The organism is Stenotrophomonas sp. STK16_22 (assembly GCF_051984505.1).
In the GTDB taxonomy this organism is placed as follows: domain Bacteria; phylum Pseudomonadota; class Gammaproteobacteria; order Xanthomonadales; family Xanthomonadaceae; genus Stenotrophomonas; species Stenotrophomonas maltophilia_A.
On sequence record NZ_CP196972.1, the window covers coordinates 2787886 to 2841755 of the forward strand.

At 65.0% G+C, this 53870-nt stretch carries 63 protein-coding genes (2 of these 63 only partly in view); 27 read left to right on the plus strand and 36 right to left on the minus strand.

Features of this window, described 5'->3' with window-relative positions; all coding sequences use genetic code 11:
• On the minus strand, positions 1-322 hold the 5' portion of the coding sequence (locus tag ACSYAO_RS12920) for a transcriptional regulator (RefSeq protein ID WP_440565688.1). The gene continues 170 nt to the left of window position 1, outside the view; only the first 322 of its 492 coding nucleotides appear in the window; the start codon lies at positions 320-322; the stop codon falls past the left edge of the window.
• An 82-nt stretch (positions 323-404) separates the two neighbouring features.
• Between ACSYAO_RS12920 and ACSYAO_RS12925 the strand changes: the two genes are divergently transcribed.
• Positions 405-1067 (plus strand): LexA family transcriptional regulator, encoded by a 663-nt coding sequence (locus ACSYAO_RS12925; protein WP_440565690.1) that lies wholly within the window; start codon positions 405-407, stop codon positions 1065-1067.
• 319 nt (positions 1068-1386) lie between these two features.
• Complete coding sequence (locus ACSYAO_RS12930; protein WP_440565692.1) at positions 1387-1965, plus strand: hypothetical protein; 579 nt, start codon at positions 1387-1389, stop codon at positions 1963-1965.
• A 286-nt stretch (positions 1966-2251) separates the two neighbouring features.
• Here ACSYAO_RS12930 and ACSYAO_RS12935 read toward each other — a convergent pair whose 3' ends face one another.
• Positions 2252-2677: a hypothetical protein gene (locus tag ACSYAO_RS12935; RefSeq protein ID WP_440565694.1), complete on the minus strand. Its 426-nt coding sequence runs from the start codon at positions 2675-2677 to the stop codon at positions 2252-2254.
• Between the two features lie 173 nt (positions 2678-2850).
• Between ACSYAO_RS12935 and ACSYAO_RS12940 the strand changes: the two genes are divergently transcribed.
• The 12 genes from ACSYAO_RS12940 (at position 2851) to ACSYAO_RS12995 (ending at position 8561) form a co-directional block, all read left to right on the plus strand.
• Positions 2851-3087, plus strand: a complete 237-nt coding sequence (locus ACSYAO_RS12940; protein WP_329810751.1) for a hypothetical protein — start codon at positions 2851-2853, stop codon at positions 3085-3087.
• Entirely contained in the window at positions 3084-3299 is a 216-nt protein-coding gene (locus tag ACSYAO_RS12945) for a hypothetical protein (protein WP_440565696.1), read from the plus strand. Before ACSYAO_RS12940 ends, ACSYAO_RS12945 begins: the two co-directional genes overlap by 4 nt.
• Positions 3296-3631 carry a hypothetical protein gene (locus tag ACSYAO_RS12950; protein ID WP_440565698.1) on the plus strand — a complete coding sequence of 112 codons (336 nt, stop codon included), beginning with the start codon at positions 3296-3298 and terminating at the stop codon, positions 3629-3631. The genes ACSYAO_RS12945 and ACSYAO_RS12950 overlap by 4 nt, the downstream gene beginning before the upstream one ends.
• Positions 3632-3740: 109 nt before the next feature.
• Positions 3741-4034, plus strand: a complete 294-nt coding sequence (locus ACSYAO_RS12955) for a hypothetical protein (protein ID WP_440565700.1) — start codon at positions 3741-3743, stop codon at positions 4032-4034.
• Positions 4031-4579, plus strand: a complete 549-nt coding sequence (locus ACSYAO_RS12960) for a DUF1566 domain-containing protein (RefSeq protein WP_440565702.1) — start codon at positions 4031-4033, stop codon at positions 4577-4579. The genes ACSYAO_RS12955 and ACSYAO_RS12960 overlap by 4 nt, the downstream gene beginning before the upstream one ends.
• A gap of 32 nt (positions 4580-4611) precedes the next feature.
• The gene (locus ACSYAO_RS12965; protein ID WP_440565704.1) at positions 4612-5037 is read left to right on the plus strand and encodes a DUF1566 domain-containing protein; all 426 of its coding nucleotides are present in this window, start codon (positions 4612-4614) and stop codon (positions 5035-5037) included.
• Between the two features lie 74 nt (positions 5038-5111).
• Positions 5112-5507: a hypothetical protein gene (locus ACSYAO_RS12970; RefSeq protein WP_440565706.1), complete on the plus strand. Its 396-nt coding sequence runs from the start codon at positions 5112-5114 to the stop codon at positions 5505-5507.
• Positions 5504-6871 (plus strand): reverse transcriptase domain-containing protein, encoded by a 1368-nt coding sequence (locus ACSYAO_RS12975; protein ID WP_440565708.1) that lies wholly within the window; start codon positions 5504-5506, stop codon positions 6869-6871. Before ACSYAO_RS12970 ends, ACSYAO_RS12975 begins: the two co-directional genes overlap by 4 nt.
• Positions 6864-7367: a hypothetical protein gene (locus ACSYAO_RS12980; protein ID WP_440565710.1), complete on the plus strand. Its 504-nt coding sequence runs from the start codon at positions 6864-6866 to the stop codon at positions 7365-7367. Before ACSYAO_RS12975 ends, ACSYAO_RS12980 begins: the two co-directional genes overlap by 8 nt.
• Positions 7364-7672 (plus strand): hypothetical protein, encoded by a 309-nt coding sequence (locus ACSYAO_RS12985; protein WP_440565712.1) that lies wholly within the window; start codon positions 7364-7366, stop codon positions 7670-7672. Before ACSYAO_RS12980 ends, ACSYAO_RS12985 begins: the two co-directional genes overlap by 4 nt.
• Positions 7669-8256 carry a hypothetical protein gene (locus ACSYAO_RS12990; RefSeq protein WP_440565714.1) on the plus strand — a complete coding sequence of 196 codons (588 nt, stop codon included), beginning with the start codon at positions 7669-7671 and terminating at the stop codon, positions 8254-8256. The genes ACSYAO_RS12985 and ACSYAO_RS12990 overlap by 4 nt, the downstream gene beginning before the upstream one ends.
• Complete coding sequence (locus tag ACSYAO_RS12995; RefSeq protein WP_440565715.1) at positions 8253-8561, plus strand: hypothetical protein; 309 nt, start codon at positions 8253-8255, stop codon at positions 8559-8561. The genes ACSYAO_RS12990 and ACSYAO_RS12995 overlap by 4 nt, the downstream gene beginning before the upstream one ends.
• A gap of 195 nt (positions 8562-8756) precedes the next feature.
• Here ACSYAO_RS12995 and ACSYAO_RS13000 read toward each other — a convergent pair whose 3' ends face one another.
• Positions 8757-9719, minus strand: a complete 963-nt coding sequence (locus tag ACSYAO_RS13000; protein WP_440565717.1) for a tyrosine-type recombinase/integrase — start codon at positions 9717-9719, stop codon at positions 8757-8759.
• 146 nt (positions 9720-9865) lie between these two features.
• Here ACSYAO_RS13000 and ACSYAO_RS13005 point away from each other — a divergent pair, with 146 nt between their 5' ends.
• Together ACSYAO_RS13005 and ACSYAO_RS13010 are read left to right on the plus strand one after the other, a co-directional pair.
• Positions 9866-10507, plus strand: a complete 642-nt coding sequence (locus tag ACSYAO_RS13005) for a GNAT family N-acetyltransferase (RefSeq protein ID WP_440565719.1) — start codon at positions 9866-9868, stop codon at positions 10505-10507.
• 115 nt (positions 10508-10622) lie between these two features.
• The gene (locus ACSYAO_RS13010; protein ID WP_049461922.1) at positions 10623-12059 is read left to right on the plus strand and encodes a GGDEF domain-containing protein; all 1437 of its coding nucleotides are present in this window, start codon (positions 10623-10625) and stop codon (positions 12057-12059) included.
• Here the strand turns inward: ACSYAO_RS13010 and ACSYAO_RS13015 are convergent.
• Positions 12056-13882, minus strand: coding sequence for a methyl-accepting chemotaxis protein (locus ACSYAO_RS13015; protein WP_049461921.1), 1827 nt, complete (start codon positions 13880-13882; stop codon positions 12056-12058). The genes ACSYAO_RS13010 and ACSYAO_RS13015 overlap by 4 nt on opposite strands.
• Positions 13883-14136: 254 nt before the next feature.
• On the minus strand, positions 14137-14739 hold the full coding sequence (locus ACSYAO_RS13020; protein WP_223224638.1) for a GNAT family N-acetyltransferase: 603 nt from the start codon (positions 14737-14739) through the stop codon (positions 14137-14139).
• A 95-nt stretch (positions 14740-14834) separates the two neighbouring features.
• Here ACSYAO_RS13020 and ACSYAO_RS13025 point away from each other — a divergent pair, with 95 nt between their 5' ends.
• Positions 14835-15923 (plus strand): DUF5694 domain-containing protein, encoded by a 1089-nt coding sequence (locus tag ACSYAO_RS13025; RefSeq protein WP_049461920.1) that lies wholly within the window; start codon positions 14835-14837, stop codon positions 15921-15923.
• Between the two features lie 39 nt (positions 15924-15962).
• Here the strand turns inward: ACSYAO_RS13025 and ACSYAO_RS13030 are convergent, their stop codons facing one another.
• From ACSYAO_RS13030 to ACSYAO_RS13075, 10 genes are all read right to left on the minus strand, one after another.
• The gene (locus ACSYAO_RS13030; RefSeq protein ID WP_049400551.1) at positions 15963-16193 is read right to left on the minus strand and encodes a hypothetical protein; all 231 of its coding nucleotides are present in this window, start codon (positions 16191-16193) and stop codon (positions 15963-15965) included.
• 62 nt (positions 16194-16255) lie between these two features.
• Positions 16256-18445 carry a PAS domain S-box protein gene (locus ACSYAO_RS13035; RefSeq protein WP_149908565.1) on the minus strand — a complete coding sequence of 730 codons (2190 nt, stop codon included), beginning with the start codon at positions 18443-18445 and terminating at the stop codon, positions 16256-16258.
• Positions 18446-18652: 207 nt separating this feature from the next.
• A complete protein-coding gene (locus ACSYAO_RS13040; RefSeq protein WP_049461918.1) occupies positions 18653-21040 on the minus strand; it encodes a Tex family protein in 2388 nt (795 codons plus the stop codon).
• A gap of 207 nt (positions 21041-21247) precedes the next feature.
• Positions 21248-21463 carry a hypothetical protein gene (locus ACSYAO_RS13045; protein ID WP_005410085.1) on the minus strand — a complete coding sequence of 72 codons (216 nt, stop codon included), beginning with the start codon at positions 21461-21463 and terminating at the stop codon, positions 21248-21250.
• 721 nt (positions 21464-22184) lie between these two features.
• Complete coding sequence (locus ACSYAO_RS13050) at positions 22185-22637, minus strand: hypothetical protein (protein WP_049462153.1); 453 nt, start codon at positions 22635-22637, stop codon at positions 22185-22187.
• Positions 22634-22837, minus strand: a complete 204-nt coding sequence (locus ACSYAO_RS13055) for a PspC domain-containing protein (RefSeq protein ID WP_014037612.1) — start codon at positions 22835-22837, stop codon at positions 22634-22636. The genes ACSYAO_RS13050 and ACSYAO_RS13055 overlap by 4 nt, the downstream gene beginning before the upstream one ends.
• Positions 22838-22904: 67 nt before the next feature.
• On the minus strand, positions 22905-23279 hold the full coding sequence (locus tag ACSYAO_RS13060) for a YfeK family protein (protein ID WP_414574497.1): 375 nt from the start codon (positions 23277-23279) through the stop codon (positions 22905-22907).
• Between the two features lie 55 nt (positions 23280-23334).
• Positions 23335-24402 (minus strand): class III poly(R)-hydroxyalkanoic acid synthase subunit PhaC, encoded by a 1068-nt coding sequence (phaC, locus tag ACSYAO_RS13065; RefSeq protein WP_049462151.1) that lies wholly within the window; start codon positions 24400-24402, stop codon positions 23335-23337.
• The gene (gene phaE / locus ACSYAO_RS13070) at positions 24399-25475 is read right to left on the minus strand and encodes a class III poly(R)-hydroxyalkanoic acid synthase subunit PhaE (RefSeq protein ID WP_049462150.1); all 1077 of its coding nucleotides are present in this window, start codon (positions 25473-25475) and stop codon (positions 24399-24401) included. The genes phaC and phaE overlap by 4 nt, the downstream gene beginning before the upstream one ends.
• A gap of 22 nt (positions 25476-25497) precedes the next feature.
• On the minus strand, positions 25498-26112 hold the full coding sequence (locus ACSYAO_RS13075; protein WP_032130352.1) for a CDP-alcohol phosphatidyltransferase family protein: 615 nt from the start codon (positions 26110-26112) through the stop codon (positions 25498-25500).
• 344 nt (positions 26113-26456) lie between these two features.
• On the opposite strand from ACSYAO_RS13075, the gene ACSYAO_RS13080 reads away from it, so the two are divergent.
• Positions 26457-27107 (plus strand): class I SAM-dependent methyltransferase, encoded by a 651-nt coding sequence (locus tag ACSYAO_RS13080; protein ID WP_049462149.1) that lies wholly within the window; start codon positions 26457-26459, stop codon positions 27105-27107.
• Between the two features lie 166 nt (positions 27108-27273).
• On the opposite strand, the gene ACSYAO_RS13085 is transcribed toward ACSYAO_RS13080, so the two are convergent.
• From ACSYAO_RS13085 to ppsR, 5 genes are all read right to left on the minus strand, one after another.
• On the minus strand, positions 27274-28638 hold the full coding sequence (locus ACSYAO_RS13085; protein ID WP_149908566.1) for an MATE family efflux transporter: 1365 nt from the start codon (positions 28636-28638) through the stop codon (positions 27274-27276).
• Between the two features lie 118 nt (positions 28639-28756).
• A complete protein-coding gene (locus tag ACSYAO_RS13090) occupies positions 28757-29386 on the minus strand; it encodes a DUF2239 family protein (RefSeq protein ID WP_049462147.1) in 630 nt (209 codons plus the stop codon).
• A gap of 125 nt (positions 29387-29511) precedes the next feature.
• Positions 29512-30000, minus strand: coding sequence for an NUDIX hydrolase (locus ACSYAO_RS13095; RefSeq protein WP_049462146.1), 489 nt, complete (start codon positions 29998-30000; stop codon positions 29512-29514).
• 42 nt (positions 30001-30042) lie between these two features.
• The gene (locus ACSYAO_RS13100) at positions 30043-30552 is read right to left on the minus strand and encodes a DUF1249 domain-containing protein (protein WP_032130357.1); all 510 of its coding nucleotides are present in this window, start codon (positions 30550-30552) and stop codon (positions 30043-30045) included.
• Positions 30553-30700: 148 nt separating this feature from the next.
• A complete protein-coding gene (gene ppsR / locus ACSYAO_RS13105) occupies positions 30701-31522 on the minus strand; it encodes a posphoenolpyruvate synthetase regulatory kinase/phosphorylase PpsR (RefSeq protein WP_006452040.1) in 822 nt (273 codons plus the stop codon).
• Between the two features lie 145 nt (positions 31523-31667).
• Between ppsR and ppsA the strand changes: the two genes are divergently transcribed.
• From ppsA to ACSYAO_RS13120, 3 genes are all read left to right on the plus strand, one after another.
• A complete protein-coding gene (gene ppsA / locus ACSYAO_RS13110) occupies positions 31668-34046 on the plus strand; it encodes a phosphoenolpyruvate synthase (RefSeq protein ID WP_049462145.1) in 2379 nt (792 codons plus the stop codon).
• 160 nt (positions 34047-34206) lie between these two features.
• The gene (locus ACSYAO_RS13115) at positions 34207-34980 is read left to right on the plus strand and encodes a hypothetical protein (RefSeq protein ID WP_049462144.1); all 774 of its coding nucleotides are present in this window, start codon (positions 34207-34209) and stop codon (positions 34978-34980) included.
• A gap of 111 nt (positions 34981-35091) precedes the next feature.
• Complete coding sequence (locus tag ACSYAO_RS13120; protein ID WP_049462143.1) at positions 35092-35985, plus strand: mechanosensitive ion channel family protein; 894 nt, start codon at positions 35092-35094, stop codon at positions 35983-35985.
• Between the two features lie 132 nt (positions 35986-36117).
• Here ACSYAO_RS13120 and ACSYAO_RS13125 read toward each other — a convergent pair whose 3' ends face one another.
• The 5 genes from ACSYAO_RS13125 to ACSYAO_RS13145 form a co-directional block, all read right to left on the minus strand.
• Positions 36118-37233 carry an alkene reductase gene (locus ACSYAO_RS13125; protein WP_049462155.1) on the minus strand — a complete coding sequence of 372 codons (1116 nt, stop codon included), beginning with the start codon at positions 37231-37233 and terminating at the stop codon, positions 36118-36120.
• 139 nt (positions 37234-37372) lie between these two features.
• The gene (locus ACSYAO_RS13130; RefSeq protein WP_049462142.1) at positions 37373-38248 is read right to left on the minus strand and encodes an EcsC family protein; all 876 of its coding nucleotides are present in this window, start codon (positions 38246-38248) and stop codon (positions 37373-37375) included.
• A 159-nt stretch (positions 38249-38407) separates the two neighbouring features.
• Positions 38408-38980, minus strand: coding sequence for an oligoribonuclease (gene orn, locus ACSYAO_RS13135; RefSeq protein ID WP_049462141.1), 573 nt, complete (start codon positions 38978-38980; stop codon positions 38408-38410).
• A gap of 74 nt (positions 38981-39054) precedes the next feature.
• Positions 39055-39579: a tRNA adenosine(34) deaminase TadA gene (gene tadA, locus ACSYAO_RS13140; protein WP_032129512.1), complete on the minus strand. Its 525-nt coding sequence runs from the start codon at positions 39577-39579 to the stop codon at positions 39055-39057.
• A gap of 75 nt (positions 39580-39654) precedes the next feature.
• The gene (locus ACSYAO_RS13145) at positions 39655-40014 is read right to left on the minus strand and encodes a winged helix-turn-helix transcriptional regulator (protein ID WP_032129513.1); all 360 of its coding nucleotides are present in this window, start codon (positions 40012-40014) and stop codon (positions 39655-39657) included.
• A 78-nt stretch (positions 40015-40092) separates the two neighbouring features.
• Here ACSYAO_RS13145 and ACSYAO_RS13150 point away from each other — a divergent pair, with 78 nt between their 5' ends.
• From ACSYAO_RS13150 to ACSYAO_RS13160, 3 genes are all read left to right on the plus strand, one after another.
• Positions 40093-40860, plus strand: coding sequence for an NAD(P)H-dependent oxidoreductase (locus ACSYAO_RS13150; RefSeq protein WP_134950669.1), 768 nt, complete (start codon positions 40093-40095; stop codon positions 40858-40860).
• A 68-nt stretch (positions 40861-40928) separates the two neighbouring features.
• A complete protein-coding gene (locus ACSYAO_RS13155; RefSeq protein ID WP_049398283.1) occupies positions 40929-41366 on the plus strand; it encodes an acetyltransferase in 438 nt (145 codons plus the stop codon).
• 58 nt (positions 41367-41424) lie between these two features.
• Entirely contained in the window at positions 41425-41631 is a 207-nt protein-coding gene (locus tag ACSYAO_RS13160) for a hypothetical protein (protein WP_005410107.1), read from the plus strand.
• A 21-nt stretch (positions 41632-41652) separates the two neighbouring features.
• On the opposite strand, the gene ACSYAO_RS13165 is transcribed toward ACSYAO_RS13160, so the two are convergent.
• Complete coding sequence (locus tag ACSYAO_RS13165) at positions 41653-42159, minus strand: GNAT family N-acetyltransferase (RefSeq protein ID WP_049462139.1); 507 nt, start codon at positions 42157-42159, stop codon at positions 41653-41655.
• Between the two features lie 258 nt (positions 42160-42417).
• Here ACSYAO_RS13165 and ACSYAO_RS13170 point away from each other — a divergent pair, with 258 nt between their 5' ends.
• The 3 genes from ACSYAO_RS13170 to ACSYAO_RS13180 are packed head-to-tail and all read left to right on the plus strand — an operon-like array spanning position 42418 to position 45093.
• Positions 42418-43074, plus strand: a complete 657-nt coding sequence (locus ACSYAO_RS13170; RefSeq protein ID WP_049462154.1) for a hypothetical protein — start codon at positions 42418-42420, stop codon at positions 43072-43074.
• A gap of 40 nt (positions 43075-43114) precedes the next feature.
• Positions 43115-43768 carry a hypothetical protein gene (locus ACSYAO_RS13175; protein ID WP_049462138.1) on the plus strand — a complete coding sequence of 218 codons (654 nt, stop codon included), beginning with the start codon at positions 43115-43117 and terminating at the stop codon, positions 43766-43768.
• On the plus strand, positions 43765-45093 hold the full coding sequence (locus tag ACSYAO_RS13180; RefSeq protein WP_049462137.1) for an XVIPCD domain-containing protein: 1329 nt from the start codon (positions 43765-43767) through the stop codon (positions 45091-45093). Before ACSYAO_RS13175 ends, ACSYAO_RS13180 begins: the two co-directional genes overlap by 4 nt.
• 54 nt (positions 45094-45147) lie before the next feature.
• Here the strand turns inward: ACSYAO_RS13180 and ACSYAO_RS13185 are convergent, their stop codons facing one another.
• From ACSYAO_RS13185 to ACSYAO_RS13230, 10 genes are all read right to left on the minus strand, one after another.
• On the minus strand, positions 45148-46416 hold the full coding sequence (locus ACSYAO_RS13185) for a hypothetical protein (RefSeq protein ID WP_329916225.1): 1269 nt from the start codon (positions 46414-46416) through the stop codon (positions 45148-45150).
• A 97-nt stretch (positions 46417-46513) separates the two neighbouring features.
• Positions 46514-47518, minus strand: a complete 1005-nt coding sequence (locus ACSYAO_RS13190; protein ID WP_049462136.1) for an XVIPCD domain-containing protein — start codon at positions 47516-47518, stop codon at positions 46514-46516.
• Between the two features lie 57 nt (positions 47519-47575).
• The gene (locus ACSYAO_RS13195; protein ID WP_010484878.1) at positions 47576-48112 is read right to left on the minus strand and encodes a hypothetical protein; all 537 of its coding nucleotides are present in this window, start codon (positions 48110-48112) and stop codon (positions 47576-47578) included.
• 732 nt (positions 48113-48844) lie between these two features.
• Positions 48845-49393, minus strand: a complete 549-nt coding sequence (locus ACSYAO_RS13200; RefSeq protein ID WP_080356529.1) for a DUF4189 domain-containing protein — start codon at positions 49391-49393, stop codon at positions 48845-48847.
• Between the two features lie 318 nt (positions 49394-49711).
• Complete coding sequence (locus ACSYAO_RS13205; protein WP_010484874.1) at positions 49712-49873, minus strand: hypothetical protein; 162 nt, start codon at positions 49871-49873, stop codon at positions 49712-49714.
• 42 nt (positions 49874-49915) lie between these two features.
• A complete protein-coding gene (locus tag ACSYAO_RS13210) occupies positions 49916-50464 on the minus strand; it encodes a DUF4189 domain-containing protein (protein WP_080356582.1) in 549 nt (182 codons plus the stop codon).
• Between the two features lie 322 nt (positions 50465-50786).
• Entirely contained in the window at positions 50787-51326 is a 540-nt protein-coding gene (locus ACSYAO_RS13215) for a DUF4189 domain-containing protein (RefSeq protein ID WP_080356581.1), read from the minus strand.
• A gap of 39 nt (positions 51327-51365) precedes the next feature.
• A complete protein-coding gene (locus ACSYAO_RS13220; protein ID WP_010484868.1) occupies positions 51366-52511 on the minus strand; it encodes a type IV secretion system protein in 1146 nt (381 codons plus the stop codon).
• 61 nt (positions 52512-52572) lie between these two features.
• On the minus strand, positions 52573-53424 hold the full coding sequence (locus ACSYAO_RS13225; protein WP_010484866.1) for a hypothetical protein: 852 nt from the start codon (positions 53422-53424) through the stop codon (positions 52573-52575).
• Positions 53421-53870 carry the 3' end of a VirB4 family type IV secretion/conjugal transfer ATPase gene (locus ACSYAO_RS13230; RefSeq protein WP_049463038.1) on the minus strand. It continues 1998 nt past the right edge of the window, so 450 of the gene's 2448 nt are visible here — the last part of the coding sequence; its start codon lies off the right edge, out of view — the gene reads right to left on this strand; it ends in the stop codon at positions 53421-53423. Before ACSYAO_RS13230 ends, ACSYAO_RS13225 begins: the two co-directional genes overlap by 4 nt.

Consider the following 53870-nt stretch of genomic DNA (forward strand, 5'->3'; position numbering starts at 1 on the left):
CCAGCTGCTTGTCCGTCGACAGACCCAGCCGGGCGCGCAGCGCGCGCTTGCTCATCCGGCTGTCCACCTCCGCACGGATCTGATCAGCTACCGTCGGCCGCTGCTCCTGGGAATCAGAAGCTGCGCTTGGGCCAAATACGTCAGGCCGGAGTTCGTGCCGCGATACGCCGGTCGCCTTCTCAATGGCGAGTACGTGCCGCGAAGGCACAGGTCTATTGCCGTTGACCCACTGATTGACTGCTTGGGGCGATACGCCGAGCAGGCGTGCCAACCCGGCTTGGCCGGCCCCCGTCTTCTCTACGGCAGCAGCGATATGATTCATACGTCCAGCTTAAGCGTCGCTTTAGTCTTCAGTCAAGCGATGCTTTCTTACATTGGCTCGGCACCCCATGGACAATCAAGCAATGCTTGACAATTCCGCCATGGCGGCCGCCATCCGTTCGGCCATCGAAGAGTCCAAATTGACCCAGAAAGGGATCGCAGATTCCTTTGGCGTCACTGAGCAGGCAGTGTCTGGCTGGTTGCGCACGGGCAAGGTCGACAAGCGGAAGCTTCCAAAGCTGGCTCAGCTGACTGGCAAGCCGCTATCCCACTTCGGGATGGGAGAGGCCGCAGCAGTCGTCTCCACTCCTGCGACCACGCAGAGCTATGTTCGCGTCCAGCAGCTGGATGGAGATGCCGACATGGGGGATGGAGCAATCAACGAGGATTTTCCGGACGTCGTGCGTGCGATGGACTTTGCACCAACTTACATACGGTCGGTCGTTGGGTTCGTCCCACCTCCTGGGCGACTTGTGCTGGTTACCGGTCGCGGGGACTCGATGATCCCCGTAATCAATCCTGGGGAATCCCTGATGGTCGACACGGGCGTCACTGCATTCGATGGTGATGGGATTTACTTACTCAACACCGGCAATGGCCAGCAGGTAAAGGCCCTCCAGGATCGAGGCGATGCCGTGTATGTAGTCAGCGCAAACGCAGGGCTGTATCCAGCATTCCCCATGCCTGCCCACACCGTAATCGGAGGCAAGGTTTACCTGCGCAATCGAATTGATAGATTCAACTGACGGATCAGAACAGGGGGATGCGGTGGCGCTTATCGCATGTGAAGAGTGTGGACGGCAGATCAGTGACCAAGCCGAAGCTTGCCCAAATTGCGGTCACCCTAATAGGCCTAGGCAAGGGACCCTTCCGGCTCCACCGAGTGCCGGGGCCAATGGTGTAATGAAAACCGGATGCGCTGTAGTTGTCTTGATGGCGGCGATAGTGCTTCTGGTAGCCATGTGTTCGCCGCGGCCCGATCACACCGCTAGTAGTCCCGGAGTGACATCTGGTGCTGCTCCTAGTGAGGCTCCTGAGGAAAAGAAATCTCGGCTATTCGCGGAGATGAACGACGCTAGCCGTTATGCGGAAGCTCGCCTTCTTACAGCAAAAGACCTGGCAGGCTCCTTCCCCGGCACAACTGAGGGGACTGCAGCATCCAAGCTTATCCCCGAGCTAGAAGAAGACGTGAGGAAGGCCAACCTGGGAAAGCAATGGGTCTATCGCTCCTACGACGACCCAATGACCAGCGAAGCTTCGGTAACAGCTGAAGTGTCGAGCAGCAATACTCATGAGTTCGATCGTCCGTATTCAAGGCCGCAGCACGCTACGCTCACCATCCGCAAGCACCCACAGCATGGAAGCGATGTCATCATGAGCATCGAGCGCGGACAGCTGCTCTGCAGGAGCTACTCCGGCTGCAAGGTGCTCGTGCGGTTCGGAGATGAAAAGCCGAGAACGTACGAAGCCGCTGGTCCAAGCGACAATTCCACGACGCTCCTGTTCATCCGAGGCTACTCAGACTTCGTGCGGCGAATGGCGTCCGCTGATGTCGTCAGGATTCAAGCTGAGGTCTATCAGGAAGGGGCGCCGGCCTGGGAATTCGACACATCTGGCTTCGACCCCTCGAAGCTCAAGCAGTAGCTCTACACAGCCCTTCACTCAAGAAGGGCTTTTCTTTGGAAAGAACCTAAAGCACCGCTTGACTTTAAACTAAAGCAGCGCTTTACTAGCTCCGAGCCGCCCATGAAGCCCCACCCCGGGGCCGGCGGCAGGAGATCCCAGCATGGCCCCGATCACCCTGGAACACGCAGCGCTCGCCATCGCCGGCATCGGCGTGGCCCTCAACGCGTACGTGATGTTCCGGATGCGCCAACTGCGCACCCATATCCGGGTATTCCCACTCAAGCCCGGTGAGGCCCTGCAGGCCTCAGCTCTTCTTCCGCTTGATCTTCGCGAAAACCTGAGTCTCGCAGGCGGTCGAAGTGCTGCACCAGGTGAATCGGCCGCTGTCGATATTCCCAAGGATGTCGGGATGAGCAGCCACGCTGATGACGCTTCTCGGCTCAAGCCGGTGCGGGAGCTGGGTGCGCTGCAGGAGGTCTGTAATTACTGCGGCGCGCGTCTTCGAACGCCGGCCGGAATGGAAGGCCACTTCATTGATGGTCACCGGCAAATAGCCGGTGTTGATCACTTCGAGCGCGCCAGTCCACATGTCGGTTCCGGGCACGTAGAGCGTCACGAATCGCACCTTCAGTCGGACCGTGTCCTTTCGGATCAGCCAGACGGCGTTGAACACGCCGAGCGTAGCGCCCAGCACCGCAATCCCTAGCGTCAGCCAGTTCGTCCATTCCATGGCCGAAGCATAGCTGCGGCCGCACGAAACGCGAATACCTTCCGGAGAATCTCATGCAGCGCCGCAAACGGCCCCTGTGGCCACTCATCGCCGCCGTCTACGCCATCTTCGTCTTCGCCATCGGTGCAGGCATCGGCTTCGGCCAGCGCCTGTTCGGGCAGGAGTGCTGAGCCATGGCCGCGATCACCACCACCAGCCGCGGCACAGCCCGCGCCGAAGCACGGCCCGGTGCAGGGACCATTGTCGTCAAGGTCGGCGATGCCTCCCTGCTCAGCTTGACCTCGGCCGAGGCCCGCGAACTTGCCGAACACCTGGCCGAATGCGCCGACGCGATCGACGAGGGCGCGACCGAGGTCGCCACCATCGCCCGCTCCAAGCCGCTGGCTCTCCAGCAGGCAGCAGCCGCATGAGCGCCGCCCTCGCCCACCACTCCAACGCCCAGCGTGCCGCTGCCGCCGCCGGCATCGTCGCCCGCGCCGGGCGCCGCTGGGGCCTCCTCCCCCACCAGGTCGTCGCTGCAGCCAACTCCGCCGCCGATATCGTGCGGTTGCAGGGAAAGAGCGTTGCGGGTGCTGTCGCCGCCGCTCGTCGCGCAGCGCGCGCACAGGCAGGTGCTGCATGAGCCGCAGATACAGGAACGAGCTGCCGCAGCTCGACGCAGCCCTGTCGACTTTGGAGCGGGCCGCTCGCGAGGCATTCGGTGTCGCGCAGGATGACTATCCCCCCGGCGCCAGCTGCATCGTCCGTTCACAGCGCTACGGCCATCCCGTTGTCGAACGCAGGGCACTAATCGTCAGCACGACCGTGGATCTGCACATCGGCATCGATGGAAAGCCCTGGGCGTCGGTGAGCATCCGGACAAGGAACCTAAAAACCGGAAAGCACCGCGTCTTCTATCCATCCGTAGAGGTCGCCGGACAGCCCAGCCTACGCGCCATGGCCGGTGCCGAATGACCGACCACGACTTCTTCGCCGGCATGGCCGTCGGCATCCCGCCCATCACCCCGCCCGTCGGCCCGGCGCCCGCGCCGGCCGAGCCCACCGCCGAACGGGAGACTGAGTAATGCGCCACCTGGCCCTGCCTTTCTTCTGCGCCGTCGTCGTCGGACTGCTCCTCGCCCTCCTCGCTTGGGCGCTGCGCAACCAGGTCGACGCTGTCGCCCTCGCCTGCGCCATCGGCGCCGTGTTCTTCGCATGGCGCTGCTGGGAAGACCTCCAGACCACCTGGCCAGCCTTCAAGGCCGAAATGCAGCGCCGCACCGCCGAGGCGGAGCGGCTGGAAGCACTGGCAGCTCTCTGCAGTCCAACCAGCGCCGCCGACGGCGGCACCCACAGCAACGCGAGGAACGCACGTTGAACGCCATCACCATCCGCACCAAAGGCGAAGCTGAGATTTCCATCTCCGCTGCGACCATCCTGCCCGGCCAGCTGATCGAACTTGAGCGTTGCCAGGTCATCGACCACCACGCCACCGGCCATACCAAGCTGTTCGCCGATGGCACCAGCGCTGCCGGCAGCGACTCGCGCACCGACCACGTCGCGGTGATCGACCACGCCACTGGCCTCATGTGGGCGGTCAAGTCCATCGGAGACAGCGACGGCGACCCCATGAGCCAAGCCGACTGCGAAAAGGCTTGCGGCGAGCTGCGACTGCTCGGCCACGACGACTGGCGCCTGCCCACCCGTGCCGAGCTGTCCGCCCTGGTCGATGAAACCCGCCATGAGCTGGCCATCGATACCTCTCTGTTCCCCGGCGTGCTGCCCCGCTGGCACTGGACCAGCACGCCTTGCGCCTGGTCCTCGGCGTCCGCGTGGGGCGTCTATTTCGACGACGGCTACGTCAGCGACGGCCACCGCTACCTCAACGGGTTCGCGTTGGCCGTGCGTCGTGCCGGTCAGTAATTGGCCCTTTTGATTCTTTCCCTGGAGCAATCATGAACCCCATCACCCTCAAGAAGATCGGTGCCGACCGCAACCAGCTGCCGGACGATTCCAACGACCAGGTGGCCGTGTTCCTGCCCGACTACGGCCTCACCTTCACCGCCACCAACATCGTGGACAGCGACGTTCCGCACTCCGAGTGCGCCGCCGCCGCCAAGGCCCTGGACCTGCTCGGCCACACCGACTGGGATCTGCCGACCATCGAGGAGTATCAGCTGCTGATCGACCGCAGCCGCCACTCGCCGGCCATCAACACGGATTTCTTCAAGGACATCCAGAACGACTGGTACTGGTCGAAGACCCCGGCCGCCTGGTCCTCGGCGTCCGCGTGGGACGTCAATTTCTACTACGGCTTCGTCTACAGCTTCCACCGCAGCTACAACGGGTTCGCGTTGGCCGTGCGTCGTGCCGGTCAGTGATTTGATTTTCTGCTGAGGCTTTCCCGATGAGCTCTCGTTTCCAGCCCCCACCCATCATCAAGACCGCCGAACACATGGCGGTCGAGATCGAGAACGCCGTGCGCCGGTTCGCTCGCTACCATCGCTACCAGATCGGCAGAGACCTGCGCGCGCGTTCCCAGTTGGTGTTCATCAACGCCAACAATGCCTGGCGTGAGCGCGCCGAGCAGGCGCGGTGGGTGGCGGTGCTGGTGCGGGATATCGATGCTCTCAAGCAGCTCCTGCAGATCGGCAAAAGGATTGGCGCCTTCGCCAGCTTCCGCCAGTTTGAAATGCTTATCCGCCTGGCCGAAGAGCTGGGCATGCAGGCCGGCGGCTGGCGCCGCCGCCTGCGCGAAATCTCCCATGCCCAGAATGCGCAAGCCGATGGCGTCGCGCAGCGCGGCAAGAAACTGAGTACCCGTACCGCCCTTGCTGGGGCCAACTCATGACGAAGCCGCGCTATCCGCATCCGGGCTGCGCGGCCTGGTCGCAAGTGTATGGGGAGGCGGCCGCCTGGTCCTCGGCGTCCGCGTGGAACGTCAATTTCAACAACGGCAACGTCAACAACAACCACCGCAACAACAACGGGTTCGCGTTGGCCGTGCGTCGTGCCGGTGAGTTTCAGGGAGAGGTAGGCCTGCAGGAGTTGTACCAGGCATGGCGGCGTGCGCGCCGCCAGAAGGTTCCGAGCTTCAACCAGCTGCGCTTCGACCACCGCTGGGCAGACGGCCTGCTGCAGCTGCAGCGCGAGCTGCTGGCCGGTCGCTGGGAGCCACGGCCCTCGACGTGCTTCGTGGCAACCCGCCCGAAAGCTCGCGAAATCCATGCGCCGGACTTCGCCGACCGCGTAGTGCACCACTGGCTGGTGCCGCAGCTGGAAGCGCTATGGGAGCCGACGTTCATCCACGACAGCTACGCCAACCGCAAGGGCCGCGGCAGCCATGCGGCTGTGCGCAGGGCCCAGCAGTTCGTGCGCCAGGTGCGCAGCGGTCAGGGCGGCGGCTGGTATCTGCAGCTGGACGTAGCCAACTTCTTCAACAGCATCCACCGGCCGACCCTGTGGAGGATGCTGCGTACCCGGCTGCGGCGCCGTGGCGCACCGCTTGTGGTCCAGCAGATCACGCATGCACTGCTGCGCCGTTCGCCGCTGCATGCGGGCGTCCATTACCGGGCCACGGCTACCGAGCAGGCGCAGGTGCCGCCGCACAAGAAACTCGCCAACGCCCCAGCCGGGCGCGGCGTGCCGATCGGGAACCTATCCAGCCAGTTCTTCGCCAATGTCTACCTGGACGCGCTGGACCAGTTCGCCAAGCACGTCCTCAAGGCCAAGCGCTACCTGCGCTATGTCGATGACTTCGTCCTGTTCCACCACGACCGCGAGCAGCTGGCCGCCTGGCGTGACCAGATCGAGGCTTTCTTGCAGGACCAGCTCGGCCTTCGCCTGAAGGCCGAGCAGAAGCTCTGTCGCCTCACGGACGGCCTGGACTTCCTCGGTTACGTGATCTACCCGACACACACGCTGGCCCGGCGGCGCGTGGTTGGGCACCTGCACACGGCGCTGGCCGAATGGGAAGGAGAGCACGTGCATGGCGACAACCTCCGCGCCACGCCAGCGGACTTCCGTGAGCTATCCAACCGCATCGCAAGCTTTGCCGGCCATCTGCAGCACGCCAGCAGGCACCGGCTGATGCATCGCGTCCACACCCGATTCCCCTGGCTGCGATCCGCAGCCCGACCGCGCCGGTTCAGCCACAAGGCAGAGCGGCGAATCCATTCAATCCGCTGGATCAAAGAGGTGCCCGCCCATGGCTGACCAGCTGCTCACCGCTGCAATGGAGGACGGCGAGATAGGCCGCCAGCTGGCCAGCATGTCCGGGGTCGAGCTCGACGCGATCGCTCCCCAGGATGCCCGCCTTTGGGAGGCCCGCGGCCAAGCGCTTCAGGCGCTAGCTGCCGGGGACATGGACGCCGCGCTACGCACCATGGGCATGGTGTCCTCGCGGATCATGGACCGAGACGAGGCATGGGAGATCGCATCGAACGCAGTAGCCGTCCGCATTGCCGCCGGCTGGACACGCGACATGCTGGACAGCAGCACCGAGGGCGGCCGCGCGCCGTGTGGGCGCGGCTACTACCTGTTCTGCTCCGGGGCCATCGCGGCCTGCTACTTCCCGATGGTCTGCATCACCGACATGAACGGCCGGGGCTACCACTTCCATATCGCCCAGGATCTTCTGAACGAGCGAGAGCCCAGCCCCTACGCAACCTGTCGCCCGATCGTGCCGCAGCAGCTGGAGATGTTCCGATGATCACCCTGGACGCGACACACCTGCCTGACGCCGATGAGGACGAGTATGACCGCCGGCGCCTGCCCGGTGCCTACTCCCAAACGATCCATCACATCCGGGAGCTGCGCAAAGAGCGGGATGCACTGCTACTGCGTGGCCACGCCGGGGACAGATTCAGGGCCGCCCAGCTCTCGTGGTTCATCAGGAGCAACGAGAGCTACGCCGGCCGCCTCCTGCAGCGAATGGAGCAACTCGGGGCCACCGCCGCACATGCGCTCCCCACCCCGCCGCCGGCACTGCCGGCCCAACTGGACCTGTTCGTATGACTGCACCACTGCCCATTTCCCCGGCCACCGTTGTCGAGGCCACCAAGGCATCGTCGCCTGTCGCTGCGGTCGTCGCTGCCATGCGGCGTGTCGATCCCGCCGGCGGCGCCGTTGCCGCCAACCAGGTCCGCGCGTGGGCCGACACCTTGATGACCGCGCTCTACTCCGCGCAGCCTGTCCGCTGGGAATATCGCAACAAGAAAGACGTGGGCCCGGGTTGCTGGGTCCAAGCCGACGCTGGGCACGTCTACGCCGCCCACCAGCGTGGGCTCGTTGTCCGCGCCCTGTTCGAGACACCGCGCGTAATCCAGCCCGAGAAGGTCCACGACTTCCAGCGGCGCGTGTGCACGCGCTGCGGAATGAGCGAGGACTGGGCGGGGCCGGATTGTTTCCCGCCTGACAACAAGCCCAACCCTCGCAAGCTGCTGCCTGTCGACCCGAGCTGGCTCCTTGAGCCGCTGAAGTGGATCCGCGATGCCGGTCCTGCGCCGGTCAGCACACACGAACGCCGCCGCAGGGCCACCGAAGCAACCTTCCTTATCGAAAAGCTCGAAGCCCACATCGAGGAGTGCAACAAGCCATGACCCAGGAACATATCAGCCACCCGGAAGGGTTGCCGAACTGCGCCGCCGGCCACCGCGCGCGCCACATCCACGACAAGCGCTGTGCTTCCGCCGGCGGCGGCCACCTGGTCGAGTGCGCCTGCAGGTCGACCAGCAAGCATGCCGATCCTGAAAAGGCCATTGAGGCGTGGCGCCGCCTGAACCGCCCGGCGCGCAGCGCGCGGCCGGCAGCGGTGCCTGCGGCGGTCGACAACGTCCTGCAGTTCCAGCTCGGCTTGGCCGAGCGCAAACCCAAGACCCAGCGCGCGGCGCTGGCGTCGATCTGACGGAGGGAATCATGGGAGCTGCCGAGAACATCCCATTCGAGCTGCGAGCCATCGGTGCCGAAGAAGTCGGCACCCTGCTCGGCCTGGCTGCGCGAACGGTGCTGGAGACCGTCGCTTGCAGGCCAGACTTCCCCATCCGGATCAGCATGCGCCCGGCCACATGGATTGCCGGCGAGGTGCTGGCGTGGCGCCAAGCTAACCGAGCCGGTCAGCCAGCTCGTCGGCGTCGGTCTGGTAGTAAATCAAGAGGCTCTTCAGGTCCCGGTGGCCAATGACCCGGGCCAGCTCCATCACATCCAGCTTTTTCGACAGCCGCCAGATCGCCTCTGCGCGGCTATCGTGGAAGTGCAGGTTCTCGATCTGAGCGGCATCCCGCGCACGGCGGAACAGGGTGTCTCGCGTGCCGGGGTCCAGGTCGAAAACGCTTTCTGCGTCCTGCGGCAGAAGGCTGATGATCTCCCGCGCGCGGGCTGACATTGGCACACGGCGAACGTCGCCGTTCTTGGTCTTCGGCAATGTCACGGATTTGGCCGACACATCGGTCCACTTCATGCCCAAGATCTCGCCAGCCCGCATGGCCGTCTCCAGGGCGAACATGAAGCACAACGCGACCCGGTGCTGAGCCTTCTTCGGCGCGCCACCGTCATATCCCAGCGCCAGCGTCAGCCGGTCGATCTCCTCCTGAGCCACCCTGCGTTTCCGGCTGGCCGGCGCCTGCGGCCGGTCCACGTCCTTGATCGGGTCACCATTCAGCCACCCCCAATCCTTCCGGCAGGATTTGAACACCGACTGCAGCAGGTTCATCTCGCGCCGCACGGAGGCGGGTGCGACCTGGCCTAAGCGGCGCTCGCGCCATTCGGCCAGGTGGATCGGCCGCAGAGCGGGCAGGCGCACGAGCGCCAGGGGATCCCGCTCCAGCAGTCCCAGCCGGGCCAGCTCCCACCGCGCACCCTTGTGCTTCGGCGCCACCTCATCGGCATAGCGGCGCAGGGCGTCCTTCACGGTATTCTCTGGGAGGCGCGCACCCGTCAGCTCGGCCTCGCGCATTAGCGCCCACTGGACCGCCTGCGCCTTCGTGGGGAGGGTGTTCGACTCGCGTCGACCGTCCTTGTAGATCTCAGCACGCCAGGAGGTGCCGCGTCGTTGGATAGATGCCATGCCGCCAATGTTCGGCGTAATTCTGGCGTAACGCTATCGGGCAGGCACGGGCCAACACGTGATTAGAGCAATCCGCGCAGCGCGCGCAAGCCACTGAATCCGTTGGATATAGTCTCTGTTCGGGTCTTACCGGGATTGAGCGGGAAATGTGGCGTAGTGCCTTTCACCGGCACCACTGCATCAAAGGCCAGGTCCCCGACCTGGCCTTTTGCATTTTCAGGACCGGAGCGCCAACACTGGCGACGATGCCAACGCCCGCCCTGCCCACGCTCCCCGCCACCCTGCCCGCACGGCTGCGTCCACTGCACGTGGATGATGCTGCCGCCTGGGCCCGTTATCTCTCGCTGCCGGGCGTGACCGAGCACACCAGCTGGGGCGACGTTTCCGAAAGGGCACTGCGTTGCCAGATCGCCGGTTACCTGCCCACGGCAACGGACCAGCGCTGGGCGCTGGTGGGCGCCGACAGCCAGCTGATCGGCACCGTTGGCCTGAACGGAATCGACCTGTCGCATGGCCGCGGCGAACTTGCCTATGATCTCGATCCGCGCTGGCAGGGTCAGGGACTGGCCACGCACGCAGCACGCGCGGTGCTCGAATGGGGCCATGCCGCACTCGCTCTGGTCCGAATCCAGGCGACTGTCCTGGACAGCAACGCCCGCTCGATCGCCGTGCTGGAACGCATCGGCATGCAGCGCGAAGGCCTGCTGCGCGCTTACCGGCGGGTTCGAGGACAGCCCCGTGACTTCTGGATGTACGCCCGCGTCGAAGGCTCCGCGTCACCATGCTGAAACACAACTGCGACTTCCGGCAAGCTTTGGAATAGACGCAGCGCACACTTTTCTTGCAAGCCACACGTGCTTCTGCCTATCGTGATCCCAGCCGGAGCTGGGGGCGGGGGAATGCATGACGTTGCGTGCGGCACTGTTTTTTCTGGTCACGCACGCGCTCGTCATTGCCTTTGTTGGCCCGCAGGACCCGGTCGGCTCCTACCTGATGCTGATCACTGCGCCGTTGCTGGCTGCACTGGCCTGCGTGCGGCGTGCGCGTGACAGCCGCCAGGCGGCCTGCAAATGGCGGACGCTGGGCGCTGCCGTGGGCCTGTTCTCGCTGGCCCTGCTCGCCCTGCTGTACCGCAATGTGGCCGGCCTCGATCCTGCGCAGATGACCGTGTCTTCGCTGATCCTGTACGTGTTCTACCGCATCCCCCTGACCTACGTGGCCGCCAGCCCGGGCGGCGGCAACCGCTGCATCCGCGCGGTGGACCTGCTGATCATCGCACTGCTGTGGCTGCTGTACTTCGGGCACACGCGGGCGATGGCGCATTTCAACGCCGCATTGTGGACGCAATGCCTGAACGCCATGAGCAACCTACAGAACAGCCTGGTGTTCTGCTTCGCGCTGATCCGCTTCCTGGCCGAGGACAATCCCGACCGCCGCGATTTTTTCCGGACACTTGCGATCTACGCGCTGGGCTATTTCCTGCTGGCGTTCTACATCAACACCTGCCAGCCGCAGCTGCCTGACGGCAACTGGGGGGACCTGCTGATCAGCGGACTGTTCGTGGTGCTGGCCGTCATGGCCGCCAGCAAGCGCCGCTATCCGGCGGTGGAGGTATCGCGCAGCCTGCGCCACATCGTCGACGCCGGCGTGCCGTTGATGCTGCCCTTGCTGCTGATGATGGTGGCGCTGCTGGTCGCGCGCCTGCAGCCCACCCTGGCCACGGTGGGCTTCATTGGTGCCATGCTCGGTTATGCCCTGCGCAGCGTGCTGAGCCAGGTGGAGATCCAGCGCCAGCGCGATGAGCTGGAAACGCTGGCGCGGCGCGATCCGCTGACTGGGCTGGGCAACCGCCGCAGCTTCGACGAATCTCTTGGCAATGCCCGTGGCCGCGCACGCCGCCAGGGACTCGGGCTGGCGGTACTGATGATCGACATCGACCACTTCAAACGGCTCAATGACACCTATGGCCATCCGGAGGGCGATCGTCGCCTGCAGTCGGTCGCCGCCATTCTTGATGGCTGCCTGCAACGGGGTGACGATCTGCTGGCGCGCTATGGCGGCGAAGAATTCATCGCCGCCCTGCCCTCGCCCGATGCCGCCCACGCACTGGGCCTGGGCGAACGGCTGCGCGCTTCGGTTGAAGCCGCAGCCCTGCCCGCCCCCGAGGCCACCGTTACCATCAGCATCGGCGTGGCCTGGCAGGCACCCGGCGAAGACCGCGATCCGCGCGACCTGGTCGAACGCGCCGACCAGGCCCTGTATCGCGCCAAACATGCCGGACGCAACTGCGTACGCGGCGACACCGATAGCAAGGAAGACCCGTCCGGTCGCCGCGCCTAGACCGCGTGCAGCCCCGCTGTTCCGTGCCGGTGCCCGGCCCCGCCCTGCACGCGGAAGCTGGCCACGGTCTGCAGCAGCTGCGCCGACTGCTCTTCCATGCTGCGCGCCGCCGCCGACGCCTCCTCGACCAGGGCCGCGTTCTGCTGGGTGCCCTGATCGATCAGGTCGACCGCATGATTCATCTGCTGGATATCGTCGCTCTGCTGCTGCGAGGCCGTGCTGATTTCAGTCATCAGGTCACTGACCCGGCGCACGTTGGTCACGATTTCATCCATGGTACGGCCCGCGCTCTCAACCTGCGCCGTGCCGGCGCCCACATTGGCAACCGACTCATCGATCAGGTGCTTGATCTCCTTGGCTGCGCTGGCCGAACGCTGCGACAGCTCGCGGATCTCAGTGGCAACCACGGCAAAGCCGCGGCCATGTTCACCGGCACGCGCAGCCTCCACCGCTGCGTTCAGCGCGAGAATGTTGGTCTGGAAGGCGATGCCGTCGATCACTCCGATGATGTCGACGATGCGCCGCGACGAGGCATTGATCACCGCCATCGTCTCGACCACTTCATGCACCACAGTGCCGCCTCGAGCGGCGACGTCGGCCGCTCCACCGGCCAGCTGGCTGGCCTGGCGCGCGTTGGTGGCCGTGCGCTGCACGGTCTCGGCCAGGCCTTTCATCGACACAGCGGTTTCCTCCAGCGAGGCCGCCTGCTGCTCGGTACGCTGCGAGAGGTCGCTGTTGCCCTGTGCGATTTCGGTCGCGCCGACTGCGATGGTGTCCGCGGCGAACTTGATCTGGCCGATGATCGCGGCCATCGCCTCGACCAGCGAATTCACGCCTTCGCACAGTTCGGCGATCGACCCGTTCTTGTCGGCGGTGGCCACGCGCTGGGTCAGATCGCCCTGCTTGGCGGCAGCCACCACCTCGCGGGTCTGCGCCACGGCGCGCTGCATGGCCTGGTTCTCGTGCACCTGCGCGGTGATGTCGGTGGCGTACTTGACGACCTTGAACGGCTTGCCATTGAGGTCCAGGATCGGGTTGTAGGATGCCTGGATCCAGACCTCGCGCCCGCCCTTGCCCAGGCGCCGATACTGGCCGGCGTCATATTCGCCGCGCCCGAGCTTCTCCCAGAACTGGCGATACTCGACGCTGCTGCGATGCTCAGGCTCGACAAACAACGAATGGTGCTGCCCGCGCACTTCGTCCAGGCTGTAGCCGGTAGCGGCCAGGAAATTGTCATTGGCCGACAGGATGCGGCCATCCATGCTGAACTCGATCACCGCCTGCGATTTGGCGATCGCGGCCAGTTGCCCCGCCGAGTCGGCCGCCTGCAGCTTCTGCGCGGTGATGTCGGTCGCGAACTTGACCACCTTGTACGGCCGCCCCTGGCGGTCCAGCACCGGGTTGTACGAAGCCTGGATCCAGATCTCACGCTGGCCCTTGCCGAAGCGGCGGTACTGTCCGGCGTCATATTCGCCACGCCCCAGGCGTACCCAGAAGTCGCGGTATTCCGCGCTGCGCGCCTGCTCGGGGTCGACGAACAGGGAGTGATGCTTGCCCTGGATCTCCTCCAGCCGGTAACCCATCGCCTGCAGGAAATTGTCATTGGCCCGCAGGATGGTGCCGTCGAGCGCGAATTCGATGACGGCCTGCACGCGATGCAGCGCGGCCACCTGCGCTTCCAGCTCGGTGCGGTCGGTCATCGCCGCCTCCGTGCTGGTGCGTTGCTGCGGCGCCAGCACGCCAAGCAGCGCACGCCACGGCGACCAACGGGTATGCAGCTCGGCCGGCGCCTGCGCGCCTGCCGTGAAGCCTGGAATGAGCATTGTCTGATCCTCGGTGTCCGGTAAGCGGTTGTGACCCGACGGGCGGGATGCCCGGCGGCAACATCAGTTGCCAGGGACTACAGGTGCCAACGGGCACCTCTCGAGCGACTGCGAAGAACGTCTGCTGCGGGTGCGATCGCATCTGGAAACGGCGGAACACACTGCGCGGACCACCCGTCGGGGGCAGCCTGGGGTCCTGCGGCGGGTGACTGGAGCGGGATCCAGAGGGAGTATCGGCGACGCCGTCGGCCGCTTTAGCGGGATTCCGCGACGTCCGTCGCAACTCCGTGCATTGCAGCCGGAATGCGGTAGACGATTGCCGTGTACTTCACGCCCTGCTCACGTGCCACAGCCTGCCCACCAAGGGACTCAGCCAGTGCACGGCTGGACCGGTTCCGTTCCGCCACCGGGTAGCGGAACGCAGCACAGCGCAGGCGCCCGGAGGCCGCCGACCACACCGCCGCCACTGCCTCGCGGCCATAGCCGTGCCCATGCATCACTTCTGCGATCCAGATGCCCAGTTCGGGTTCTGCTTCACGGGCTCGATGCAGGCCTGCCAGGCCAAGGAATACCCCATCCCCGCGCCTGCGGATCACCAACGTGATGTCGGTCCCGTCGGCGATGGTAAGCAGCCACGTCCGCCAGACGGCAGAAAACGCCTCCTTCGAGGGTGGCGGCTCGAACGCCATGTAGCGGGTCAGCCCGGGTGTGATTGCCACAAATGCCTCGTCGGCATCACCGGGCGTGAAAGGCCGGAGGTGCAGCCGCGGACTGTCGATGGTCCAGTCGTCCAATGTCATCTTCTGCATCGCCTGGGCATTGCGTGCAGCATCGCTCAGCAGAAGGATGCAGCTCAAGGCAGAAAGGTTTACATGACCAATGCGGGATTCCCCAGCAGGAGAAAATGACCAGCATGAAGGTCCCGCAGGATGCTTATCGACATGGAGATCGCATGTTCCCTCGCTTTGCCAGCCTTCTCTTCCTGGCCCTGTGCAGCAGCAGCGCGCTGGCCAACGACGCCGCCTATCGACCCGCCTTCCACCCCGACCAGCTGAAGGGACCACCCGCAGGACGCCCGAACGAAGTGCTGGTGCTGGGCAGCCCGCACCTGTCCAGCCTGCCGGAGACCTTCACGCCGGCGATGCTGGAACCTCTGCTGCAGCGCCTGGAAGCCTGGCGGCCCACCGCGATCGCGGTGGAGAACCTGTCCGGCCTGCAGTGTGACTTCATGCGCCGCAATCCGGCCCGATACGCGGAGAGCGTAGCGGACTACTGCGTCGATCCGGCACCGGCGCAGGCCGCCACCGGCCTGGACGTGCCCAGCGCCAACGTGGAGATGGAACGCCTGCTTGCGGATTGGCCGAAGGCGCCAACCGCTGCCCAGCGGCGCCGATTGGCCGCCGTGTTCCTGGCCGCGGGCGAAAGCAGCTCGGCAGTCGTCCAATGGCTGCGGCTGTCCAGGGAAGAGCGACGTGCTTCGGACAGCCTGACACCGGAGCTGGTGCAGTTCCTCGACACGCGCATGGCCCGCCGCAACGAGGCCGGACTGGTGGCCGGCGTACTTGCGGCACGCCTGGGGCTGGAGCGCCTGTGGTCGGTCGACGACCACACTGCAGATTCGCCAACACCGGAATCGCAGCAGAAGGCCTACGCTGCCGCCATACGCGGTGCCTGGGACAATTCCTTCGTCAAAGCGCGCAGGGCGGCCGATGAACGACTGGAGGCCAATCTTGCTCAACCGGATGGATTGCTCGCAATGTATCGCGCCTACAACACGCCCGAGGCCGCGATGGTGGCTTTCAACAGCGATTTCGGCGCGACCCTCGTCGAGCCCTCGCCGGAAGGCTTCGGCCGCAACTACGTGGGCTACTGGGAAACCCGCAACCTGCGCATGGTCGCCAACATGCGCGACATCCTGGGCCAGCATCCAGGCACCCGCATGCTGACCATCGTCGGTGCCTCGCACAAGGGCTACTACGAGGCTTACCTCAACCTGATGCACGACGTGCAGCTGGTCAGTTCGGATGAAGTACTGCGCTGACGCAACATGACGTGGAGGATGCGGTGACCATCCACCGCATCACTCCACCGCGTTCCTGCCCGTCCGCCACAGCACGATGCTGGCGGCACCGATACAGGACAGCGTGAACACCAGCAGGGCGACCGCGCCGCCCTGCAGTACCGGCAGCAGGGCCTGCGCGTGAAGGTCGCCGCGCAGCTGTTCCGCACGCAGGCAGGCGGCCAGCGCGAGGCACCAGCCAACCATCGCCGGCGCGTAGGCCCGCATCGCAACCGGGTTCCAGACCTTCATGGGATCACCTGCATGAGTGGATGTGCGCGCAGTATTCGCGCACGCCCTCTCACAGGCTGAGATCAGCCCTCGGCGGCTTCGGAATCATCGCCGGGCAGCTCACTGGCCTCGCCCTGCACCTGTACGTTGTTGCGACCCATTGCCTTGGCCCGGTAACACTGGGCATCAGCCGCTGCCACGGCCTGGTCCACGCTCATCCCACCCGCCAATGGCGCGATACCGATGCTGGCACCCACATGCAGGCGGTCCCGGTCCCACGGAATCGACAGCGATGCCAGGGTGTGCAGCAGTTCACCGCCGATGCGCGCGGCACGACGCGGCGTACAGCCGGACAGGATCACTGCGAATTCGTCGCCGCCCAGACGCGCCACTACGTCCGAATCGCGCACACCGTGGCGCAGCACGCTGGCCACCGCCCACAGCACGGCATCGCCGGCCAGATGGCCCCAGGTGTCGTTGACCGGCTTGAAGCGGTCCAGGTCGATGTACATCAACGACGCGGCCTGGCCAGTTCGCTCGACGCGGGTGATCGCCTGCTGCAGATGCACCTCGAAGCCGCGACGGTTGCTCAGCTCGGTGAGCGGATCGATCTCGGCCAGATGGCGCGCTTCGCGCTGGCGCGCGCGCTGCTGGGTGTCATCACGCAGTACCCACACCGCACCGCGTACATGACCTTCATCATCGCGCAGCCAGGCACGGGTCAGGTCGACCGGGATCGTGGCCGTGCCCAGGCGCAGCAGAAGATCGGCGTGCAGGTCCACCGCATTGCTTTCCGGGTCCAGCAGGACCGACACATCCAGTACCGAGCCGGGCGCATATTCGGTGGTCAGTGCCAGCACGTCCTGCACCTTGTGCCCGGCCAGCGACAGCGCGCCATCACCCGCCAGGGTGCGTACTGCGGCGGCATTGGCGTAGTCGATACGGCCATCCAGGCTGACACTGAGCACCAGGTCGGCAACCGCATCAAGCGTGATACGGCTGCGCTGCTCGCTCTCGAACAGGCGCTGCTCGCTGCTGCGCTGGGCGCTGATGTCCTGGATCTGCGACACGAAATGCAGCGGTTCACCGTGCTCGGTGCGCACCAGCGACACCGACAGCCGCGCCCAGATCACCTTGCCGTCGCGATCGAGATAGCGCTTTTCCAGGTGGTAGTGGCTGCGCCGCCCGGCCAGCAGATCCTGCACCAGGGCCAGGTCGGTCTGCAGGTCATCGGGGTGGGTCAGGCGCTGGAAATCAACCTGCAGCAGTTCTTCGCGGGGGTAGCCCAGGATCCGGCACAGTGCGTCATTGACGTCCAGCCAGCGTCCTTCCAGCGACACCAGCGCCATGCCCAGCGCCGCCGACGTGAACGCACCGGCGAATTTCTCTGCCGACAGGCGTGCTTCGGCGCGCGCCTGCAGGATCTCGGTGATGTCGATGGACATGCCGACATAGCCGATCCGCGCGCCGCCGGCACCATCCATGCGGCTGATCGACAAGCGCACCTGGCGTGGCTGGCCATCCTTGCGCCGCAGTGTCCACTGCCGTGAATAGGTCTGCTCATCGGCGCGGGCGCTGAGTGATTCAAACGCGCCCGGCAGGCTTCCGTCCGCAGCCGCCAGCGGACGCAGCCAGGCCGCCAGCTCGTCCGGATCGTGGAAATCACCCAGTCGCCGCTGGCCGACCACTTCTTCCGCGCTGTAACCCAGCAGGCGTTCCGCGCCGGTATTGAACAGGGTGATGGTGCCTTCGGTATCGGTCGCGATCACCGCCACCTCATCGGACGCGTCGACCACGGCCTGCAATCGCTGCCGGCTCTCGGCCGCATCCTGCCGCGCCTGCTGCAGCTCGGTCACGTCGGCGTGCGCACCGGCCATCCACAGCGGTCGTCCCTGCCCGTCCCATTCGAACACGCGGCCACGGTCGTGGATCCATATCCACTGGCCATTCTTGTGGCGCATGCGCAGCAGGCAGACATAGTTGTCGCTGCGGCCTTCGAAGTGATCCTCGAGTGCCGCGTCGGACAGGACGATGTCGTCGGGGTGGACCAGCTTCAGGAACGTCTTCTGGCACACCGGCTCCAGCTCTTCCAGGCGATAGCCGACAATCTCCGCCCAGCGCGCATTGACCCGCATTTCGCCGGTCTGCACGTTCCATTCCCAGGTACCGGCAGCGGTGCCGTCGATGATCATGGCCAGGCGCCGGCGCTCCTCTGCCAGTTCCTGCAGGCGCCGCTCGAGCAGCCCGTTGCCGTTGTTTCCCTGGCCCGCCATCAATCCGGTCCCCGGCCCGCACAGGCGGGCAGCAGCCGCAGCACAGCGCTGCAGCCCTCAACGAAGACAACGGGTCCTGCTGGCGTCATGGCCCTCCCCAGCGACAGCGGGGAGGCCAAACGCCCCCCTCAGGCGCAAGTGTGCGCAATCACGGGGAAAATCGACAAGTCCCCCGCCACGAATCAAGCGTGACGGGGGACACGGTCCTCAACTGCGCTTGGCGCGGGCGAAGGCCTCCGCCAGGGCGTTGTTGGCCGGGGGCGCGGACTGAGCGGGACGGCCGCCATTGCCCTGGCCCCGGTTTGGCCCGCGGTTCTGGCCGCCTGCGTCGCGGCGCAGCCCCTGCCCCTGGCCGCGGTCATCACGCTGGCCCGGACGGCTGGTGGCCTGCCCGGGGGTGTCGTCCAGGCGCCGGGTCAGGGCGATGCGCTTGCGCGCCACGTCCACCTCCAGCACCTTGACCTTGACGATATCGCCGGCCTTGACGACGTCGCGCGGGTCCTTCACGAAGATATCGGAGAGCGCCGAGATGTGGATCAGGCCATCCTGGTGCACGCCGATATCGACGAAGGCGCCGAAGGCCGCGACGTTGCTGACCACGCCTTCCAGCACCATGCCCTCGCGCAGGTCCTTGATGTCCTCGACGCCCTCGGCGAAGCGCGCCGCCTTGAACTCCGGACGCGGGTCACGGCCCGGCTTTTCCAGTTCCTTCAGGATGTCGCGCACGGTCGGCACGCCGAAGGTGTCGTCGGTGAACTGTTCTGCCTTCAGGCCCCGCAGGAAGCTGCCATCACCGATCAGCGCCTTGATCGGGCGCGCGGTGCTGGCCACGATGCGCTCGACCACCGGGTAGGCTTCGGGGTGCACCGCCGAGGCGTCCAGCGGCTGGTCACCATCGGCGATACGCAGGAAGCCGGCGCACTGCTCGAAGGTCTTCTCGCCCAGGCGCGCGACCTTCAGCAGGTCCTTGCGACGCTTGAACGGGCCATTGTCGTCACGATGGCGCACGATGTTCTCGGCCACCGTGGACGACAGGCCGGACACGCGCGACAGCAGCGCGGCCGAAGCGGTGTTCACGTACACGCCCACGGCATTCACGCAGTCCTCGACCCGCGCATCCAGCGCCCGTGCCAGGCGGTACTGGTCCACGTCGTGCTGGTACTGGCCGACACCGATCGCCTTGGGTTCGATCTTGACCAGTTCGGCCAGCGGATCCTGCAGGCGGCGCGCGATGGACACCGCGCCACGCAGCGACACGTCCAGCCCCGGGAATTCCTTGGCCGCGAACTCCGAGGCCGAGTACACCGAGGCACCGGCCTCGCTGACCACCACCTTCTGCAGCTTCGGGTTGGCCGCGGCCTTGATCACCTCACCGGCCAGCTTGTCGGTCTCGCGGCTGGCGGTGCCGTTGCCGATCGCGATCAGTTCCACGTTGTACTTGGCGCACAGCTGCTTGATGGTCTGCAGCGACTGCTCCCACTGGCGGCGCGGCTCATGCGGATAGATGGTCTCGGTGGCGACCAGCTTGCCGGTAGCGTCGACCACGGCGATCTTGCAGCCGGTACGGATGCCCGGGTCCAGCCCGAGCACGGTCTTCGGGCCGGCCGGCGCGGCCAGCAGCAGGTCCTTCAGGTTGTCGCCGAACACCGCGATGGCTTCGGCCTCGGCCTTTTCGCGAGCCTGGTTGAACAGGTCCAGCAGCAGATGGGTGTGCAGCTTGGCACGCCAGGTCAGGCGGCAGGCATCCAGCAGCCAGCGGTCGGCGGCACGGCCCTGATCGGCGATGCCGGCCTTGCGCGCCACGCGTCCTTCGGCGTACTGGTGGCCGGCCTCGGCCTCGCTGCCCGGGTCCAGTTCCAGGAACAGGATCTCCTCGCGGCGCGCACGGAACAGCGCCAGCAAGCGGTGCGAGGGAATCTTCGCCAGCGCCTCGGCATGCTCGAAATAATCGCGGTACTTGGCGCCTTCGGTTTCCTTGCCCTCGGCCACGCGGGCACGGATCACGCCGGTCTCGCCCAGCCAGGTGCGCAGCTCACCGACCAGCGCGGCATCTTCGCCCCAGCGCTCCATCAGGATCGCGCGTGCACCTTCCAGCGCAGCCTTGGTGTCGGCCACGCCCTTGTCGGTGTCGACAAAGGAAGCAGCGAAGACCTGAGGGTCCTGCGTCGGGTCGGCCAGCAGGCCATCAGCCAGCGGTTCCAGACCGGCCTCGCGGGCGATCTGGGCGCGGGTACGGCGCTTGGGCTTGTACGGCAGGTACAGGTCTTCCAGCCGGCTCTTGGTGTCGGCGGCCAGGATGTCGTTGCGCAGGTCGTCGCTGAGCTTGCCCTGCTCGCCGATGCTGGCCAGCACCGCCGCGCGACGGTCTTCCAGTTCGCGCAGGTAGGTCAGGCGCACTTCCAGGTTGCGCAGCTGGGTGTCGTCCAGGCCCCCGGTCACTTCCTTGCGGTAGCGCGCGATGAACGGAACGCTGGCGCCCTCGTCGAGCAGGCCGACGGCGGCACGTACCTGGGCGGACTGGGCACCGATCTCGTCGGCGATGGTCTGGGCGATCTGCTGGGCGAGCGCGCTCTGGGCGTTCTTGGCGTCGTGCATTGCTTCAGGTCTGTGCCGCGTTACGGGAAGACCCCATTCTGGCAATCCACGACGGAGCCGGACAAGGCATTGACAGGGGGCGAGGTTCAGCGGTGAGGCCGGAGTGGACGCCGGCATCCTGGCGAAAAGAGGGCTCGGACTGGCCCTGGGCTGGGATGCCGGCGCGGGCGCGCGATGGTGGGCGCGCCCTGCCGCGTGTTGCGGAGGTCAGCGGTAGTGGCGGGCGGCGCGCTGCATGACGATCTCGTCACGCATGCCTTCCAGGGCCATCAGGCGGACCTTGCCGACACCCTGCAGTTCCATGAACCGCTCCGTGTAGAACTCCGGCCCCAGCGCGGTGTCGGCGCGGGATTTGCTGAAGCCGTAGGGCACCACGCCCTTCTCGCCATCCTTGCTACCACCGACATAAAGAACGATTGCCATGTGATGTATTCCTCCAAATTGCTACTGCGTACTGCACTCGATGAGCGATGCTGCGAGCTCATCGAGGGAGAGCTTACCGCGTCGAACCTGACTGGAACGTCACGAAGGCTAATGACGATCGGTTGCATGCAGATGACTGCGGGATCGCAGCAGAATGCTTACGGATCTTTAACTTCCGACTAACGAATCGGGGGTTTCCAGCCAACGGCGCAGCCCCTCGTGGGTGGTTTGGGATGATCGCGGAAAGCCGGTTTCCTGTGGGCTGGCCGGGTGGGTGGGGATGGCGGGGACGCCGTGAACCCGTCCATGGGGGCTTAGCCGCGGCATCCATGCCGCGGATACCCCGCCAGCCCCACCCACCCGGCCGCTGACAGATTTCTGCTGCGTCTGCCACCCACGGAGAAGAAAAAAAGATCAAAAGCAAAAGCAGCCTGGCCGGCTGCTTTGTTGCTTCCTGTGGAGCCAAGCCATGCTCGGCTCACGAGCAAGCGCAGCGCGCGACCCGCTTCTGCTGTTCTATTTCTTCTCCGTGGATGGACGCGCACGGAAACTGTCAGGGGCCGGGTGGGGTGGATTCGCGGGACCGTTGGCGCCATGGATGGCGCCATCGAGCCCCCAGGGACGGGTTTACGGCGTGTCCCGCGAACCCACCCCGCCCGGCCCAATCACATGAAACGTATTCCCCGACCAAGCCACGAGGGGCTGCGCCGTTGGCTGGAAACTACGGCCACCAGCCATGCCCGAACCGGGCGAAATGATCGGCCGCGCGTTCGAACGGGTTGCGCGCACTCACGCCACCACACAGCAGGTATACCGGCAGGTACAGCGGCCCCAGCACCATGTACTGGTATACGTGCGCGCGCTCGTGGTCGTCCAGCCGGATCAGCGGCTCCACGCCCCAGCCCGCCTGATGCGCATAGGTGCGGCAGGAAATGCCCAGGTCATGGCCGGTGTGCAGGATCACATTGCCCAGCGTGATCGCCCCACCCGGCCCCCACGGCCAGCGGTCGAACACCAGTGCGCAGTCCCGCCCGCTCCAGCGCAGCGTCGCGCCGCCGAGCATGCCGGCCAGGCCACCGATCAGGCCGAGCAGCGAATTGGGGGACGCCCATGCCGCGCCCACCACCTGCAGCGCGCGCAGCCAGATCGGCCAAGGCTCCGGAGCAGTCTTCAATCGGCCTCGTTCGGCATCAGCAGCCACAGGATCAGGTAGACCAGGATGCCGGGGAAAGCCGCCGAGCCGATCGAGACCAGCACGAACACGATCCGTACCAGCGTGGGGTTCCAGCCGAAGCGATGGGCGATGCCGCCCATCACGCCGGCAATCATGCGGTCGTTCAGCGAGCGCGACAGCGTCTTGGGCGTGGTGTTCATGGCGGCGTCTCCTCGGCTTACGGGCAGAACCAGTCGAGCATGGCTCGACTTTACACCCGGGCCGTGTCTACGGCGTGCGGTGGCGCAATGCCTGCAAGCGTGCACCGAACCAGGCCGCTGCCGTCTGTTCGGGCTGCCCCGGGCAATGGATGCGATAGGGCTTGCCGCTCATGCTGCTCTGGCTGGCGGCGCGCTCGATGAACTGCTCGGCGCTGTCCACCATGTCCTTCTTCAGCAGGTAGTCGTACTTGCGCTGCAGATGCGCGCGCGCATCGCTGCCGTCGTACCAGCTGCCATTGCGCTGGAACCGGCATTGGGAGCCGTCCAGGCTGGAGATCAGCTGGGCGATTTCTCTTCGCGCATCCGCGCTGGGGGCGGCCTGGGCAACAGGGGCTGCCAGCAGCAGCGTGGCAAGCAGCAGCGAAATCCTTTGCGACATCATCATTCTCCATGCAGTCGAGCATGGCTCGACGCTACAAAAAAAACCGAAGCAGGCCTTACGGGTCGCGCGCCTTCAGCCAGCCATCGATCGTGGCCGGCACTTCGCGCTGCGCGCGGCCGGACACGTAGATGCCGATATGGCCACCGCGGAAACTGGACTCGGTGTAGTCGTCCGTGCCCAGACGTCCGCGCATTGCGCGCGAAGCATCCGGCGGCACCAGATGGTCCTGCTCGGCGTAGATGTTCAGTACCGGCAGGGTCACCTTCGACAGATCCACCGCCTCTTCGCCGATCCGCACCGTGCCGTTCATCAGCCCGTTGCCCTGGTAGAACTGCTTGATGAAGTCGCGGAACGCCTCGCCGGCCAGGTCCGGTGAATCGAAGATCCACTTCTCCATCCGCAGGAAATCCTCCAGCGCAGCCTTGTCATCGAGGATGTCGAGCAGGCCGACGTACTTCTGCACGTTCAGGCGGAACGGCTTGAGCATCAGGTAACTGGCATTCATCAGGTCGGCCGGGATGTTGCCCAGCGTGTCGACCAGCAGGTCCACATCCACCTGCCGCGCCCAGTGCGAGAGCATGTTGTCGGCGGTGTGGAAATCGACCGGGGTGACCATGGTGATCAGCTTGCCCAGCTTCTGTCGGCGCAGCGCGGCATAGCACAGCGCGAACACGCCGCCCTGGCAGATGCCGAGCAGGTCGACCGGTCCACCACTGCGCGCGCGCAGCGTATCGACCGCGCCATCGATGTAGCGCAGCAGGTAGTCCTCCAGGGTCTGGAAGCGCTCCGAGCGATCCGGGTAACCCCAGTCCAGCACGTAGACGTCCTGCCCCAGCGCCAGCAGCTTCTGCACCAGCGAACGGTCGGCCTGCAGGTCGACCATGTACGGCCGGTTGACCAGCGCGTAGACGATCAGCAGCGGCGTGCGGCGGGTCGGTGCCTGTTCGCCGACGAAGCGGTACAGCACCACCTTGCCATCGCGCCAGACTTCCTCGCGCGCGGTCACGCCATAGTCCACGTCTTCCACCTGCGGCAGCAGCTTCAGCCCTTCCATCAGCTTGCGCTGCATGGCCAGGGTTTCCTGCATCAGGTCATCGGCGTTGAAGCCCAGCGGTCCTTTCATCGGTCACGCGTCCGCGTGGAAGTACGGGGCGCTGCCTTTGGTGCAGCCTTTTTCGCAGCCGCCTTTTTCGCAGCCGCCTTCTTTGCCGGCGCGGCCTTCTTCGCGGCCTTGCGCGCGACCGGCTTCACCTTCGCCGGCGCCGGCTGTGCCACCGGATCGACCTCGCCCGTACCGGCCATGGCCGCCACCTGTGCCTGCAGTCGGCGCAGGCTGCGCTCCAGCTCGGCGATGCGGCGGTGCGCGGCGTCCATCTCACTGCGGGTCGGCAGGCCGATCCGTTCACTCATCTGTTCCACCTCGCGCTGCAGGCCGGCGCGCAGGCGCATCTGAGCGTTGCCCAGCGCGGCATACACCTGCTGGAACGGTTCGGACATGGCGACCTTGGCGTAGGCCTCCTCGGCCACTTCGATCCACAGGTCGAACATCGCGCGGGCGCTGGTCAGCTGGCTGCCCGGCTGCTCGTGCTCGGCCAGGCGCTGCTCGAACAGCGCGAAGGCCTCGTCCAGTGCCTGCTTGATCTGATCGACGTAGGCGCGTGAATGCTGCTGGTATTCCTCCTGCGCCCGCAGCAGCGCCTGCCAGCGCGCCTGGTGCTCGCGGCCGGGCCCGAACGCCGGGCTCTGCAGCCACGGACCGGCCTGCAGCTGGAACTGCTGCAGCCAGGCGGCAAACTCCGGTACAGCGGCGCTAGCGTGGGTGCTGCCACGGGCGCCCTGCAGCATCCACTGCAGCATGCCGTCGCCCTGCCCCTGCACCGCCTCGCGCCAGGCTTGTGCTACGTCGGCACTGCTGGCGTCGCGGCCGGCGAAACGCGCGGCCACTTCCTGCATGGTGCCGTACCAGCTGCCCGCCTGTTCGCGGAAGCGGCGCACGGCATCTTCCGGCGCGCCCTGCCCCTGCTCGGGCAACAGCTGGCCCCACCAGTCGAACAACCGCTGCCAGCTGCCGGGATCGTCACCAGCCGGTGCGCCGGGCGTGCTCGCATGGCGCAGGGCATCGCCCCAGGCGCCGAAGTACTGCCGGGCCAGGGTTTCGAAATCACTGCTGCCGGCGTCGTGGGCCGAGCTGGTCATCGCAGGCCTCCGCAGGGCTGGCTCATGGCTTGGGAATGCGCAGGGTCTTGCTGATCATCAGCGACCCGGACAAGGCGAACAACAACACCATCGGGTGCAGCTGCCACGGGCCGATCTGCCACTGGCCGAACCAGATGTTCTGGCCGATGGCATCGGTACCGGCGGCGATCGCCAGCACAATCACCAGCACCAGGCTGGTCGGGATCGGGGTGCCCTCGAAATACGCGACCTTGCCCTCGTCGCCGGCCAGCGCCTCTGCGGTGACGTTGTAGCGCGCCAGGCGGCTGACGCCGCAGCAGACGAAATAGCTCAGCACCAGCCAGTCCCAGCCGCCCTGCATGCCGCAGGCGTAGGCCAGCGCCGCCGGGGCCACACCGAAGGAGATCACGTCGGACAGCGAGTCCAGCTCGCGGCCCAGGGTGGAGCTGGACTTGCGCCAGCGCGCGATGCGCCCATCGAGGGCGTCGAAAATGAAAGCCAGCGGGATCAACGCCATGCCGAACAGCAGGTAGCCGCGCTCGCCGTCCTGCAGGAAGCGCATTGCGGCAAAGACCGCACCGGTGCCGCAGAAAGCATTGGCCAGGGTGAACCAGTCGGCCAGCTGGAATTCGCGCAGCATCGAGAAGTGACGTTTCATGGGGTCTCACGGAGCATCAAGGCCCACAGGTTACCGCGAGCGCCGCCACTGGCGACAGCGCTGGCAGGCCCCAGCCTTCACCGCTCCCTCACCTGTCCTCACCGGCGGTGAATTTTTCGCCACCCATCTTGACAGCCTAGGGGGGTGGCGCCTGTCGCGGCTTATCCACAAAGTTGCCCACGCGTAATCCACACCCCCTGTGGACAACCAGATCTCACCGACTGCGACGCTGGACATTTCCTCATCACCCCGAAGCGGGGTTTCCCTACTTCCCAAGCCACAAGGTCGGCGCTATGGTCACCGGCGGACCCGCCGCCGCCACGTCCGAAACTCTGCAACGGACGATGATGATGCTGGATGCTCCCACTCTGGCCGCACAGCTGCGGCAGCCCCATGGCGAGGCCGCGCTGGCGGTGGCTGACTCGATGAACCGCAGCAACGGCGCACTCAACCTGGCCGCGATCGGGCTGCTGGCCGTCGGCACTGGCGAACGGGTCCTGGAGATCGGCCCCGGCAATGCGGCCTTCGCGCCGCTGATGCTGCAGGCCACCGACAGCCACTATCTGGGTATTGAGCTGTCCACCGCCATGGTCGAGGCCGGCAACCAGCGCCTGGCCAGCGCCGGGTTGGCCGAGCGTGCCGCGATGCGACACGGCGACGCTCATGCGCTGCCGGTCGCCGATGCCGCGATGGATGCCGCGCTCGCGGTCAACACCCTGTACTTCTGGCCGAACCTGGCGCCGGTGCTGGACGAGCTGGCGCGGGTGGCGCGCCGGGGCGGCCGCCTGTGCCTGGCCTTTGGCGACGCCAGCTTCATGCGCAGCCTGCCATTTGCTGCCGACTTCCAACTGCATGAGCTGGACGCGGTGGAGCTGGCGCTGCGGGTATCGGGCTTCCGCGTCTCGGCCTGGCGCAGCCACCGGGAATCCGCAGCCGGCAATGACGGCCAGATCCGCGAAAAGCACTTCCATCTGCTGCTGGCACAGCGGCGCTGAAGTGGCAGAGCCGGCCTGCACCCGCCGCCAGCGAGCAACACAGAACACCTGCATCACCAGTGGCCAACCCACCGCAGCCGCCGCAACGACTGTGATCCGACCGAGTGGTAGAGCCGGCCGCTGGCCGGCTGCCCCGGCATTCCGGATTGCCGGCCAGCGGCCGGCACTACCCAGCCTGCACCCGCCGCCGCCAACGCGCGAAGCAGAACACCTGCATCACCAGCATCGCCAGCAGCCCCAGTGGCCACGCCCACCACAGGCCGGCCAGCCCATGCCGCGCCTGCAACCACATCGCCAACGGCAGCTCCAGCAGCAGTACCGCTGCCATGCCCAACAACGCTGGCAACATCACCGTGCCACTGCCTCGCATCACTCCGACCAGCACCGCGCTGCCTCCCATCGCCAGCACGCCCCATACCACCGTGCGCAGCTGCGATGCGGCCAATTCGCGCACCTCTGCGGCCGCCAGAATCAGCCCGGTCAGCCAGGGCGCCAGCGCCATCACCAGCAGCACCACCACGCTCAGCATCGCCAGCCCAAGCAGCACACCGGTGCGAGCGATGGCGGGCAGCCGTGCCGTACGCCCCGCGCCCATCGCATGCGCCGCGAGGATGGTGGCGGTGATCCCCAGCGACATCGCAGGCAGTTGCACCCAGCTCATCAACTGGTTGACCGCACCGTAGGCGGCCGTGGCCGTGTAGCCGTAGCGGTTGATCCAGCCCAGCAACACGATTTCGGCAATGGCCAGGCTGAGCATCTGCAGCGATGACGGTACGCCGATGCGCAGCATCGCGCGGATGAGCACGCCATCGAAACGGATGGCACGCAGCAGCTCACGTCCCGGCGCCAACGGGTGCTCCATCCTCTGCCACCGCCACATAAGCCAGGCCAGGGCCAGCAGCGAGGCAAATGCCGCCGAGACTGCCGCACTGGCCGAACCCAGCTGCGGCGGGCCGACCCAGCCGAGGATCAGCAGCGGCGTGCACAGCAGGCCGACCACCGTGGCCAGCAACAGCGCATGCAGCGGTGTCTTCGCATCGCCCACCGCGCGGCTCACCGCAGTGGCCAGCCACAGCAGGAAGAACACCGGTGCCGTCAGCAGCAGCACGCGTGCGTAGACAATGGACTCACTGAGGACCGCTGCCGGCGTGCCCAACGCCGCCAGCAGTTGTGGCGCGAAACCGCCGCCCAGGGCCATCACCAGCACCGACAACAGCAGGATCAGCGCCACCGCGCTGCCAGCCACGGCGCGTGCCTGCTGGGGGCGGCCCGCGCCCCAGGCCTGGCCGATCAGCACCATCGCACCGGTCGCCAGGCCCATTACCAGGGCCAACAGCAGGAAGAAGACCGGAAAGAACGCAGCCGCTGCAGCCACTGCCTGTGTGCCGAGCAGATGGCCGAGGTAAATGTTGTCCAGCGTGCCTGCGGCCAGCTGCAGCGCATTGGTCAGCAGCATCGGCAGCAGCAGGGTCAGATAGGTGCGCCACAGCGGGGGTGCTGCCGGAGGTATCGGATGTACAGGGGTGCTCATGGGGTTCTCTGGGCAAGGCGCCGCCCTGCCCGGCGTTTCCGCCAGCAAAGCAAGCACAGGGAAAGCAGGCCGTGGCCCGCGGTCAGGTGGCGCCGTCGCTCAGCAACGGCGCGATGGCTCAGCCGTCGATGTGGTCCGCAGGATCGTCGAAGGCCAAGCGCAGAGCGTGGGCGCGCACATCCGCGGGCCAACTCCGCAACGCCGCTTCCAGGCCCGCGCGGTCATGCGCGAACAGGACACGGATCGCCTCCTCGAAACCCGGCAGGTCACCGGCGATGGTCTGCAGGAAGTGATAGGCACGCTCGCTGTCACGACGCTGGCGGTCCTTGTCGGCACCGGCACGGCTGGCCGCTTCCACCAGCCGGCGAAGCACCACCGAGGCCCCACCCGGCTGATCGGCCAGCCACGCCCAATGACGCGGCAGCAAGGTCACTTCTCGGGCGACCACACCCAGCTTGGGGCGGCCACGGCCTCGCGGGGCAACAGGCGCGTCTTCAGGAGCGATTCCGGCGTCCGCTTGCACGGCCGATGGGAACGCGGCAGCAACCCGCGAAAGCAGTTCTGCGTCGCTGCCACGCGTATCGAAATCACGGGTGCGACCGGTGGCGTTGTCGAACACCAGCAGCGGACCGGCAGCGTTGTCGGCACGCAGCTGCTTCAGCGCCAGCGCGGCCACTTCCGGCGTACCGGAAGCGACCAGGCGATGGCCGTCGAAACAACTGAAGGGAGGAAGTCGGGACGCAGGCATGGCAACGGCATCAGAGGCGGTGCGCGAATATTGCCCGGGTAATTCTCTCCCGTCAATATTGCCCGGGTATTAATTTACCAGAAGAGCGTGCCGACCAAAGATTGGCAGCTACCCGATTTCCCGGCTCACAGGCGGCTGAAGGACCAGCTCACCATGCGCCCGTCCTTGTACGGCATCACGCCGTGGAACGGGCGCGGGTCGGCGTCGAACACCAGCGGCAGGAAGTTGCGGTCGCCCTCCCACATCGGCAGGGTGTCCAGCTTGTCCAGGTCCACCCACTCCAGCGTGCCTTCGTGGTTGCCGCCGTGCGGGGTGCCCTCGAATCCATCGATGACGAACACGAAACCCAGCCAATCCTCGCCGTGCTTGCCGAAGCCTGGCCAGCTGATGGTGCCGCGCAGGCGCATGCCGGTGCAGTCGATGCCGGCTTCCTCGGCGATCTCGCGGCGCATGCTGGCCGCCACATCCTCGTCCGCTTCGATCTTGCCGCCCAGGCCGTTGTACTTGCCCAGGTGGTGGTCACCGGGACGGGTATTGCGGTGGATCATCAGCACCTGGCGACGATCAGGCGACAGCACATAGCCCAGGGTGGCGACGATCGGGGTGTACGGCATGGGGCAGCATCCAGCGGCAGGTCAGCCGTGGATTATGGCCGATCAGCGCACCAGCGACAGGCGGCGCTCGGCAGGTGCACTGGCGCCGTCGGGATCGCGGCGCAGGGTGGCGACGCCGTGGCCACGCTCGGCCAGGTATTCCAGCCACTTGCCGAGGAAGGTGTTCATCCGCATGCGGTGGCTGATCAGCTCCGCCGGCGGCGGATACAGGCCCATCGTGTCCTGCCAGCGGCGGCCCACGTAGCAATGGGTGGTCTCGGCCTGGCGCGCGTCACGGTACAGGCGCACATAGGCCGACGGATCCGGCTCGCCGGTGACCGGGTCGGCCAGGTCGTAGGTCAAGCGCAGTTCCACCGTGTAGCGGTGGCACTCGATCACGTCCAGGCGCACGTCCAGGCCGTCGCCGATCGAGGAAATGTAGCTGCCCGCCACCAGTCCGGCCGGTTCGAACAGACGCACCAGATGGCGGTAGTTTTCCGCGTACAGGCCCATGAGCCAGCTCAGCCGGCTCAGGCGGGGAATGCGTTCGGTGCGGGGCAAGGCTCGGGCCATGGGTCGATCCTACACGTTGGTGCTTCAACGTGGGGGCGCGCACGTGCAAGCCAACCCCTGGGTAGTGCCGGCCGCTGGCCGGCAGCCCCGCATCACGGCCGAGGGTTCATCGAGCAGCCGGCCAGCGGCCGGCTCTACCAGATGAGGATCAATACAGCTCGCGCTGCAGCCCCAGCGTGGCCAGCACCTTGCTGGAAATCTCCTCGATCGAGGTATGGGTGGTGCTCAGGGTCGGAATCCGCTCCATCTGGAACATCACCTCGGCCGCAGCCACCTCGCGCTTGCAGGTGTCCAGGTTTGCGTAGCGCGAGTTCGGGCGGCGCTCCTGGCGGATCTGCTGCAGCCGGTCCGGGTCGATGGTCAGGCCGAACAGCTTGCGCCGGTAGTTGCGCAGGCGTGGCGGCAGGCGGTCGCTTTCCAGGTCTTCGTCGGTCAGCGGGTAATTGGCCGCGCGCACCCCGTAATGCAGGGCCAGGTAGATGCAGGTGGGCGTCTTGCCGGCGCGTGACACCGCCACCAGGATCACGTCGGCATCGTCGTAGTTCACCGCGATGCCGTCGTCATGGGTCAGGGCGAAGTTCATCGCGTTGATGCGGCGGTGGTAGGTGTCGAAATCGACCATGCCGTGGGCCTGGCCGACCCGGGCCAGGCGCGGACTGGCCAGTTCACGCTCCAGCGGCTCGATGAACGGCGCGAACACATCCAGCATCAGCGCGCCGCTGTCGGCCAGGATCAGGCTCAGGCTCTGGTCCACGCAGGAGTTCACCACGATCGGCCGGACCTGGTACCGCTCCCCTGCCGCCTGGATCCGGGCACAGGCTTCACGCGCTTTTTCGGGGTCGTCGACAAACGACATGCGGTCGGTAATGAAGCTGAACCCGGAGAACTGGGTAAGCAGGCTATGCCCAATGGTTTCAGCGGTGATACCGGTTCCATCGGAAACGTAGAACACCGGACGGATGGTCGACATGCGCGCTTTTACCCCCTACGAAGCCTAAAAAGGCCGCCAGCACAAGCTTGTGCCGACGGTACTCTGCCCGGCATCATATCGGCTTCTTCCTACGGACGCGGCCATTCCAGCCCGCCTCGGGCGATGGCCAAACGGAGCATCGCGCTTGAACGAGAACATCCTGTGGTTGCACGAACTGCGTCTGGCCGACTTGGCCCGCGTAGGCGGCAAGAATTCGTCGCTGGGCGAGATGATCGGCAACCTGGCCGGTCTGGGCGTTTCGGTGCCGGGCGGTTATGCCACCACCGCTGAAGCCTTCAAGGACTTCATCGCGCACAACGATCTGTCCAAGCGCATCTTCGACAAGCTGGCCACGCTGGACGTCGAGGACGTCAACGCGCTGACCGCAGCGGGCAAGGAAATCCGCACCTGGGTGATCGACGCCCCGCTGCAGCCGCAGCTGGACCAGGACATCCGCACCGCCTACGCCCAGCTGAGCGCGGACAACGGCGGCGGCGACGTGGCCGTGGCCGTGCGTTCGTCGGCCACCGCCGAGGATCTGCCGGATGCCTCCTTCGCCGGCCAGCAGGAAACCTTCCTCAACGTCACCGGTGCCGACGATGTCGTGCGCAAGGTCAAGGAAGTGTTCGCCTCGCTGTACAACGACCGTGCCATCGCCTACCGCGTGCACCACGGCTTCAAGCATGAAGACGTGTTCCTGTCGGCGGGCGTGCAGCTGATGGTGCGTTCGGGCGTCGGTTCCTCCGGCGTGCTGTTCACCTTGGACACCGAGTCCGGCTTCCGCGACGTGGTGTTCGTCACCTCGTCCTTCGGCCTGGGCGAAATGGTCGTGCAGGGCGCGGTCAACCCGGACGAGTACTACGTCTACAAGCCCACCCTGCAGGCCGGCAAGCCGGCGATCCTGCGCCGCTCGCTCGGCAGCAAGGCCATCCGCATGGTGTATTCGGATGTTCCGGGTGAGCGCGTCAGGATCGAGGACACTCCGGTCGAACTGCGCACCACCTTCTCGATCAGCGACGAGGACGTGCAGGAACTGTCCAAGCAGGCGCTGGTCATCGAAAAGCACTACGGCCGCCCGATGGATATCGAGTGGGCCAAGGACGGTGTCAGCGGCAAGCTGTTCATCGTGCAGGCGCGCCCGGAGACGGTGAAGTCGCGCAGCCATGCCACCCAGATCGAGCGCTTCGCGCTGACCGAAAAGGGCGGCAACGTGCTGGCCGAGGGCCGTGCCGTTGGTGCCAAGATCGGCTCGGGCGTGGCCCGCGTGGTGAAGACGCTGGACGACATGAACCGCGTGCAGCCGGGCGACGTGCTGATCGCCGACATGACCGACCCGGACTGGGAACCGGTGATGAAGCGTGCCTCGGCCATCGTCACCAATCGCGGTGGCCGTACCTGTCATGCCGCGATCATCGCGCGCGAGCTGGGCGTGCCGGCCGTGGTCGGTTCGGGCAACGCCACCAAGGTCATCGAAGATGGCCAGCTGGTCACCGTCAGCTGCGCTGAAGGCGATACCGGCTTCATCTACGAAGGCAAGCTCGGCTTCGAGCGCACCACCACCGATCTGGGCAACATGCCGCCGGCACCGCTGAAGATCATGATGAACGTGGCCAACCCGGAACGTGCCTTCGACTTCGGCCAGCTGCCGAACGCCGGCATCGGCCTGGCCCGCCTGGAAATGATCATCGCCAGCCACATCGGCATCCACCCTAACGCGCTGCTGGAATACGACCGCCAGGATGCGGCGACGAAGAAGAAGATCGACGAGAAGATCGCCGGCTATGGTGATCCGGTCAGCTTCTACGTGGATCGCCTGGCCGAAGGCATCGCCACCCTCACCGCCTCGGTCGCCCCGAACGCCGTGATCGTGCGCCTGTCGGACTTCAAGTCCAACGAGTACGCCAACCTGATCGGCGGCAGTAACTACGAGCCGCACGAAGAGAACCCGATGATCGGCTTCCGCGGCGCGAGCCGTTACGTCGACCCGAGCTTCTCGGCCGCCTTCGCGCTGGAGTGCAAGGCCGTGCTGCGCGTGCGCAACGAAATGGGCCTGGACAACCTGTGGGTCATGATTCCGTTCGTGCGCACCCTGGAAGAAGGCCGCAAGGTCATCGAGGTGCTGGAACAGAACGGCCTGAAGCAGGGCGAGAACGGCCTGAAGATCATCATGATGTGCGAAGTGCCGTCCAACGCGCTGCTCGCCGATGAGTTCCTGGAGATCTTCGACGGCTTCTCGATCGGCTCCAACGACCTGACCCAGCTCAGCCTGGGCCTGGACCGCGATTCGTCGATCGTCGCGCACCTGTTCGACGAACGTAACCCGGCAGTGAAGAAGCTGCTGTCGATGGCGATCAAGTCGGCACGTGCCAAGGGCAAGTACGTCGGCATCTGCGGCCAGGGCCCGTCCGATCACCCGGATCTGGCCGAGTGGCTGATGCAGGAAGGCATCGAGTCGGTGTCGCTGAACCCGGACACCGTGGTCGATACCTGGCTGCGCCTGGCCAAGCTGAAGGCCAACGGCTGATCCGGCTGTAAGGCTGAATAAAGAAACCCCGCCTCGGCGGGGTTTCTGCTTTTGGGGACCAACTGGACCGATATGTCATTTGCAACTATTCCAGTAGGCGCCCTGAAATGGCCGACGCACACTGGAAGGACTGGAATCACTTGCCGGCAAGGTTCGCCCCATGACCATCCCGTTCGCACTTGGACTGTTCAACTACTCCGGCCCACTGGCAGGAGCGCAGGATTTCCAGAAGTTTCACGAGTTGGCTATATCCATGCTCGAAAAGCGTGGAGTAGAGGTCACCTACTTTGCGTCTGATGGAAAGGGCCACAGTAGCAAGTTGGCGAAGCTGGGCAATGCAGCACATCGAAGACTTCTGGCCAGTAGCTTCAAGGAGCTGACCCTCCTCAGCGTTGTCGCTGTACCCAAAGGAAGTGACGCGCCCGCGTATGATCTGACGGCATCAGTGGATTTCGCTTCCAGTCGTGAGCTTGGAACGGAATTCGTTCTGTTCTCCAAGGACGCTCGCTTTCCTCTGGAACCGCAGTCCTTCCGGGAGCTCCTGGTGGGGCTGATCGCTCTGTATGACTGGGACTTTGGCTACGTCACCCACCCGCCCTTCGAGCGGAGCCCGCAGGCCTACATCATGAGCTACTGCGATGGCACACAGCCGCAGGACGAAGAAGACCGCAACCAGATCTGGTATGACGCCCCGCCAGAGGTGCGCATGCACAAGGCCCGCAACATCTTCCCGCTTAGCCTGCTGAATCCAGTGCAGTTGGGTGTGTCCGTCGCGCCCGGCAAGACACTGGCGGCGATACTGCAAGGTACTCCCGGCTGCACGTTGGACGAACTGGTGCCCGGCCGCCTCTGGCTCAGTACGGTAGAACCGCACCTGGTACAAGGACTCCGCTCGCTGCTCAAGGGTACGGGCGCGTTGATCGAAGGCGGCTGACATCACGTTCATCCTGCGATGCCGATAATCTGCCCGCATGCAACCCCGCCTCTGCGGGGTTTTCATTTTTTGGCGTTCTTGAGCGCCGCGCCCGTTCGACAAGGAGCCCGCATGATTGCCACTGCCCCACCCGCCCCCGCCGCAACACCCTGGTTCCACTCGCTCGATTGGGAACGCCTGCTGGAGACCTACGGCGTGCCATTGCTGGCCGCGATCGTGGTGCTGCTGGTCGGCATGTGGGTGGCGCGACGCCTGTCCAACGCGATGCCACGCGCCACCGCGCGCATGGGCGTGGACCCGATGCTGGGCAACTTCCTGCGCAACGTGGTGTACGCCGCGTCGCTGGTGATCGTGGTGGTACTGGCGATCGGCACGTTGGGCGTGCAGATCACCCCGCTGCTGGCTGTGCTCGGCACCGCCGGGCTTGCGGTTGGCCTGGCACTGAAGGATTCGCTGTCCAACATCGCCTCCGGCGTCATGCTGGTGACGCTGCGCCCGTTCCGCGTCGGTGATGTAGTGACGGTGGCCGGACAGACCGGCACGGTGCGCGAAGTGCGCATCTTCCAGACCGTCATCACCGGTGCCGACAACCAGCACACCACCATTCCGAACACGCTGATCACCGCTGCGCCGATCATCAACCTCACCGCCGAGCCGACCCGCCGCGTCGAACTGGTGGTGGGCATCGGCTATGAAGACAACATCCAGCTGGCGCGCGACACCGCGCTGGCGCTGATGAAGGCCGACCCGCGCGTGTTGCAGACGCCGGCACCGGACGTAGTGGTGTACGAACTGGGCGCGCACGCGATCAATCTTGGCATCCGCTGCTACGTGAAGTCGGCCGACTGGTTCGGTACCAAGGTCACGCTGCTGGAACAGCTCAAGCTGGGCTTCGACAAGGCCGGCATCAACATCCCGTATCCGCAGCAGGACATGCACCTGTACCTGCATGGCAAGGATGGCGGCGTGGTCGAGGCCGACGCGCTGGTGCGCGACAAGCCCTGATCCCAAACAGAAATGCCGGCCAGCGGCCGGCACTACCCTGCCCCGCACATCCTGGTAGTGCCGGCCGCTGGCCGGCACCCACCCCATCTCCATACATCGGTAGTGCCGTCCGCTGGCCGGCAGCCTCCGAGATCAGGCGGTGACGCTTTCTTCCAGCGTCGCGTAATCGGTGAACCCGACCGCACCACCGCCGAAGAACGTTGCGCGATCCGGCGGGTTCAGCTCCGCCCCCAGACGCAGGCGCTCGGGCAGGTCCGGGTTGGCGATGAACGGGCGACCGAAGCCGATCAGGTCGGCCCAGCCTTCAGCCAGTGCCTGCTCGGCGCGCTCGGCGGTGTACTTGCCGGCGTAGATCAGGGTGCCTGGGTAGACCATGCGCAGCGCCTGCTTGAACGCCACTGGCATCAGCGGTGCGTCATCCCAGTCGGCTTCGGCGATGTGCAGGTAGCCCACGCCCAGCGCACCCAGCAGGTGCGCCGCGGCCAGGTAGGTAGCCTGCGGCGTATCGTCCACCGCGCCCTGCAGCGTCGTCAGCGGCGCCAGACGAACACCGACGCGGTCACCACCGGCTACTGCAGTCACCGCCTGCACGACCTCGCGCAGGAAACGCAGCCGGTTCTGCAGCGAGCCGCCATAACCGTCGCTGCGCTGGTTGGCCTGCGAGTCGATGAACTGGTTGATCAGGTAGCCATTGGCTCCGTGCAGCTCAACGCCATCGAAGCCGGCGGCCAGCGCATTGCGGGTGGCCTGCGCGTAGTCGGCGATGATGCCCGGAATCTCGGCCTCGGCCAGCGCGCGCGGCATCGAGTGCTGGATCATCTCGCCCACGCCCGCTTCCGGGCCGGCGCCGGTGGGGTCGACAAACACCTTCACGCCCTCGGCCAGCAGCGCCGACGACGACACCGGCGCGGCACCACCGGGCTGCAGCGCGACGTGCGAGACCCGACCCACGTGCCACAACTGGGCGTAGATGCGACCGCCGGCAGCGTGCACGGCGTCGGTCACCTGGCGCCAGCCCTGCACCTGCTCGCCACTGTGGATGCCCGGGGTCCAGGCATAGCCCTGGCCCTGCGGGCTGATCTGGGTACCTTCGCTGACGATCAGGCCCGCGCTGGCCCGCTGCGCGTAGTAGGCGGCCATTTCCGCGGTGGCAACGTTGCCGTCGGCAGCGCGCGAGCGGGTCATCGGCGGCATGACGATTCGGTTGGGCAGGGTCAAGGCGCCCAGGCGGTGGGAGGTGAACAACATGGCGGACATCTCTTGCGGGGGGGGTGCCAGCAAGAATGGGGACCGCCTGCGAAAGGCAACAGGCGTGTTATGGCAAAACAGTTGTGCCCGGCAGGCAAGGATGGCCTGGCATGAAGGCTCATCCATGCATGGCGTGGATCTACTCCAGGCGGGGTTCTATCCTGATCGTGCCATGCGCTACGCGGTCATAGCAGGTGCGCACCACGTCTTCGCCGTACTTGCGCTCCAGCCGGCGCACGATGAAGTGGCCGCGCGCCATGTCCTGGTAGTAATCGGTGAACATCGTATTGAGCGTCGCACCGGCAGCGGCACCCACGATCGGCACCGCCTGTGCGGCGAATTTCTCGGTGACCACCACGCCGAAGCGCGCCGCCACCTTCTCCACCATCTTCGCCAGCAGCTTGCCGGCTTCCTTCGGCGCTACGCCCAGGGTCAGGTCGCGGCCGGTCACCACGCGCCCGGCCAGCTCGGCCGACAGATGGCGCATCACATCGGTGGTGAAGCCCCGGGCCAGGTAATAACCAGTTTCGCTGGCGTCATCGCGCGGCGAGTTGCCACCCAGCGCGAACACCTCCAGGCAGGCCTGGCGGGTGCTGAACTCGGACAGGTCGAAGCCCTCGCTGCGGGCCACGTCGGCCACCGCGCGCATCATGATGGTGGTCGACACCGGCAGCTCGATGAACAGCGCGGCAAAGCCAAAGGCGCCGCCCACCGCACCGGAGGTCGCTGCGGCCAGCTTGTGCCAGCGGGTGGACGCCCCCTTGCCGGGGGTGTTGTCCATGCTCCACAGCGCCGCCTGCGCCGACTTGGTCAGCGCCGCCTGCACCGCGCCGTGGATGCGGTTGGAGACCGAGCTGGGCAGCGCCTTCACCGCGAACTCCAGCGGCGTGCCGACCAGATTGGCCATGCGCGCGGTCAGGGTCGGCGCTTCCAGCAGGGTCACCGCCCGCTGCAGGTCAGACCAGTCGCGGGCGTCGTGGGCAATGTCGCGGGGAAGCAGGATGGGCTCGTTCATGGCGCCGATCTTAGCGCCAGGGAGTTGAACGGAGGGTAGTGCCGGCCGCTGGCCGGCAACCTGATACACCTCACGAAGGCCGCTGAATTGCCGGCCAGCGGCCGGCACTACCAGTTCGCGTGTCACCCGGTAGCGCCGGGCCATGCCCGGCGTCGTTGTTCAGGCAACCGGCAGCCCCGACAGCGCGCCCATGAACTGGCGGTAGTGACGCAGCTCGGCGATGGAGTCATGCACATCGCTCAGCGCGGTGTGGTTGCTGTTCTTGCCGACGCCGGCGGCCACGGTCGGCGCCCAGCGCTTGGCCAGCTCCTTCACCGTGGACACGTCCAGGTTGCGGTAGTGGAAGTACTTCTCCAGGCGCGGCATCTGGCGGTGCAGGAAGCGGCGGTCCTGGCAGATGGAGTTGCCGCACATCGGCGACAGGCCGGCCGGGATCCACTGCGCCAGGAAATTCACCGTCTGCGCTTCAGCTTGGGCAAGGGTCACCGTGCTGTCCACCACACGCTGCCACAGGCCCGAACGGCGGTGCTGGTTGCGGTTCCACTCGTCCATCGCTTCCAGCGTTTCCAGCGGATGGTGGATGGCGAATTCCGGACCTTCGGCCAGCACGTTGAGCTGGGCGTCAGTGACTAGGGTGGCGATCTCGATGATCGAATCGTTGTCGGTATCCAACCCGGTCATTTCCAGGTCGATCCAGATCAGTCGTTCGTTGGCCGCGCCGTTGTCCGCCATGTGTCGCCTCGTTGCTGGGCAGGCGCGCGGCCTACCGGTGATGGAAAGAGGCACCCATCATACCCGTTCGCCCCTCAGCCCTCGCTGGCGTGGTCTTCCAGCAACAGCGGCGGCTTGCCACGCTTGGCGCGGAAGTAGTTGGTCAGGCGCATGCTGGCTTCCTTGGCCAGTACCCCACCGTGGATCTCCACCCGGTGGTTGTGGCGGGCATCGCCAATGAGGTCGAACACGCTGCCGCAGGCACCGGTCTTGGGGTCGCTGGCACCGTAGACCAACCGTGCAACGCGCGCGTGCACGATCGCCATTGCGCACATCGCACACGGCTCCAGGGTCACATACAGCGTGCTGCCAAGCAGGCGATGGTTCGCCAGCAATTTTCCGCCCGCCCGCATGGCCACGATCTCGGCGTGTGCGCTGGGGTCATGCGAGGCGATGTTGAGGTTCCAGCCCTCGCCCAGCAGTTGACCGTCGGCACCGACCAGCACTGCACCCACCGGGATCTCGTCGAACTCGCGTTGTGCGCGCTCAGCCAGCGCCAGCGCGTGGCGCATCCAGTGTTCGTCGGTGTCGTGCACCGGCACACCCAGGGCGTCGGTCATGGCGGTTCTCGCGTGTCTGCAGGGCCAGGATGGCCGCCGGGGCCGCATTGTACGCCCGCAGCCGTGCAGGCGCCGCTAGCGCGCGTCGAAGCGCTCGCGGGCAGCGTCCAGCGCCGGGAAATTGTGCTCGGCCCAACGGTCCAACGCGGTCAGGGTGTCTACCAGACTGCGCGCAACCTCGGTCAACCGGTACTCCACGTGCAGTGGCTTGCCGCCCAGATCGCAGCGCTCGATCAGACCGTTGCGCTCCAGCTGCCGCAGGGTCTGGGTCAGCACCTTCTGCGAGATGCCTTCGATCTTCCGCAGCAGCGCACCATTGCGTTGCGGGCCCTCGGCCAATGCCGGCAGCAGCAGCATCACCCACTTGCCGGAGATCAGTGCCAGCGCATCGCGCGCCGAGCAGTCGGCGGCATAGACATCACCGGGAAAGGCCATGGTTACCTCAAAGTGCGTAATTGCCGGAGCATGCCGGCATCGCGAGGATGGTCGCACACTCCACGAACACCTTGCCCCATGCGCGCCCTGATCCTGCTGGCCCACCCCGAACCCCGTTCCTTCAATGCCCACCTGGCCATGCAGGCGGCCGAGCAGCTGCGGCACAACCATCTGCAGGTGGACATGGTCGACCTGTATGCAGAAAGCTTCGATCCGCTGGAAGCGGCCTGGCACCATCCACGGCGCCTGCAGCCCGAGCGCTTCGATGCCCAGCGCGAACAGCGCTACAGCGCCGAACACGACCAGTTGCCCGCCGATGTGCGGCATCACCTGCAGCTGCTGCAGGCCGCGGACCTGGTGATCCTGCAGTTCCCACTGTGGTGGTTTGCGGCGCCGGCCATCCTCAAGGGCTGGCTGGACCGCGTGCTGGTTTACGGACCGATGTACAACAGCCGGCAGCGCCACGAGCGCGGCGTGATGCGCGGCAAGCGTGCGCTGCTGAGCGTCACCACCGGCTCATCGGCACGGGCGTGCGCGCTTGATGGCCGCGAGGGTGACACCCGGTTGCTGCTGTGGCCGTTGATGTACAGCCTGCGCTACGTCGGCTTCGAGGTGATGGAACCGCATGTGGTGCATGGCGTGCGCTCAGGGCTTGCAGCGGAACGCGTGCAGGCCCACGACGAAGCATTGGTTGCAGCCACCCTTTCCTACCGCGAGCGACTGTCGCGATGGCGGCAGTGGCCGACCGTGCCCTTCAACAACAGTGAGGACTTCGAGGATGGTGTGGCGCTGCGCGCGGAAGCGACTGCCTACAGTCCCTTCATCGGCCATCGCAACGCCGGATGAATCCGCACCTGCAAGCACGGCCGGAAAGCTTCATACTGCGCATTCCTGTCAAGCACCTTGGTGAACACATGAGCACCCTCCGTCCCTCTCGCGCCGACGACGGCGCCGCCCTTGTCGATCTCTGGCGCCGCGCCGTCGACGCCACCCACGACTTCCTCAGTACCGAAGACCGCCAGGCCATCGATGCCGAAGTGGCCGCTTTCCTGCCGCAGGCGCCGATGACCGTCGCCGTCAATGCACAGGACCAGCCGCAGGGATTCATGCTGATCGACGGCACCCACATGGAAGCACTGTTCATCGATCCGGACGTGCGCGGCACCGGTATCGGTCGGCAGCTGCTGCAGCACGCACTGGCCCTGCACCCGCAGCTGAGCACCGACGTCAACGCACAGAACGCGCAGGCCGTGGGCTTCTACCTGCGCATGGGCTTTGTCGAAACCGGTCGTTCGCCGCTGGATTCGCAGGGCCGCCCGTATCCGCTGATCCACCTTCGGCATAAGGCCTGACATCCGTTGGCAGCAGCTGCGTGTTAGCGTGGCTGCTTTCGATCAAGGAATGCCGTACATGGATGGTGCAAAAGCCCTGTTGACCCTGTTTGCGCTGGGCATCAGCCTGGTCTGGATCCTGGTGCCGTTCGCCATCTTCGCCGTGCGCAACCTGCTGCGTGAGGTACTGGTCGAGCAGCGTCGTACCAATGAACTTCTCGAGCATATCGGCGGCTACCGCATTCCGAAACCGCAACCCGAACCGACCGTCTGGCGCGCGCCCTGAGCGGGGCACGCCCGCCGTGGCTCAGGCTGTCGCCTCGAAAGCCGGTGAGTACTGCACCTCGCCCTGAGCCAGCGGAGGCTGCAGGCAAAGCGCCTGGAAGTACTCCGCCGGCACGCCCGGCAACACCAGGCCCGGCTCGGCACGGAAGCCGAAGCGCCCGTAATAGGCCGGCTCGCCCAGCAATACACAGCCATGCGCACCCTGCTGACGCAGTGCTTCAAGTGCGGCGCGCATCAGGGCCGCACCGATGCCCTGCCCCTGCCACGCGGGCAGTACCGAGATCGGGCCCAGACCAAACCAGCCCGTGCTGCCATCGCTGACCGTCACCGGCGACAGGGCAATGTGACCGACCACCTGGCCCTGAGTTTCGGCGACCAGCGAAATGCTCAACTCCCCGCGGGTGCGCAGGGCGTCGACGATGAACTGCTCGGTGTGGCTGCTGTGCGGGGCTTCGCGGAAGGCGGCCTCGGTGAGTGCATGGATGGCGGCGTGGTCGGCCGTGGTTTCGGTGCGGATCATGCAGTTCAAGAGAACGCCTTTGATAATGTGATGAGTGCGTGAATTATTGATTTACGTCGCAGATTCAACCGCGAGCAGCCCCTGCCAGCAAGGCTGGCGCGACGCCCGAATCCCCTGTGCTGCAATCGATTCGCCGGAATACACCGCATCGCGCGCGTCAAAAACCCGTCGCGACGGTGGCGCAGCGTTCCTGACACGCTCCATAATCGAGAAACCTGTCACCTAGGAAGGATATATGGACATGGACGCACGATGCAGGATCAGGCCATGGGAGTAGCGCTCCCTGAAAGGAAAAGGCAGCCGCTGCTGGCGTTGCTCGCCCTTATCCCACTAGCCGCATGCTCGCCCTATGCTGATGCCGAGCGCGACGTCGCCGCTGGTGGACGCGGCCTGGCCAAGCTCAACCCATCACCGCAGCAAGGCTACGAGCTGGTGCTGACACTGAAGGATGCCCCCGGTCCCTTCGCGGTGGTCGAGGGCGTTGCCCAGTACGACGCACGCAACTACGCAGCATGTGGGCGGATCGTACCTGCAACGGGCACTGCGGGCCGCATCACCAGTCAGGAACCTATCGCACTGCGCCAGGTGGGCGAGAACGAATACCGCGGCACGTTCTACCTCGACCGAATGCAGGACGAGGATTACTACGGGCGTGGTGTCTGCCATTGGGCGCTGACGGGAGTCGGTGCGATGTTGCGCGCTACGACCGGCGAGGCGGATATGCGATTCCTGACGTTCATCGACAAGGAGCGCATGGAGAACGAGTCTCCTCTGACGCTCTACTACCCAAAGTTGATCTATCCACTCGCCGCCACCGTCGCCAACTATGGCGCCAGTGGCGAGGAGAATCCATCAGAGTACAGCGAAGATCTGCGCGACGCGCTGTTCTCGACCACCACCACTGTGCAGAAACTCGCGCCATGAGCTGCCAGTTCAACCATTCCTACCCCCAAGGAGGCCGACATTGCGCCACAAGATGATCCCGTGCCTTGCTCTGCTTCTATTGACCGCCTGCAATCCGGAGACCGCCATGAACCAGGAACGTGCCGCTGCTGAAGCCGATGTCGCCCAGGGTGGGCGTGGCCTCGCCAAGCTCAACCCCAGCCCGCGCAAGGCCTATGAACTGGTGCTGCGCCTGAAGGATGCCCCGGGCGACTTCGCGGTGGTCGAAGGTGTCGCGCAGTACGACGTCACCAACGAAGACCAGTGCGGCCACATCGAACCGGCCACCGGTACCGCCGCACGCATCACCAGCCAGGAGCCGGTGGAGCTGCGCAAGGTCGCCGACGGCGAATACCGCGGCACCGTGTACCTTGATCGCATGCTGGACGAGGACTACTACGGCCGTGGCGTGTGCAAGTGGGAATTCAGCGGCGCCGGCGCGATGCTGAAAGCCACCGGCGCCGAGGGTGAAACGCGCTTCCTGTCGTTCATTGAGGCAGCGCCGTTCGTCAAAGGCGAGACCGAAACTCGCCACTATCCTCGCGCAGACTATCCGCGTGTGAACGAGATTCCTGATTACGGCGCAAGCGGCCAGGAAGATCCCACCAAGTTCCGGCCTGAACTGCAGAATGCGCTGTTCTCCGCTTCGCTTGAAGCCAGTGAGGTGCGCCAATGAGCCTCAACAGCCAGGACTATGCTGCACTATCCGAAGATGCATACAAGGATTATGCGGTCGGTCGTCGTGCACCTGGTCAAGAAGAGATCGTCCCGATCAACGGCCACAAGTACAAGATTCTTGAGCATGTTGATAATCGACTGAACGGCTATCAGGGAACGATCTACCAGCGAGTCGACACCAATGAAATTGTCGTCGCACATCGCGGCACCGAACAGATCGCACGCGATGCAATTCTGACCGATGGTGGCATGGTCGTCGCCCGCACCAACGTGCAGGCTCCGGACGCCATCGCGCTGACTCAACGCGCCCTCGCCTACGCCAAGAAGGAAGGGCAGGATCTCGGACAACGTCCGCCCGAAGTTACCGTCACAGGCCACTCCCTCGGCGGCGCCCTGGCCCAGATCACCTCGCACCACTTCAACGTCAAGGGCGAGACCTTCAACGCCTACGGCGCGGTCAGCCTCAGCTACCGCATTCCGGAAGGCGGCAACACCATGATCAACCACGTCATGGCTTCCGATCCGGTCAGCGCCGCCTCGCCGCACTTCGGCCAGGTCCGCATCTACGCCAAGCCCGATGAGATCAAGACGCTCGCGGCAAATGGCTTCAGCAATCATGCCCTGCGTGATCTGATTCCGGACCGCCCGATCATCGCGGCAACCAGCTCGTTCGGCGCACACAAGCTGGGCAACTTTCTCGACGAAGGATCGGTGCTGAAGCACCCGGAAACGCAGAAGCTGGCGAAAGACAACGCCAAGATGATCGAGGAGTACCGCGACGACGTGGAATCACTGCGTCGTGGCGTCACCCGCGCGGCACGCGGCATCCCTGGCGGCGCCATCGATCTGTACGACCACATCCGTGGCCCGCTGCAACCCGGTGAGCCGGCCCGTCGCGAGGCGGAGAAGAACGGCCACCACACCAGCATGCTGCGCATGGACGATGCCACTCATCTTGGCAACCCGCTGTTCAACGACGCTATCCGTGGCGTGCATGCGCAGGACGTTCGCGTCGGCCGCGTGCCGGATGTGATGAGTACGCAGTTGGCCGGCAGCCTGGCGGCGGAGATGCACGCTGCAGGCGGCAAGCGCATCGACGAAGTGGTGATGAATGCCGATGCCTCGCGCAGCTTCGCGGTGCAGGGCCAGGGCGGCGACCCGGCGCATCTGCGCGTGTCGGTGGACACGGCCGTGGCGATGAACACCCCGCTGGAGCAGAGCAGCCAGCGCATTGATCAGCAAGCCGCGGGACAGCGCCTGGCACAGGACCGCGATCAGCAACTGGAACAACAGCAGAACCAGACCCGCAGCATGCAGGCCTGATGAACAGCGCGGGAGCCGGTCATTCCGGCTCCCGCGTCACTTCGGCCCTCTGCCTCAGGGGCTGGAGGCCGCGACCGGCGCGGACGCACCGGCGGTCACGAACAGATCCGGCCCGGAATCCGGGAAGCCACCACAGGCGCGATCGCCCGGTGCTACCGGATCACAGGGCCACTGCGCCCGCGCGACCTTCTCACGCAGCTCGAAGCGATCCCCAGTCCAGACCACAAAGGCCAGGTGCTCGCGGTTCCAGTCACTGTAGGCACGCGGACCGACCTTCTGCGCCGTCTCCGGGTACTGCACGAACCAGCGCATGGCCGGGCCGTACTGCAACTTGCTGTGGTCCAGGCTGATCCGGCCGTCGCGCGACAGCTGCCGCGCACGATCGGCCTCCGTCACCTGGGGCATGGCCGGCATGGCATCGGCGGTCACATCCCTCGGCGCGGCGTCCCCGCGAACCTGGTACACACGCTGGGCCACATAGGCCTCGCGACAGTCACCCGCTGGCACACGTACCGGCTCCGCGCCGTACTCATCGCGGTTGGCGACCCGGTCGCTGCAGGTGAACGGTGCCGACACCAGGTAGAACGTGCTGTCGGCGTCGCGTCCTTCCAGCGAGCGCACCCAGATGTCGCCCATCCGCGCGATGAAGTCCGGGCGCTGGCCGTAGCCCGGCACCGCCTTGAACCAAACCTTCTGTTGCACCTCACGCTCGCGCCAGCTGCGCGGCAGGTGGATGTCCTGCTGGGGCAGCGCGACCAGCAGCGCGGCCAGATGCGCCGGCATCGTGCCCTGGCAGGCGCCGATCAGCAGCTCGCCTTGGGCCGCCAGCCGCCCAGCAAGATCCACCGGGCAGCGGGCACCAAGCGCACGCTCGGTCGCCTGCTCGGGCGGCAACGGCGCGATGACCAAGGCGGGTGGCGCGGGAGCTACCGCCGGGACGGCTGGCTCGACGACAGCAGGCGGTGCAGCGACAGGCGCCGCCGCTGCGGGTGCAACGGGCACATGCGTCGGGTCTGCAGCCGGCGCCGGCTGCGCGTCCACCACTGGTGTCGCAGGAGGTGTCACGGCAGCCGGTACATCGGGAGCCGGCGCCGCGACAACGGCTTCGGTGGCCATGGGCGCTGCAACAGGTGCCATCCCTGCAGGCGCGTCAACGATCGCCTCGGCGGCGATGGGCGCCTCCACGACGGGCGCCGCTGTCTCCTGAGCCTGAGCCGACGCCGCGGCAAGTCCAAGTGACAGAAGCCAGAGCGGCGGCAGGCGGCGCACGGATGCATTGCAGCAGACAGCGGCGTGCCGGGCATTCGAGGGAACGATTCGCATGTGGTGTCCTTCCGAGTGGGTTTCCATGTCGGCGCCACAGGGCGCCACGCGTCGTACGTAAAGCGCCGGCGGGTCCCCTGCCCGCCGGCATCAGGTGTTACAGGGATCGAGAACGCTGCTCCTGCTCGCGGGCGAGCGCGGCCGCCGGGTCCTGCTGGGCGACACTGGCAGCCAACTGCTGGCTGCTCTGCGCCAGCGGCTGCTGGGCGGCCTGCTCCCGGTCAACGGACGCACGCAGCATCGCCGGATCTCCCAGCGTGCCCTGCACCGCAAACAGCGTGCGCCCGTCGTTGCCCGCCAGCAGATGATCGATACGCGACAGGCCGGCTTTATGCGCCCCCAGCGCCAATGCGCCAGCGGTATTGTCGAGCTCTTGTGCGCTGCGCAGTCCACTCTGTGCTCCCATCTGCTGCAGGCGTCGGCGTGCATCCTCGAACAACGCGTTGCCGGGCTCACCGGTCTGCGACATGTCTCGGGGAACACTCTGCGCCGGCGCACCGACCTCACCCCGCTCCAGCCGCGCCATCACATCCGGCGTCAGCTTCTGTTGCCAGACCTCGAAGCGTTGCCGGCGAGCCTCAATGCCATTGAACGCGCCATTGAGCGCATGCGTTGCCTCGCGCACATCCTCGCGCGCCGCCTCCGGTACCCGCGTCTGCCACTGCCACACCGCAATACGGCCTGCGTGCTCGGGCTGCGCGGCCAGTTCCGGCTGATTCACCAGGTCCAGATCCAGCGCCTTGCCGGCACGCTCGTAATTCTCCTTGCCGACCAACGGCAGATAGCCGCGGCCGTGGTACTTCAATGCGTCGCCGGGCACATCATTGCCCATGCGTCCGCCGTACATCAGCTCAGCCAGGTTTTCCGGGCGGCCACGCAGCGCTTCCTGGCGGGCGCTCTCCAACGCAGCGTTGCCATTGCGCCACGCAGCTTCCACCGGGATCTGCGAGATTCCCCGGGTGAAGTTGAAACTTTCATTGAGCCGGCTCAAGCCGCGCGACTCGTGCCCTGCCTGGGCCATGAAATTGGCCAGTTCAAGCGGGGAGTCGATGCCGGCTTTGGTCGCCTGCCGCAACAGCTGCGACTCTCTATCGGTCGACACAGTGCAACTCCTGAATCTTCATCAGCGCGGATTCCCTTCCGCCGGTTGGAGCTTGGCTCATGGAAGCGACACCTCCGCGACACTGGACGGGTCGAAGTCCTCGAACCGCACCCTGCCCAGCTCCGCCACCGAGTAATCCCGGATGTTGGTCGCTTCGGTCTCGATATCCACGACCTTGCGTCTCACCCCGTCCACCCAGCAGGCCTTGTCCGCGGGCGCATAGCGGAACCGGTAGGTGCTGCTCCAGCGCTCGCGGCTACCGCCGTTGGTGATCACGCTGAAGGTGCCCTCCTCGACCATTGCATACGCAAAAGGGTCGCCGGCCAAGCCACCTCGGGTGGAACACGGCACCAGCTTGTCGTTGCGCGCGGCCAGCTGCCAGCGCCCGCGCCCGTCACCGCGTAGCAACAGCAGCACCCGGTTCGGTCCGTGTTGGCCGGGCACCAGCCCTTCCGGCGTCGGCTGGTCGATGACCAGCAGCTGATACTCGATGCCATCGCCGTTGAGCTCGCCCCTGACGGCTTCCAGCAGGTTCGCACCGGACGGAACAAATGCCAGGGCATCGTCCATGTGTGCGCCAACCCTGTCTTCCATCCCCTCCCACTCCTTCAATATCGTCCCGCCGATGCTCGCGTCGTAGGCGGGCATAGTGGCGTTGCCCAGTCGCGCCAGTCACCCTGCAGGTGCGGATGATAGCTCCGGGAGCACCATGGCAGCGTCGGTGGCATGCGTCACCCGTTGAGCGGAGGGACAGGGTCCTCATGGACGGGAAAGCTCCTGCAATCGTAGCGCCGAAGCGCCATTTTTCCGGCGCCAGGAGAGCTTAGCGCGAGGAGGTCGCTTGCGTCGAAGAGCGAAAGCTTGAAATGGCGCTACCAGTCACAGAATCGGGGACCGCATCCACGAAGCAAGACGGGCGCAGGCGGCGCAACACCCCAAAATCGCCTGTAGCTTCACATGCAGTTGTTGAATGCCAGAGGACAGGCTTTCGCATCGGCGTCGATACATTCTCCCACTGCCTTTTCCTCCGCCTCGGGCAGCGTCCGGCCGCGTACGCCTGATATCTCTTGAAAAGTGGAATAGCACACGCGACGTAGACGGATCTGCATTGTGCTCCCGCCGCAGCTCTGCAGTCGCGCAAGGCAGTCTAAGTTGCCCAGCTTACCGTACTAGCATTAACGTATTTCGTCCCAGTGAACATCAGCGCAGTAGAAGAGACTGATGAGACACATTCAGCCGGAAGTAGGCGCGCAGCATTTTATGCAGCGGCTCTCCAACGACAACATTCTTCGAGACTATACCAGCGTGCCCGCCGACACATTTACATCAAAATTCTTCAAAAATAGGTTTGGTACAGTTTTCATACAGCACCGCGCACTTCCCGCTCACATCATTCTTGCACTTGGAGTGCGCCATTATCAGCGCCATTTCCGGCGTAGCACCACGCCCCAGCGCCGACATTCCACGACCCGTCTTCCCACTTGGAATGACCCAAGCCACACACTGATTTCGATACGCCAAACTGACGGAGCAATCGGCGGCACCCGTTGAACTGCACTTCCGCAACGCCTCTTGCTCTGCCGCTAGCTGTGATCGAAGGCCGGTCGATGCTCCTGCGTCCTGAGTAGACCGGGACTCGGCGATTGCCCCCCAAGTCTTTATCCACCGCCCAGTCGGAGAGTTTGCGGGCAACTCGGAAATCCCGCCACTCGATGTGCTACTCGGTGCGCCACTTGGAATGGGGGCACAACCTCGGGCGCCCTGACCTCCAATCGGGTAGTACCCTGGCGGACAATTGCCTTCAGCAAAGGATTGATACGCCACGCCCAAGATCAAAGTACTGGCGAGAATCGCTTGCGATACAAGAATTTTCATCGCCCGCCACCTCCACCTTTATCGTGCATATCGAACTCGCTATGCAACGCTGCCATTCGCATTTCCTCTAACCCCAGACGATGGTGGCGGAGAGTCAAGGCACCCTGCAATCTCGGAGTGACTGCAGAACCTACACCCATCGGTTGAGATTCGTGAGTCGCCGGTGCGTTCGGCTTGTATTGCCCCCCCGCCCGTCGAACCCGGCGGCTGACCATTCGGGCCCGGCGATGCCGGTACTGCACTACCGCCAATCTGCGAATATGCCATGAAGCTGCCCAATGTTCCCTGGAAGAACATCGCCGCCATCGGGCGGCGCAGTCAGAGAATCAGCATGGTCAGGATCAGGCCCATGCCGCCTTGCTGCAGTGCCATGCTCGACATACCTTCGCTGAAATTCTCACCCATCAGCGTACCCGTCAACGTGCTTCCCCAAAAGGCGAACGCAACCTTGGACACCATCTTCATCGCGATGCCGGTCACATCAATGGACCGGAATATCAGGGCGCGACATAAGCCTGCAACTTAGAACTCATCAAATATCGGTTTACTGCAGTCCGAATAGATCTCTTCGCAATATCCCGGCTGATCATTCTTGCACATGGCTTGCGCGTTGAATTTTGCCCTTTCGGGCGTGGGACCAGATCCAATCCCGGCACGACCTGCGCCAGAACGCCCCCTTGGAATGACCCACGAGACACACTGATTTTGATACGTGAAGCTAACCGAACAATCAGCGGCACCAGCTGATCCGCATTTTGAAATTGCCTCACGAGAAGCCTCCTCCTTGGATCGCTTACCGACAGAGGTGCCCGCGTCCTGAGTCGTTTTCGATTCAGCAATCGCCCCCCATGTCTTGGTCCATCGCCCAGTAGGAGAGTTTGCGGGCAATTCGGAAATCCCGCCACTCGATGTGCTACTCGGTGCGCCACTTGGAATGGGGGCGCAACCTCGGGCGCCCTGACCTCCAATTGGATAATACCCTGGCGGACAATTGCCTTCAGCGAACGCAACTTCGGTCAATGAGACGAGAAGAAAGAAGAAAAGAATCACCCATTGCTTTGCTCCATTCATGAAACTGTCCTCACCCCCTTCTCATTGGACCAGCTAGACGGCACCGCGATTGACATTTCCTTCGTCTCATAGATCGACTCAGAACAAGCGGAACAGGCCGCTTTACATTGCACTCCATCAGAGCACATACCGCGCGAAGCCGGCAGCTCCAGTCGCTCGATGAAACACACACGGCGCTGCCGCTTGAGTCGTAACGCGGTACAGCACCACACGTGGCGCCCCTCACGCCCTATCGCTCGTAGAAGGCGAATCGCCAATAGCGCCCACCAGCGGCTATTTGGCATGGCAATTTCCGAGGCCATCAATTAACTATTTAAGAGAACTAGAACTCCTCAAAAATCGGTTTCGTGCAGTTGGCATAGAACTCCACACATTTTCCCGGCTGATCATTCCTGCACATTAACTGGGCCACAAATAGCGCTCGCTCCGGCGTGGGCCCACCACCCACTCCCGACTGCCCGCCCCCAGAACGCCCACTTGGAACGACCCAAGAAGCGCACTGATTAAAGTAGGCCAAATCGACCTTGCAGTCACGCGCTCCTCCCGATGCACACTTGGAAAGAGCCTCTTGCTCTGCCAGCTCTTTGGCTCTCTTTCCCGTCGACACTCCTGCGTCTTGAGTGTTCTTGGAAGACGCTATCGCCCCCCAGGTTCGCACCCACTTGCCAGTAGGACTGGCAAGCTGAATCTCCGCTGTGGTACCACCTCCACTAGCGGCCCCGGGTATAGGCGCACACCCCCGTGCCCCTTGCCCCCCAATCGGGTAGTAACCAGGAGGGCAATTACCTTCGGCAAAGGATTGATATGCCACGCCCAAGATCAAAGAACTGGCGAGAATCGCTTGCGATACAAGAATTTTCATCGCCCGCCAACTCCACCTTTATCATGCATATCGAACTCGCTATGCAACGCTGCCATTCGCATTTCCTCTAAGCCCAGACGATGGTGGCGGAGAGTCAAAGGCACCCTGCAATCTCGGAGTGACTGCAGAGCCTACACCCATCGGTTGAGATTCGTGAGTCGCCGGTGCGTTCGGCTTGTATTGTCCGCCTCCCGTCGAACCCGGCGGCTGACCATTCGGGCCCGGCGATGCCGGTACTGCACTACCGCCTATCTGCGAATATGCCATGAAGCTGCCCAATGTTCCCTGGAAGAACATCGCCGCCATTGGGGGCGCAGTCAGAATCAGCGTGGTCAGGATCAGGCCCATGCCGCCTTGCTGCAGTGCCATGCTCGACATACCTTCACTGAAATTCTGACCCATCAGCGTGCCCGTCAACGTGCTTCCCCAGAAGGCGAACGCAACCTTGGACACCATCTTCATCGCGATGCCGGTCATCGCTGCCAGAACCGCCATGGAGAACATCGTGCCTATGCCGTAGAGCAGCCACTTCTGGAACAGCTGCTTGGTCTGGTCAAACAGCAAGCACAGGATGAATAATGGCCCCAGGCCGATGAACAATGCCAGCGCGACCTCATACAGCAAAAGCATTGAGCCAGCCGTGACTGCCGGACCACCCGTGCCCATGCCAATGAACCACATGGCACGGGTCTTGGCGTTGTCCAGCGTCACGTCGCTCATCACGTCCAGCGCGTCAACGCTGGATAGCGCCAGCTGCATGTAGCCCAGGTTCTCATCGATCAGATCCTCCGGCGAGTCCTTCTTCCCGGTCACGACGTAAGTAATCTCGTTCTTCACGTCATTGATGAGAAAGCCATGCATCTCGCGACCGAACATACCCATGGTCGTGGCAACCGACACGATCAGCGCAGCCTTGGCCATGTTGGTCACGAGCACCATCATCGAATCGCGGCTGCGACCGGTGGCGATCCGGAAACCCTGAATCAGCACCCAGAGCGTCATGAGAGTCAGTGCAATGCCACCGACCCACGCCATCATGCGTCCAAGCAGCTTGACGCCGTACTCCGCGATTTCCTTATGCAGGTAATCGAGGATCAGCCGGAAGAACACAAAGTCACCAATTGAGGATGACGCGTGCAGATTCTGCAGCATGTGCAGGGGGCCTTGCCCCAACATGCCATCCATCAGCCCAAGATCCATAACTTCACCTAGAATGTGATTGCAGCTCGACCGGAGCAGCGTCTAATCAGTTGGAGAGCGCTGCCTTCAGTGCCGCGGCCTTCACTACGGTACCGAGAGGTGACTGACCGGTACCCTTCAATGCGCGCTGCGCAAGAATCTGCTGCATCTTGGTCAGCGCCTGAATCTGCTTGTCATACCCTTCAGTCTTCTTTTCCCAGGTCGCAAAATCCGCCTGCATATAGGCGTCAGAAACGACTGCATTCGCGGAGGCCTCTGCCATCGCACCCTCGCCGCTCCACAGATCGCGGATATCCTTGATCCTGTCCAGCACCTTGCGCATGTCGGGCATCGTCTTCTGCACAACTTCCACGGTCTCGTTGTACTTCTGATTCTCCATGACCTGGATTGCAGCGCAGATGTTGCGCTGCTGGGCGATGATGTCCCCACCCGGGCTCAAGTCCAACGCAGTGAGGATACCGCTCAGGCTCATGATATTGCCGGCGCCGCAGCGCTCGGCGACATTCCACTCAAGCGGAACCGGCTCCAGCTTCACGCCTTGAGGCATCAGTGGCGAGGCGATGATCTGATTGAACTTCGCCAGCTTCTGCGCCCAGTTCTGAGTTGTTTCCAGAAACCGTTGCGCCTGGGTACTGTACTCGAGCAAGGCTTCCCCCTGAGCGGCAAGCGTATGGACCTCAGTCAGCGTGCTGTTGAAGGTATTCAAGCCAACCTCAACCACCGGGATGGTGTATCCCTTCACGGGGAAGCTGAGCAATGCGGCGACGGAAATCGCCATGGCGGTGGAACGGAGCCGGGAGACTGCACTCGGCGTCTTGGCAGTACGGGCAGTGGTTTCCATGTTCTTCTCCATCGAATTCAAGGGGCTTGCTGCGTTCACGTCCGTTGCGACAGTCATGCTGCAACCTCCTTACTGTTGGATGCGGGCTTTCCGGAGCCCTTGCGGTTCTTGTAGAAATCTTCCAGCCACTGTTCCGGCGTCAGCTCATCCACCGTCACACGTGCACGCACGGCGGCGGTCTGCAGGACACGATGCATGATGTCGATGTTGTCGGTCGACGCCGAGATCACCGACAGGATGTCGTCCATGCCGCGCAGGTTGAGCTGGCAGACACTGGACGCATGACCCTGCTTGACCAGGAAGCAACGCGAGCGCTCGTCCAAGGCGGTAACCACATTGAACTCGGCCTCGGTCAACTTCAGGCCATCCATGTAGTCGCTCTTGCTGGCATTCGGGTTCGGCAGCAGGATCAGGGTAGCGGTCTGTTCGATCAGGGCGGCGGAGATATCACTCTTCAGCGCGTCCTCCGGGCTCTGTGTGGCAAAGATGCCGAGACCATTCTG

What these genes read in the sequence shown, in the direction of transcription:
- ACSYAO_RS12925 (WP_440565690.1), top strand. Translation starts at nt 405, where the DNA reads ATGCTTGACAATTCCGCCATGGCGGCCGCCATCCGTTCGGCCATCGAA.
- ACSYAO_RS12930 (WP_440565692.1), top strand. Translation starts at nt 1,387, where the DNA reads ATGAACGACGCTAGCCGTTATGCGGAAGCTCGCCTTCTTACAGCAAAA.
- ACSYAO_RS12935 (WP_440565694.1), bottom strand. Translation starts at nt 2,677, where the DNA reads ATGGAATGGACGAACTGGCTGACGCTAGGGATTGCGGTGCTGGGCGCT.
- ACSYAO_RS12940 (WP_329810751.1), top strand. Translation starts at nt 2,851, where the DNA reads ATGGCCGCGATCACCACCACCAGCCGCGGCACAGCCCGCGCCGAAGCA.
- ACSYAO_RS12945 (WP_440565696.1), top strand. Translation starts at nt 3,084, where the DNA reads ATGAGCGCCGCCCTCGCCCACCACTCCAACGCCCAGCGTGCCGCTGCC.
- ACSYAO_RS12950 (WP_440565698.1), top strand. Translation starts at nt 3,296, where the DNA reads ATGAGCCGCAGATACAGGAACGAGCTGCCGCAGCTCGACGCAGCCCTG.
- ACSYAO_RS12955 (WP_440565700.1), top strand. Translation starts at nt 3,741, where the DNA reads ATGCGCCACCTGGCCCTGCCTTTCTTCTGCGCCGTCGTCGTCGGACTG.
- ACSYAO_RS12965 (WP_440565704.1), top strand. Translation starts at nt 4,612, where the DNA reads ATGAACCCCATCACCCTCAAGAAGATCGGTGCCGACCGCAACCAGCTG.
- ACSYAO_RS12970 (WP_440565706.1), top strand. Translation starts at nt 5,112, where the DNA reads ATGGCGGTCGAGATCGAGAACGCCGTGCGCCGGTTCGCTCGCTACCAT.
- ACSYAO_RS12975 (WP_440565708.1), top strand. Translation starts at nt 5,504, where the DNA reads ATGACGAAGCCGCGCTATCCGCATCCGGGCTGCGCGGCCTGGTCGCAA.
- ACSYAO_RS12980 (WP_440565710.1), top strand. Translation starts at nt 6,864, where the DNA reads ATGGCTGACCAGCTGCTCACCGCTGCAATGGAGGACGGCGAGATAGGC.
- ACSYAO_RS12985 (WP_440565712.1), top strand. Translation starts at nt 7,364, where the DNA reads ATGATCACCCTGGACGCGACACACCTGCCTGACGCCGATGAGGACGAG.
- ACSYAO_RS12990 (WP_440565714.1), top strand. Translation starts at nt 7,669, where the DNA reads ATGACTGCACCACTGCCCATTTCCCCGGCCACCGTTGTCGAGGCCACC.
- ACSYAO_RS12995 (WP_440565715.1), top strand. Translation starts at nt 8,253, where the DNA reads ATGACCCAGGAACATATCAGCCACCCGGAAGGGTTGCCGAACTGCGCC.
- ACSYAO_RS13000 (WP_440565717.1), bottom strand. Translation starts at nt 9,719, where the DNA reads ATGGCATCTATCCAACGACGCGGCACCTCCTGGCGTGCTGAGATCTAC.
- ACSYAO_RS13005 (WP_440565719.1), top strand. Translation starts at nt 9,866, where the DNA reads ATGTGGCGTAGTGCCTTTCACCGGCACCACTGCATCAAAGGCCAGGTC.
- ACSYAO_RS13010 (WP_049461922.1), top strand. Translation starts at nt 10,623, where the DNA reads ATGACGTTGCGTGCGGCACTGTTTTTTCTGGTCACGCACGCGCTCGTC.
- ACSYAO_RS13015 (WP_049461921.1), bottom strand. Translation starts at nt 13,882, where the DNA reads ATGCTCATTCCAGGCTTCACGGCAGGCGCGCAGGCGCCGGCCGAGCTG.
- ACSYAO_RS13025 (WP_049461920.1), top strand. Translation starts at nt 14,835, where the DNA reads ATGTTCCCTCGCTTTGCCAGCCTTCTCTTCCTGGCCCTGTGCAGCAGC.
- ACSYAO_RS13030 (WP_049400551.1), bottom strand. Translation starts at nt 16,193, where the DNA reads ATGAAGGTCTGGAACCCGGTTGCGATGCGGGCCTACGCGCCGGCGATG.
- ACSYAO_RS13035 (WP_149908565.1), bottom strand. Translation starts at nt 18,445, where the DNA reads ATGGCGGGCCAGGGAAACAACGGCAACGGGCTGCTCGAGCGGCGCCTG.
- ACSYAO_RS13040 (WP_049461918.1), bottom strand. Translation starts at nt 21,040, where the DNA reads ATGCACGACGCCAAGAACGCCCAGAGCGCGCTCGCCCAGCAGATCGCC.
- ACSYAO_RS13045 (WP_005410085.1), bottom strand. Translation starts at nt 21,463, where the DNA reads ATGGCAATCGTTCTTTATGTCGGTGGTAGCAAGGATGGCGAGAAGGGC.
- ACSYAO_RS13055 (WP_014037612.1), bottom strand. Translation starts at nt 22,837, where the DNA reads ATGAACACCACGCCCAAGACGCTGTCGCGCTCGCTGAACGACCGCATG.
- ACSYAO_RS13060 (WP_414574497.1), bottom strand. Translation starts at nt 23,279, where the DNA reads ATGATGTCGCAAAGGATTTCGCTGCTGCTTGCCACGCTGCTGCTGGCA.
- phaC (WP_049462151.1), bottom strand. Translation starts at nt 24,402, where the DNA reads ATGAAAGGACCGCTGGGCTTCAACGCCGATGACCTGATGCAGGAAACC.
- phaE (WP_049462150.1), bottom strand. Translation starts at nt 25,475, where the DNA reads ATGACCAGCTCGGCCCACGACGCCGGCAGCAGTGATTTCGAAACCCTG.
- ACSYAO_RS13075 (WP_032130352.1), bottom strand. Translation starts at nt 26,112, where the DNA reads ATGAAACGTCACTTCTCGATGCTGCGCGAATTCCAGCTGGCCGACTGG.
- ACSYAO_RS13080 (WP_049462149.1), top strand. Translation starts at nt 26,457, where the DNA reads ATGATGATGCTGGATGCTCCCACTCTGGCCGCACAGCTGCGGCAGCCC.
- ACSYAO_RS13085 (WP_149908566.1), bottom strand. Translation starts at nt 28,638, where the DNA reads ATGAGCACCCCTGTACATCCGATACCTCCGGCAGCACCCCCGCTGTGG.
- ACSYAO_RS13090 (WP_049462147.1), bottom strand. Translation starts at nt 29,386, where the DNA reads ATGCCTGCGTCCCGACTTCCTCCCTTCAGTTGTTTCGACGGCCATCGC.
- ACSYAO_RS13095 (WP_049462146.1), bottom strand. Translation starts at nt 30,000, where the DNA reads ATGCCGTACACCCCGATCGTCGCCACCCTGGGCTATGTGCTGTCGCCT.
- ACSYAO_RS13100 (WP_032130357.1), bottom strand. Translation starts at nt 30,552, where the DNA reads ATGGCCCGAGCCTTGCCCCGCACCGAACGCATTCCCCGCCTGAGCCGG.
- ppsR (WP_006452040.1), bottom strand. Translation starts at nt 31,522, where the DNA reads ATGTCGACCATCCGTCCGGTGTTCTACGTTTCCGATGGAACCGGTATC.
- ACSYAO_RS13115 (WP_049462144.1), top strand. Translation starts at nt 34,207, where the DNA reads ATGACCATCCCGTTCGCACTTGGACTGTTCAACTACTCCGGCCCACTG.
- ACSYAO_RS13120 (WP_049462143.1), top strand. Translation starts at nt 35,092, where the DNA reads ATGATTGCCACTGCCCCACCCGCCCCCGCCGCAACACCCTGGTTCCAC.
- ACSYAO_RS13125 (WP_049462155.1), bottom strand. Translation starts at nt 37,233, where the DNA reads ATGTTGTTCACCTCCCACCGCCTGGGCGCCTTGACCCTGCCCAACCGA.
- ACSYAO_RS13130 (WP_049462142.1), bottom strand. Translation starts at nt 38,248, where the DNA reads ATGAACGAGCCCATCCTGCTTCCCCGCGACATTGCCCACGACGCCCGC.
- orn (WP_049462141.1), bottom strand. Translation starts at nt 38,980, where the DNA reads ATGGCGGACAACGGCGCGGCCAACGAACGACTGATCTGGATCGACCTG.
- tadA (WP_032129512.1), bottom strand. Translation starts at nt 39,579, where the DNA reads ATGACCGACGCCCTGGGTGTGCCGGTGCACGACACCGACGAACACTGG.
- ACSYAO_RS13145 (WP_032129513.1), bottom strand. Translation starts at nt 40,014, where the DNA reads ATGGCCTTTCCCGGTGATGTCTATGCCGCCGACTGCTCGGCGCGCGAT.
- ACSYAO_RS13150 (WP_134950669.1), top strand. Translation starts at nt 40,093, where the DNA reads ATGCGCGCCCTGATCCTGCTGGCCCACCCCGAACCCCGTTCCTTCAAT.
- ACSYAO_RS13155 (WP_049398283.1), top strand. Translation starts at nt 40,929, where the DNA reads ATGAGCACCCTCCGTCCCTCTCGCGCCGACGACGGCGCCGCCCTTGTC.
- ACSYAO_RS13160 (WP_005410107.1), top strand. Translation starts at nt 41,425, where the DNA reads ATGGATGGTGCAAAAGCCCTGTTGACCCTGTTTGCGCTGGGCATCAGC.
- ACSYAO_RS13170 (WP_049462154.1), top strand. Translation starts at nt 42,418, where the DNA reads ATGGGAGTAGCGCTCCCTGAAAGGAAAAGGCAGCCGCTGCTGGCGTTG.
- ACSYAO_RS13180 (WP_049462137.1), top strand. Translation starts at nt 43,765, where the DNA reads ATGAGCCTCAACAGCCAGGACTATGCTGCACTATCCGAAGATGCATAC.
- ACSYAO_RS13185 (WP_329916225.1), bottom strand. Translation starts at nt 46,416, where the DNA reads ATGCGAATCGTTCCCTCGAATGCCCGGCACGCCGCTGTCTGCTGCAAT.
- ACSYAO_RS13195 (WP_010484878.1), bottom strand. Translation starts at nt 48,112, where the DNA reads ATGGAAGACAGGGTTGGCGCACACATGGACGATGCCCTGGCATTTGTT.
- ACSYAO_RS13200 (WP_080356529.1), bottom strand. Translation starts at nt 49,393, where the DNA reads ATGAAAATTCTTGTATCGCAAGCGATTCTCGCCAGTACTTTGATCTTG.
- ACSYAO_RS13210 (WP_080356582.1), bottom strand. Translation starts at nt 50,464, where the DNA reads ATGAATGGAGCAAAGCAATGGGTGATTCTTTTCTTCTTTCTTCTCGTC.
- ACSYAO_RS13215 (WP_080356581.1), bottom strand. Translation starts at nt 51,326, where the DNA reads ATGAAAATTCTTGTATCGCAAGCGATTCTCGCCAGTTCTTTGATCTTG.
- ACSYAO_RS13220 (WP_010484868.1), bottom strand. Translation starts at nt 52,511, where the DNA reads ATGGATGGCATGTTGGGGCAAGGCCCCCTGCACATGCTGCAGAATCTG.
- ACSYAO_RS13225 (WP_010484866.1), bottom strand. Translation starts at nt 53,424, where the DNA reads ATGACTGTCGCAACGGACGTGAACGCAGCAAGCCCCTTGAATTCGATG.